This window comes from Blastomonas sp. AAP25 (assembly GCF_001295965.1).
Classification (GTDB): Bacteria; Pseudomonadota; Alphaproteobacteria; order Sphingomonadales; family Sphingomonadaceae; genus Blastomonas; species Blastomonas fulva.
Genome location: NZ_LJHP01000016.1, coordinates 53,000 through 104,512 on the forward strand (window position 1 = coordinate 53,000; position 51,513 = coordinate 104,512).

Annotated in this window: 75 protein-coding genes (2 of these 75 only partly in view); 53 read left to right on the forward strand and 22 right to left on the reverse strand. The window is 63.2% G+C overall.

All coding sequences use genetic code 11. From position 1 onward, the window contains the following. The 3 genes from IP68_RS12260 to IP68_RS12270 form a co-directional block, all read right to left on the reverse strand. Window positions 1-87: the start of a hypothetical protein gene (locus IP68_RS12260; RefSeq protein WP_054135285.1), read on the reverse strand. The gene continues 231 nt to the left of window position 1, outside the view; 87 of the gene's 318 nt are visible here — the first part of the coding sequence; it begins with the start codon at window positions 85-87; its stop codon lies beyond the left edge, outside the window. A gap of 186 nt (window positions 88-273) precedes the next feature. Beyond that, a complete protein-coding gene (locus IP68_RS20235) occupies window positions 274-795 on the reverse strand; it encodes a hypothetical protein (protein WP_197275794.1) in 522 nt (173 codons plus the stop codon). Between the two features lie 82 nt (window positions 796-877). After that, entirely contained in the window at window positions 878-1,306 is a 429-nt protein-coding gene (locus IP68_RS12270) for a helix-turn-helix transcriptional regulator (RefSeq protein ID WP_082382334.1), read from the reverse strand. Here IP68_RS12270 and IP68_RS12275 point away from each other — a divergent pair. From IP68_RS12275 to IP68_RS12395, 26 genes are all read left to right on the forward strand, one after another. Then, window positions 1,305-1,556, forward strand: a complete 252-nt coding sequence (locus IP68_RS12275) for a transcriptional regulator (protein WP_054135288.1) — start codon at window positions 1,305-1,307, stop codon at window positions 1,554-1,556. The genes IP68_RS12270 and IP68_RS12275 overlap by 2 nt on opposite strands. After that, entirely contained in the window at window positions 1,553-1,723 is a 171-nt protein-coding gene (locus IP68_RS20240; RefSeq protein WP_156318109.1) for a hypothetical protein, read from the forward strand. The genes IP68_RS12275 and IP68_RS20240 overlap by 4 nt, the downstream gene beginning before the upstream one ends. A gap of 184 nt (window positions 1,724-1,907) precedes the next feature. Next, window positions 1,908-2,285 (forward strand): helix-turn-helix domain-containing protein, encoded by a 378-nt coding sequence (locus tag IP68_RS12280; protein WP_054135289.1) that lies wholly within the window; start codon window positions 1,908-1,910, stop codon window positions 2,283-2,285. A gap of 5 nt (window positions 2,286-2,290) precedes the next feature. Next, on the forward strand, window positions 2,291-2,749 hold the full coding sequence (locus IP68_RS12285; RefSeq protein ID WP_054135290.1) for a hypothetical protein: 459 nt from the start codon (window positions 2,291-2,293) through the stop codon (window positions 2,747-2,749). After that, window positions 2,746-2,931 (forward strand): hypothetical protein, encoded by a 186-nt coding sequence (locus IP68_RS12290; protein ID WP_054135291.1) that lies wholly within the window; start codon window positions 2,746-2,748, stop codon window positions 2,929-2,931. The genes IP68_RS12285 and IP68_RS12290 overlap by 4 nt, the downstream gene beginning before the upstream one ends. A 163-nt stretch (window positions 2,932-3,094) precedes the next feature. Further along, entirely contained in the window at window positions 3,095-3,334 is a 240-nt protein-coding gene (locus IP68_RS12295) for a DUF2312 domain-containing protein (RefSeq protein ID WP_054135292.1), read from the forward strand. After that, window positions 3,334-3,687 (forward strand): hypothetical protein, encoded by a 354-nt coding sequence (locus tag IP68_RS12300; protein ID WP_054135293.1) that lies wholly within the window; start codon window positions 3,334-3,336, stop codon window positions 3,685-3,687. The genes IP68_RS12295 and IP68_RS12300 overlap by 1 nt, the downstream gene beginning before the upstream one ends. Continuing rightward, window positions 3,687-4,076: a hypothetical protein gene (locus IP68_RS12305; RefSeq protein ID WP_054135294.1), complete on the forward strand. Its 390-nt coding sequence runs from the start codon at window positions 3,687-3,689 to the stop codon at window positions 4,074-4,076. The genes IP68_RS12300 and IP68_RS12305 overlap by 1 nt, the downstream gene beginning before the upstream one ends. Then, window positions 4,073-4,426: a helix-turn-helix domain-containing protein gene (locus IP68_RS12310; protein ID WP_082382335.1), complete on the forward strand. Its 354-nt coding sequence runs from the start codon at window positions 4,073-4,075 to the stop codon at window positions 4,424-4,426. The genes IP68_RS12305 and IP68_RS12310 overlap by 4 nt, the downstream gene beginning before the upstream one ends. After that, window positions 4,423-5,226 (forward strand): YdaU family protein, encoded by an 804-nt coding sequence (locus IP68_RS12315; RefSeq protein ID WP_197275795.1) that lies wholly within the window; start codon window positions 4,423-4,425, stop codon window positions 5,224-5,226. Before IP68_RS12310 ends, IP68_RS12315 begins: the two co-directional genes overlap by 4 nt. Continuing rightward, complete coding sequence (locus tag IP68_RS12320) at window positions 5,223-5,666, forward strand: hypothetical protein (protein WP_054135297.1); 444 nt, start codon at window positions 5,223-5,225, stop codon at window positions 5,664-5,666. Before IP68_RS12315 ends, IP68_RS12320 begins: the two co-directional genes overlap by 4 nt. Next, a complete protein-coding gene (locus IP68_RS12325) occupies window positions 5,666-6,199 on the forward strand; it encodes a hypothetical protein (protein WP_054135298.1) in 534 nt (177 codons plus the stop codon). The genes IP68_RS12320 and IP68_RS12325 overlap by 1 nt, the downstream gene beginning before the upstream one ends. Before the next feature lie 9 nt (window positions 6,200-6,208). After that, complete coding sequence (locus IP68_RS12330; protein WP_054135299.1) at window positions 6,209-6,514, forward strand: hypothetical protein; 306 nt, start codon at window positions 6,209-6,211, stop codon at window positions 6,512-6,514. A gap of 125 nt (window positions 6,515-6,639) precedes the next feature. Then, complete coding sequence (locus tag IP68_RS12335; protein WP_197275796.1) at window positions 6,640-6,939, forward strand: hypothetical protein; 300 nt, start codon at window positions 6,640-6,642, stop codon at window positions 6,937-6,939. Beyond that, the gene (locus IP68_RS12340) at window positions 6,920-8,179 is read left to right on the forward strand and encodes a PBSX family phage terminase large subunit (protein WP_054135300.1); all 1,260 of its coding nucleotides are present in this window, start codon (window positions 6,920-6,922) and stop codon (window positions 8,177-8,179) included. The genes IP68_RS12335 and IP68_RS12340 overlap by 20 nt, the downstream gene beginning before the upstream one ends. Continuing rightward, entirely contained in the window at window positions 8,179-9,501 is a 1,323-nt protein-coding gene (locus IP68_RS12345; RefSeq protein ID WP_082382336.1) for an anti-CBASS protein Acb1 family protein, read from the forward strand. The genes IP68_RS12340 and IP68_RS12345 overlap by 1 nt, the downstream gene beginning before the upstream one ends. After that, window positions 9,498-10,625, forward strand: coding sequence for a hypothetical protein (locus IP68_RS12350; RefSeq protein ID WP_197275797.1), 1,128 nt, complete (start codon window positions 9,498-9,500; stop codon window positions 10,623-10,625). Before IP68_RS12345 ends, IP68_RS12350 begins: the two co-directional genes overlap by 4 nt. Before the next feature lies 1 nt (window position 10,626). Continuing rightward, window positions 10,627-11,076: a hypothetical protein gene (locus IP68_RS12355; protein ID WP_054135302.1), complete on the forward strand. Its 450-nt coding sequence runs from the start codon at window positions 10,627-10,629 to the stop codon at window positions 11,074-11,076. Window positions 11,077-11,090: 14 nt separating this feature from the next. After that, entirely contained in the window at window positions 11,091-12,077 is a 987-nt protein-coding gene (locus IP68_RS12360; RefSeq protein WP_054135303.1) for a major capsid protein, read from the forward strand. 53 nt (window positions 12,078-12,130) lie between these two features. Continuing rightward, a complete protein-coding gene (locus IP68_RS12365; protein WP_054135304.1) occupies window positions 12,131-12,493 on the forward strand; it encodes a hypothetical protein in 363 nt (120 codons plus the stop codon). A gap of 3 nt (window positions 12,494-12,496) precedes the next feature. Beyond that, on the forward strand, window positions 12,497-12,907 hold the full coding sequence (locus IP68_RS12370) for a hypothetical protein (RefSeq protein ID WP_054135305.1): 411 nt from the start codon (window positions 12,497-12,499) through the stop codon (window positions 12,905-12,907). Between the two features lie 17 nt (window positions 12,908-12,924). Continuing rightward, window positions 12,925-13,185 carry a hypothetical protein gene (locus tag IP68_RS12375; protein ID WP_156318111.1) on the forward strand — a complete coding sequence of 87 codons (261 nt, stop codon included), beginning with the start codon at window positions 12,925-12,927 and terminating at the stop codon, window positions 13,183-13,185. Continuing rightward, a complete protein-coding gene (locus IP68_RS12380; protein ID WP_054135307.1) occupies window positions 13,186-13,557 on the forward strand; it encodes a hypothetical protein in 372 nt (123 codons plus the stop codon). Continuing rightward, window positions 13,554-13,742 (forward strand): hypothetical protein, encoded by a 189-nt coding sequence (locus tag IP68_RS12385; RefSeq protein ID WP_156318113.1) that lies wholly within the window; start codon window positions 13,554-13,556, stop codon window positions 13,740-13,742. Before IP68_RS12380 ends, IP68_RS12385 begins: the two co-directional genes overlap by 4 nt. Further along, window positions 13,742-14,749 carry a phage minor head protein gene (locus IP68_RS12390; RefSeq protein ID WP_054135309.1) on the forward strand — a complete coding sequence of 336 codons (1,008 nt, stop codon included), beginning with the start codon at window positions 13,742-13,744 and terminating at the stop codon, window positions 14,747-14,749. Before IP68_RS12385 ends, IP68_RS12390 begins: the two co-directional genes overlap by 1 nt. After that, window positions 14,739-15,140, forward strand: coding sequence for a hypothetical protein (locus IP68_RS12395; RefSeq protein ID WP_054135310.1), 402 nt, complete (start codon window positions 14,739-14,741; stop codon window positions 15,138-15,140). Before IP68_RS12390 ends, IP68_RS12395 begins: the two co-directional genes overlap by 11 nt. On the opposite strand, the gene IP68_RS20245 is transcribed toward IP68_RS12395, so the two are convergent. Beyond that, a complete protein-coding gene (locus tag IP68_RS20245; protein WP_197275802.1) occupies window positions 15,137-15,451 on the reverse strand; it encodes a hypothetical protein in 315 nt (104 codons plus the stop codon). The two genes, IP68_RS12395 and IP68_RS20245, sit on opposite strands and share 4 nt — an antisense overlap. Window positions 15,452-15,519: 68 nt before the next feature. On the opposite strand from IP68_RS20245, the gene IP68_RS12405 reads away from it, so the two are divergent. From IP68_RS12405 to IP68_RS12490, 18 genes are all read left to right on the forward strand, one after another. Then, window positions 15,520-15,918, forward strand: coding sequence for a phage tail terminator-like protein (locus IP68_RS12405; protein WP_054135311.1), 399 nt, complete (start codon window positions 15,520-15,522; stop codon window positions 15,916-15,918). Between the two features lie 18 nt (window positions 15,919-15,936). After that, window positions 15,937-16,419, forward strand: a complete 483-nt coding sequence (locus tag IP68_RS12410; protein ID WP_054135312.1) for a hypothetical protein — start codon at window positions 15,937-15,939, stop codon at window positions 16,417-16,419. Window positions 16,420-16,481: 62 nt separating this feature from the next. Further along, on the forward strand, window positions 16,482-16,901 hold the full coding sequence (locus IP68_RS12415; RefSeq protein WP_156318117.1) for a hypothetical protein: 420 nt from the start codon (window positions 16,482-16,484) through the stop codon (window positions 16,899-16,901). Between the two features lie 29 nt (window positions 16,902-16,930). Next, on the forward strand, window positions 16,931-17,227 hold the full coding sequence (locus IP68_RS12420) for a hypothetical protein (RefSeq protein ID WP_054135314.1): 297 nt from the start codon (window positions 16,931-16,933) through the stop codon (window positions 17,225-17,227). Further along, on the forward strand, window positions 17,224-19,251 hold the full coding sequence (locus IP68_RS12425; RefSeq protein ID WP_054135315.1) for a hypothetical protein: 2,028 nt from the start codon (window positions 17,224-17,226) through the stop codon (window positions 19,249-19,251). Before IP68_RS12420 ends, IP68_RS12425 begins: the two co-directional genes overlap by 4 nt. Further along, the gene (locus tag IP68_RS12430; RefSeq protein WP_054135316.1) at window positions 19,248-19,832 is read left to right on the forward strand and encodes a hypothetical protein; all 585 of its coding nucleotides are present in this window, start codon (window positions 19,248-19,250) and stop codon (window positions 19,830-19,832) included. Before IP68_RS12425 ends, IP68_RS12430 begins: the two co-directional genes overlap by 4 nt. Beyond that, on the forward strand, window positions 19,832-20,440 hold the full coding sequence (locus IP68_RS12435; protein WP_054135317.1) for a hypothetical protein: 609 nt from the start codon (window positions 19,832-19,834) through the stop codon (window positions 20,438-20,440). Before IP68_RS12430 ends, IP68_RS12435 begins: the two co-directional genes overlap by 1 nt. After that, on the forward strand, window positions 20,437-20,862 hold the full coding sequence (locus tag IP68_RS20250) for a hypothetical protein (RefSeq protein WP_156318119.1): 426 nt from the start codon (window positions 20,437-20,439) through the stop codon (window positions 20,860-20,862). The genes IP68_RS12435 and IP68_RS20250 overlap by 4 nt, the downstream gene beginning before the upstream one ends. After that, the gene (locus IP68_RS12445) at window positions 20,859-22,748 is read left to right on the forward strand and encodes a hypothetical protein (protein ID WP_054135319.1); all 1,890 of its coding nucleotides are present in this window, start codon (window positions 20,859-20,861) and stop codon (window positions 22,746-22,748) included. Before IP68_RS20250 ends, IP68_RS12445 begins: the two co-directional genes overlap by 4 nt. Before the next feature lie 17 nt (window positions 22,749-22,765). After that, a complete protein-coding gene (locus tag IP68_RS12450; RefSeq protein ID WP_054135320.1) occupies window positions 22,766-23,179 on the forward strand; it encodes a hypothetical protein in 414 nt (137 codons plus the stop codon). Window positions 23,180-23,188: 9 nt separating this feature from the next. Beyond that, window positions 23,189-25,003 carry a hypothetical protein gene (locus IP68_RS12455; protein ID WP_054135321.1) on the forward strand — a complete coding sequence of 605 codons (1,815 nt, stop codon included), beginning with the start codon at window positions 23,189-23,191 and terminating at the stop codon, window positions 25,001-25,003. Beyond that, window positions 25,000-25,350: a hypothetical protein gene (locus IP68_RS12460; protein ID WP_054135322.1), complete on the forward strand. Its 351-nt coding sequence runs from the start codon at window positions 25,000-25,002 to the stop codon at window positions 25,348-25,350. Before IP68_RS12455 ends, IP68_RS12460 begins: the two co-directional genes overlap by 4 nt. Further along, window positions 25,350-25,946: a glycoside hydrolase family 19 protein gene (locus IP68_RS12465; RefSeq protein ID WP_054135323.1), complete on the forward strand. Its 597-nt coding sequence runs from the start codon at window positions 25,350-25,352 to the stop codon at window positions 25,944-25,946. Before IP68_RS12460 ends, IP68_RS12465 begins: the two co-directional genes overlap by 1 nt. A gap of 19 nt (window positions 25,947-25,965) precedes the next feature. Next, on the forward strand, window positions 25,966-26,373 hold the full coding sequence (locus IP68_RS12470) for a hypothetical protein (RefSeq protein WP_054135324.1): 408 nt from the start codon (window positions 25,966-25,968) through the stop codon (window positions 26,371-26,373). Between the two features lie 6 nt (window positions 26,374-26,379). After that, entirely contained in the window at window positions 26,380-28,797 is a 2,418-nt protein-coding gene (locus IP68_RS12475) for a hypothetical protein (RefSeq protein ID WP_054135325.1), read from the forward strand. Then, window positions 28,794-29,075 (forward strand): hypothetical protein, encoded by a 282-nt coding sequence (locus IP68_RS12480; protein ID WP_054135326.1) that lies wholly within the window; start codon window positions 28,794-28,796, stop codon window positions 29,073-29,075. Before IP68_RS12475 ends, IP68_RS12480 begins: the two co-directional genes overlap by 4 nt. A 15-nt stretch (window positions 29,076-29,090) precedes the next feature. Continuing rightward, window positions 29,091-29,357 (forward strand): hypothetical protein, encoded by a 267-nt coding sequence (locus tag IP68_RS12485; RefSeq protein ID WP_054135327.1) that lies wholly within the window; start codon window positions 29,091-29,093, stop codon window positions 29,355-29,357. Between the two features lie 164 nt (window positions 29,358-29,521). Next, window positions 29,522-29,896 (forward strand): hypothetical protein, encoded by a 375-nt coding sequence (locus IP68_RS12490; RefSeq protein ID WP_054135328.1) that lies wholly within the window; start codon window positions 29,522-29,524, stop codon window positions 29,894-29,896. Window positions 29,897-30,107: 211 nt separating this feature from the next. Here IP68_RS12490 and IP68_RS12500 read toward each other — a convergent pair whose 3' ends face one another. Continuing rightward, entirely contained in the window at window positions 30,108-30,365 is a 258-nt protein-coding gene (locus IP68_RS12500) for a hypothetical protein (RefSeq protein ID WP_054135330.1), read from the reverse strand. Between the two features lie 359 nt (window positions 30,366-30,724). On the opposite strand from IP68_RS12500, the gene IP68_RS12505 reads away from it, so the two are divergent. Continuing rightward, complete coding sequence (locus IP68_RS12505; RefSeq protein WP_054135331.1) at window positions 30,725-31,495, forward strand: RNA-guided endonuclease TnpB family protein; 771 nt, start codon at window positions 30,725-30,727, stop codon at window positions 31,493-31,495. Between the two features lie 4 nt (window positions 31,496-31,499). On the opposite strand, the gene IP68_RS12510 is transcribed toward IP68_RS12505, so the two are convergent. The 9 genes from IP68_RS12510 to IP68_RS12540 form a co-directional block, all read right to left on the reverse strand. Further along, window positions 31,500-31,898 carry a hypothetical protein gene (locus IP68_RS12510; RefSeq protein ID WP_054135332.1) on the reverse strand — a complete coding sequence of 133 codons (399 nt, stop codon included), beginning with the start codon at window positions 31,896-31,898 and terminating at the stop codon, window positions 31,500-31,502. Further along, window positions 31,895-32,143 carry a hypothetical protein gene (locus IP68_RS12515; protein ID WP_054135333.1) on the reverse strand — a complete coding sequence of 83 codons (249 nt, stop codon included), beginning with the start codon at window positions 32,141-32,143 and terminating at the stop codon, window positions 31,895-31,897. The genes IP68_RS12510 and IP68_RS12515 overlap by 4 nt, the downstream gene beginning before the upstream one ends. Before the next feature lie 179 nt (window positions 32,144-32,322). Then, the gene (locus IP68_RS20255) at window positions 32,323-32,529 is read right to left on the reverse strand and encodes a hypothetical protein (protein ID WP_156318121.1); all 207 of its coding nucleotides are present in this window, start codon (window positions 32,527-32,529) and stop codon (window positions 32,323-32,325) included. Beyond that, on the reverse strand, window positions 32,519-32,737 hold the full coding sequence (locus IP68_RS20260; protein ID WP_156318123.1) for a hypothetical protein: 219 nt from the start codon (window positions 32,735-32,737) through the stop codon (window positions 32,519-32,521). Before IP68_RS20260 ends, IP68_RS20255 begins: the two co-directional genes overlap by 11 nt. Further along, window positions 32,734-32,886: a hypothetical protein gene (locus IP68_RS20265; protein WP_156318125.1), complete on the reverse strand. Its 153-nt coding sequence runs from the start codon at window positions 32,884-32,886 to the stop codon at window positions 32,734-32,736. Before IP68_RS20265 ends, IP68_RS20260 begins: the two co-directional genes overlap by 4 nt. Continuing rightward, window positions 32,883-33,071, reverse strand: a complete 189-nt coding sequence (locus tag IP68_RS12525) for a hypothetical protein (protein ID WP_054135335.1) — start codon at window positions 33,069-33,071, stop codon at window positions 32,883-32,885. Before IP68_RS12525 ends, IP68_RS20265 begins: the two co-directional genes overlap by 4 nt. Beyond that, window positions 33,068-33,289 carry a hypothetical protein gene (locus IP68_RS12530; protein WP_054135336.1) on the reverse strand — a complete coding sequence of 74 codons (222 nt, stop codon included), beginning with the start codon at window positions 33,287-33,289 and terminating at the stop codon, window positions 33,068-33,070. The genes IP68_RS12525 and IP68_RS12530 overlap by 4 nt, the downstream gene beginning before the upstream one ends. 42 nt (window positions 33,290-33,331) lie before the next feature. Continuing rightward, entirely contained in the window at window positions 33,332-33,718 is a 387-nt protein-coding gene (locus IP68_RS12535) for a hypothetical protein (protein WP_054135337.1), read from the reverse strand. A 54-nt stretch (window positions 33,719-33,772) separates the two neighbouring features. Next, complete coding sequence (locus IP68_RS12540; protein ID WP_156318126.1) at window positions 33,773-34,438, reverse strand: hypothetical protein; 666 nt, start codon at window positions 34,436-34,438, stop codon at window positions 33,773-33,775. Window positions 34,439-34,859: 421 nt separating this feature from the next. On the opposite strand from IP68_RS12540, the gene rph reads away from it, so the two are divergent. From rph to IP68_RS12565, 4 genes are read left to right on the forward strand one after another with little or no spacing between them, the layout of a single operon-like run. Beyond that, window positions 34,860-35,573: a ribonuclease PH gene (rph, locus tag IP68_RS12550; protein WP_054135339.1), complete on the forward strand. Its 714-nt coding sequence runs from the start codon at window positions 34,860-34,862 to the stop codon at window positions 35,571-35,573. Between the two features lie 4 nt (window positions 35,574-35,577). After that, window positions 35,578-36,204, forward strand: a complete 627-nt coding sequence (gene rdgB / locus IP68_RS12555) for an RdgB/HAM1 family non-canonical purine NTP pyrophosphatase (RefSeq protein WP_054135340.1) — start codon at window positions 35,578-35,580, stop codon at window positions 36,202-36,204. Then, entirely contained in the window at window positions 36,201-37,403 is a 1,203-nt protein-coding gene (hemW, locus tag IP68_RS12560; RefSeq protein ID WP_054135341.1) for a radical SAM family heme chaperone HemW, read from the forward strand. The genes rdgB and hemW overlap by 4 nt, the downstream gene beginning before the upstream one ends. Window positions 37,404-37,416: 13 nt before the next feature. After that, complete coding sequence (locus IP68_RS12565) at window positions 37,417-38,325, forward strand: tyrosine recombinase XerC (protein ID WP_054135342.1); 909 nt, start codon at window positions 37,417-37,419, stop codon at window positions 38,323-38,325. A 9-nt stretch (window positions 38,326-38,334) separates the two neighbouring features. Here IP68_RS12565 and IP68_RS12570 read toward each other — a convergent pair whose 3' ends face one another. The 4 genes from IP68_RS12570 to rsmI are packed head-to-tail and all read right to left on the reverse strand — an operon-like array spanning window position 38,335 to window position 41,171. Beyond that, window positions 38,335-38,952 carry a DedA family protein gene (locus IP68_RS12570; RefSeq protein WP_054135343.1) on the reverse strand — a complete coding sequence of 206 codons (618 nt, stop codon included), beginning with the start codon at window positions 38,950-38,952 and terminating at the stop codon, window positions 38,335-38,337. 2 nt (window positions 38,953-38,954) lie between these two features. Continuing rightward, window positions 38,955-39,899 carry a glutathione synthase gene (gene gshB, locus IP68_RS12575; protein ID WP_054135344.1) on the reverse strand — a complete coding sequence of 315 codons (945 nt, stop codon included), beginning with the start codon at window positions 39,897-39,899 and terminating at the stop codon, window positions 38,955-38,957. A gap of 59 nt (window positions 39,900-39,958) precedes the next feature. Beyond that, window positions 39,959-40,321: a YraN family protein gene (locus IP68_RS12580; RefSeq protein ID WP_054135345.1), complete on the reverse strand. Its 363-nt coding sequence runs from the start codon at window positions 40,319-40,321 to the stop codon at window positions 39,959-39,961. Beyond that, window positions 40,314-41,171, reverse strand: coding sequence for a 16S rRNA (cytidine(1402)-2'-O)-methyltransferase (gene rsmI, locus IP68_RS12585; protein WP_054135346.1), 858 nt, complete (start codon window positions 41,169-41,171; stop codon window positions 40,314-40,316). The genes IP68_RS12580 and rsmI overlap by 8 nt, the downstream gene beginning before the upstream one ends. A gap of 27 nt (window positions 41,172-41,198) precedes the next feature. Between rsmI and IP68_RS12590 the strand changes: the two genes are divergently transcribed. Beyond that, window positions 41,199-42,389 (forward strand): penicillin-binding protein activator, encoded by a 1,191-nt coding sequence (locus tag IP68_RS12590; RefSeq protein ID WP_054135347.1) that lies wholly within the window; start codon window positions 41,199-41,201, stop codon window positions 42,387-42,389. 532 nt (window positions 42,390-42,921) lie between these two features. Here the strand turns inward: IP68_RS12590 and IP68_RS12595 are convergent. Further along, the gene (locus IP68_RS12595) at window positions 42,922-44,205 is read right to left on the reverse strand and encodes an enoyl-CoA hydratase-related protein (RefSeq protein ID WP_231683966.1); all 1,284 of its coding nucleotides are present in this window, start codon (window positions 44,203-44,205) and stop codon (window positions 42,922-42,924) included. A gap of 141 nt (window positions 44,206-44,346) precedes the next feature. On the opposite strand from IP68_RS12595, the gene IP68_RS12600 reads away from it, so the two are divergent. Then, window positions 44,347-45,492 (forward strand): DUF3667 domain-containing protein, encoded by a 1,146-nt coding sequence (locus IP68_RS12600; RefSeq protein WP_054135348.1) that lies wholly within the window; start codon window positions 44,347-44,349, stop codon window positions 45,490-45,492. Window positions 45,493-45,495: 3 nt separating this feature from the next. Here IP68_RS12600 and IP68_RS12605 read toward each other — a convergent pair whose 3' ends face one another. Both IP68_RS12605 and IP68_RS12610 read right to left on the reverse strand, forming a co-directional pair. Continuing rightward, window positions 45,496-45,900, reverse strand: coding sequence for a thioesterase family protein (locus IP68_RS12605; RefSeq protein ID WP_033924864.1), 405 nt, complete (start codon window positions 45,898-45,900; stop codon window positions 45,496-45,498). Between the two features lie 100 nt (window positions 45,901-46,000). Further along, window positions 46,001-48,364 carry a TonB-dependent siderophore receptor gene (locus IP68_RS12610; protein ID WP_082382338.1) on the reverse strand — a complete coding sequence of 788 codons (2,364 nt, stop codon included), beginning with the start codon at window positions 48,362-48,364 and terminating at the stop codon, window positions 46,001-46,003. A gap of 191 nt (window positions 48,365-48,555) precedes the next feature. On the opposite strand from IP68_RS12610, the gene IP68_RS12615 reads away from it, so the two are divergent. Then, window positions 48,556-49,635, forward strand: a complete 1,080-nt coding sequence (locus IP68_RS12615) for a phytase (RefSeq protein WP_054135349.1) — start codon at window positions 48,556-48,558, stop codon at window positions 49,633-49,635. On the opposite strand, the gene queF is transcribed toward IP68_RS12615, so the two are convergent. Continuing rightward, complete coding sequence (gene queF / locus IP68_RS12620; protein WP_054135403.1) at window positions 49,632-50,090, reverse strand: preQ(1) synthase; 459 nt, start codon at window positions 50,088-50,090, stop codon at window positions 49,632-49,634. The two genes, IP68_RS12615 and queF, sit on opposite strands and share 4 nt — an antisense overlap. Before the next feature lie 143 nt (window positions 50,091-50,233). Here queF and IP68_RS12625 point away from each other — a divergent pair, with 143 nt between their 5' ends. After that, window positions 50,234-51,513, forward strand: the 5' portion of a protein-coding gene (locus IP68_RS12625; RefSeq protein WP_156318128.1) for a hypothetical protein. 220 nt of this gene lie beyond the right edge of the window; only the first 1,280 of its 1,500 coding nucleotides appear in the window; its start codon is at window positions 50,234-50,236; the stop codon falls past the right edge of the window.

Sequence of the window (51,513 nt, forward strand, 5' to 3'; positions counted from 1 at the left end):
GCTGGCGATTGGGCGGCCAGAGATCGGGCCGGTTGCTGCGAGCCTGTAGGGCGTCTGCCAGCGGGTTAGGTGGAAGGTGGTGTGCATAATGCTCTCCAGTTCGTCTGGAGAAACACTTACACCGGGTGTAAGTCTGCTGCAAGCCTAAATTGCATGGGGCGTAACTTTTATTACGCTGGGTGCATGGCGCGCCGAATCACCCGCGCAGACAATGGCAGCATCAGAGCGTGTAGGAAAATGGAAAAATGCCGCCGCTGATAACGGCTGCGGGAGTTAAAGCTGCTTGGCCTGCTTTTTCAGAAGCCGGGAAATCTCATGGTCCCAATCGTCGGCCCATCCGCCTGCCTTTGCCATTTGGCAGAGCTGGATCGCACGAGCATAGTTGCCGCCCTTTTCTTCGATGATGCGAAGCTGCCGAAAGCAGGCGTGCGCCGGAATCATGCCCATCTCGGCGCGAATGGCGATTGCGGCCTGCTCGTGGAAGCTGATGCACGCTTCGCAGACTTGAATAGCGCGGTCGAGCGCGCCCGGCGCTGTTTCACGCCAGCGGTAGAATACCTTGCACAGATTGCCATAGGTGAAATGCCGATCAATGATCGGCATCTGATCGTGTATCAGCTCAAGGGATTTGTCTGCGACCAATAGGGCAGTTTCGTCATGCCCTGGCTTGCTGAACCAAGTGGCCAGCAGCGCAAGGTGTGAAGGAGCCTGGTCCGGCACCCTGCCTGAACGACCATCGACCAAAGGCCGACCATTCGCCGGGTTCGACCCCATGGGCGCGTAGGTGTCGGCCATCCATTCGCGCTCTGCCTCAGGAAAGGTAAATTGCCACCAATCGGCAAGCCCTAGGGCCGCGATTTCTCCGCCGACCACGGGGCTATTCGCCGTTACTGGCTGCCCTGATGCCTTCGATGTAAGCCCTAACGCGTTCTTGCTCGCGCTCATCCAGTAGCCGAACCAAGTCAATGACAAGCCCCTCTTTCTGCGGATGCCTGCCGATAAGCTCCCAAGGCTCACAAGCATAAATGTCGGACAGCGCGAGTAGAACGCGCTCGCTATAGGGCTGCTTGCCATTCTCAAGCCGCGAAAGGCTCGCCTCTGTGGTGGGCAGCATCGGATCGTCCAACATCTCAAGCGCGCTGACGACCTGCGCCTGCGTCTTCCCGGCCTTTTTGCGCCATTCCTTAAGGTATATCCGACGTTCGCTCATGCCGCTGATAATACGACACTGGGTGTAACCTGATAATGCCGCCGGATGTAATTCAGGCTTGACCGTTAACTTACATCGGGTGTAAGTCTTGGGCATGACCCTAGACACCTATTTTGACAGCGGCGCGATGACGCCCGCCGAGCTTGCCAGACAGACGGGGCTCAGTGCCGCGTCGATCGGGCGCATTCTCTTTGGCGAACAGCAAGCATCGCACAGCGCGATCAAAGCGATCGTCGACGCCACTGATGGCAAGGTCACTGCGCACGACCTGATTTTCGGTGCGCCGCGTGACGCCTCTCGCAAGCGAGAAATGTCTCGCCCCGCCCAGCAGGCGGACGCAGCATGAGCGGGCGTACCACGGCCCCAGCGCCGGAAATCATCATCGGGCAGCAGGTGCACGACCCGCGCCCGTTCACGCCCGAGCAGCAAGCCATGATCCGCGACATCGCCGCGCAGGCCGCTGCTCAAGCCGTCCAGCAGATTCTGCAACGCCAGCAGCGCGGGATGCTCTGAATGAACAGTCTGCCCTTGGGTCGCGCCAGGGCGTCGGGGGAGAGGGCGGCAAATCCCTCCCCCGGCAACCAATCCACCTGATGAAATCGCAGTTTCCATAACGCCCCTTCTACCGAGGAAAGTCACCACGATCATGTTCGACCGAAACGGAACAAAACACGACGTTCTCCACCAGCAGGAAGCAATGCTTCGGATCGCAGAGCGAGACCACGGCATCACCGCAAAGCGCCTGGCAGCAGAAACCGGCATCCCGCTTTCGACCGTGCAAAGCTGGAAGCGCGACCTTGCCCCTGCCCAGATGGCGCTCGGCGATTTCGTCGCAGTCTGCCGTGTCATCCCCGATCACCTGACCAGCCTTTGCCTTGAGCCTGCGGGCAAGCAGGTTGTGAGCGATGGCGAGGGTGACGGCCTGCTGAACGAACTGCTGGTGGCGACCTCGGGCTATGCCGCCGACCACATCGAGCGCATGTCCGACGGGTCGATTTGCCACCGCGACAAGGCTGCACTGGCTGAGAGGGCGCGGGTCATCAGCAGCCTTGCTACGAAGGTGGCGCGGTCGTGACGTATATGGCCACCCTCGAACAGATGCAGGCATGGGCCGCTGGCATCATGGCAAGCCGCCCGCGCGATTTCGTGATCGGCGATGACTATATGCACCGCTGGTGGGCGATCCCGCGCAACGAGTTTGCGAACGTCTACCTGCACCGCATCATGCACAGCGACGATGACCGCGCGCTGCACGATCACCCTTGGGACAATGTGAGCGTCGTTCTCGGCGGTCGGTATCTTGAGCACCTTCCGGCCATGTCTAGCCCGATCGAGCGGAAGGTCGGCGATGTAGTCAGCCGCCGCGCCAAGGATGCGCACCGTCTGGAAATGCTGCCGGGCGAAGAAGCCATCAGCATGTTCATGACCGGTCCCAAGGTTCGCGAATGGGGCTTCCATTGCCCGAAAGGCTGGGTGCCGTGGTTCGATTTTGTGGACGCGCGCGACACCGGCAAGATTGGTCGGGGGTGCGGCGAATGACCCGCCTCTTCCGCCTCCTCTTCACCCGCCGCGTGTCCGCATCCGACGCCGCCCGCACCCTCTCCACCATGGCAGCAGCACAGCGCGCAGAGCAGTGCGTCACCGAGCGCCAGGCTGTGAGGGCGAAGGCATTGGAGATTGCCGAGCGCATGGGGCGCCGGGATCTGGTCGAGCGCTTCTGATGACCACAACCTCCCACGCCGGGGCAGCGGCGATACCAACCAGCTCGGGATCGGTAACTCTCCCGGCATTGCCGATGGGCGCGAGGGTGTCTCCTCCCCTGCTGCAAAGCAACGCGCGGCAAAAGCTGGTTCTGCCATTTTTTCACAACCTTCGGAGTGCATCATGAGCAACACCACCGACCAGCAACTGCGTTTGTTCGCAGACCGCATTGCCCGCCTGATCGATGAGCGCAAAGGCGTCTCCGACGACATCCGCGACACCTACACCGAGGCCGCATCGCAGGGCTATGACAAGGCCGCGTTGCGCGAGGTCATCAAGCTGCTTGGGCAGGACGAGGAAAAGCGCAAAGCCCACGCGGCGATGGTCGAGCTCTATGGCGTGCAGCTGGGGCTCGGCTTCTGATGCGCGGCAAGCATTCCTTCCAGGCGCTTGGGCGCCTCCCCAAGGGCCAGATGAACAAGACCGAGGCAGCATACGAGGCCGAGGTGTTGAAGCCTGCCCTGATCGCTGGCGACGTGCTCTGGTATCGCTTCGAGGGCGTCAAGCTGCGGCTGGCGGACAACACGTTCTACACCCCCGATTTCGTGGTGCTGAATCGCGACGGGCTGATGGAGTGCCGCGAGGTGAAGGGCTTCTGGGCCGATGACGCGCGGGTCAAGATCAAGGTCGCCGCTGATCAGTATCCGTTCGAATTCACCGCGGTTCGCAAGGGCAAGAAGTCCGATGCGCAGCGCTGGCTGGTGGAGGCTTTCTGATGGCCCGAGAACCCCACCCCAAGCAGCTGGCATTCATTCAGAAGATGGAATCCTGGTGCGCTGAAACCGGCACCAAATACCCGGTCCTGTGCCGCACTGCCGGCGTCAACGATATGGTGAAATACAACGTCCGCAACGGCACGAGGGTCAACGACCGCGTGCTGCAGAAGCTGGCCGATGTGATCGACGCCAACCCCGGCGGGATCGAAACGCCGCATCGCAAGGCCGTCACAACAGCGAGGCTGAGCGAAGCCGAGATCGAGGCTCGGTCGCGTGCCGTCCAGCGTGAGCGCGAGCAGCGCGCCATGGCCCATCTGCGCGCCGAGAGGCCAGGATTCAACGGAAGGCGCGCGGGATCGATGCGCCCTATCTGGGAGCAAGTTGCATGAGGATGACGGACCCGGCGCCAACACGCGCTGCCATCACAGCCCGGCGGATCATCGAGATAGTCTCGCACCATACCGGTGTCAGCGTCGATGCCATGAAGAGCCCGCGCCGCCACACACCACTGGTCAACGCCAGGCACATGGCGACGATGCTCATTCGCCAGTATCGCCCCGACCTGTCCTATCCGCAGATCGGCCAGATGCTCGGCGGTCGCGATCACAGCACGATCATCCACGGCCAGCGCCTGATCATGGATCGGCTGCGGCGGTGCCCTGACCTGCGGGAGTGCGCCGAGCACGCCGAGTTCGATGTGGTCTATGAGGCGCTGCATGTTCGGGATCTGGTCGGGTGAGCCGCTGGTATAAGCGCTGCGGCGCCGATTTCATCCACGGCACTATGAGCCTCACGCTGGAGGAAAAGGGCGCTTACTCGCTTTGCCTAGACCTAATTTACGATCGAGGCAAACCCATCCCCGATGACGCGCGCTGGCTTTCCGGCGTGTGCGGTGTCTCGATCCGCAAGTGGAATGCACTTCGTCAAAGGCTGATCGATACCGGCAAAATCTACGCCGCCGATGGCCTTTTGAGCAATGTTCGCGCTGATTTGGAGATGGTTTCGTCCGAGTTACAGCGCCGAAATCAAGCCGAAAGCGGTGCGAAAGGTGGACGAAAGCGCGCTGAAAATGCGGGGCAAGCCAAGGAAAACAGCAACTTAGGCCAAGCGACCCTTAAGCCTATAGAAGAGAAGAGAATAGATAAGAAAGAGAACCCCTTACCCCTTGCAGGGGAAGCCACTCCCGATCCTATCGATGAACTGATCAGCACATGGAACGAGGTCGCCGGGATGACCAACCTGCGCGCCTGCCGTGCCATCGACGCTGACCGGCGGCGAAAGGCCAAGGCGCGGATTGCCGAGCATGGCCTGGAGGAAATGCGCGAATGCTGCGGGCGCGCCGGGCTGTCGTCATTCCTGACCGGCAAGAACGACCGGGGTTATCGCGGCGGCATCGAATACATTTTGGAGCCCTCCAAGCTGACCAAGCTGCGGGAGGGGCTTTACGATGATGCCGAGCCTGACACTCCCCCGCCGCGCCGCCGCGAGGGCTCCAACGTCGCACAAATCGGTCAACTTGCACAAAGGCTAAGGGCATGAGCTATCTCGATAAAGTTAAAGGCAGTTCGGCATCTGGCGGCGGCGCCAATCTCACTGACCCGGTGGACAATCCGCACGCGCTGATCGAGTGGTACGAGGGCAACAACCAGCACATGCAGGCAGTCCGCGTCCGTCTGTGGAACGGAATGCCCCAGCGCGATGCCCACCGCGAGATGGTCGAAAAGTGGCAGGCTTCATCGCTCGCCTTCGACAATCCGCCTCCCCCGGTGCCGCACTGGGTCAAGCGCGGCGAGCCGATCGGGGAAAGCGAAGAGCGCCGCATGGAGCGTTGCCTGTGGTTGATGACCAAGGGCAAGACGCCGCAATCTCAGGTCAACGCCTGGCCGCCCCGCTGGCGCCAGATCGCGACGACACGCGGCTATCTCGACGCCGACGGGATGCTGCGGAAGTTCGCCAAAAACGAAGGGGAGCAAGCCTGATGGCCAAGCAGCAACGCCGCCGGAAGATCAAGCGGGTCACGACCACGCAACTGGAAGCGCGCCTCGACGCAACGCCTGAGCGGCTGGCGAAGGGGGATCACAGCGAGTTCGTCAATCCGGCAGAGATCGACCCGAACGAGCAGCGTATCACCAGCGTTCGCCGATTCCGCATGTCGCACCTCGATCGCCTGCACCGCGCCGAGAAGCTGAACCTCGTGCAGTGGTATGCCGGCGACTGGTATCGCAACACGCACCACCGCTGCGCGTTCGGTGCCAAGGTGACGGGCAGCTATGGCGAGCGCACCACTGGCGGCATGCAGGAAGCTGGATTGCCGCGCACCGAAGCGCAATGGCGCGCACGGCAGGACTTGCGGCAGGCTCGCGAGCAGTGGCCCCAGGCTGTGCGCGAGCATATGGATCGGTTTCTGCTCGAGGACACTTATCCGCGGTTGTCGCACCGCGCGCGCGATCGGGATCTGGGGCAGATGCGCAATGCGCTGGATAGGCTGGCGATGTATCTGCGGTTGTTGTAATGGGAGGTTATGAAGCTGCCCATCCTCGCCGCCACCATCCTGCTCGCCGGCTGCGCATCGGCCCAGACCGTCGCCACCCGTGAGCCTGTGCGCACGCTGACGACAGCGCGGCCGTTCGCCGAAGTCTCGTACTGCCTGGCGCAGGCCAATCGCGTCCCCGCGACGATCCTGCCCGATGGCAGCCACGAGTTCACGATCAAGAACATGTACGGCGGCACCGGCGCGGTTTTGACGTTGACGCCGCAGGGTGACGGCGCGCGATTCGTGTATCGCGAGGCGTTCCCTATCTCGGTGGGCTGGAAGGACTGTCTCTGATCGGAACACGCTTGCGCGGGCGGAACTTTTCGCGTAGACATTTCGCAATGCTTAGAAATGCGCCCGGCGGAATGCTGCGGCGCTTTTTTTGTGCCCGCGTGATTTAATATCAAAGGAAATCAACCATGCCCCAAGGCGGTAGGCGCACGGGCGCTGGCCGTCCGAAGGGCGCGCGCAGTGCGAAGACTCTCGCCCAGACCAAAGCAGTTGAAGCGAGTGGTTTGACGCCGCTCGACTTCATGCTGTCGGTGATGCGGGACGAGAAGAACGAACAGGCTGTTCGGCTTGATGCTGCCAACAAGGCAGCGCCGTATGTTCACGCCAAACTGGCCACCGTCGACCACAAGTCGAGCGATGGCAGCATGGCGACGAAGCCGGACACGATCGTAATCAAGGCTGCTGCCGGTGCCGACGGCGGAGATTGAACTCCCGCCGAAACTAGTTCCAATCTACGCCCCGCCACGCGGCAGCGTTCAATACCGGGGGACACACGGCGGGCGTGGGTCCGCAAAGTCGTTCAGCGCGGCCCTGATGGCTGCGGTCTGGGGGTATGCCGAGCCCATGCGGGTTCTCTGCACCCGCGACCTGCAGGTGTCGATCAAGGAATCGTTTCACGCCGAGCTGAAAGCAGCAATCGCTGCCTATCCTTGGCTGGAAGCGCATTACGATGTCGGCGTCGATTATCTGCGCGGCGCGAACGGCACTGAGTTTCTGTTTCGCGGCCTGCGCCACAACACCACCGGCATCAAGTCGCTGGCCAAGATTGACCTGACCATCGTCGAAGAAGCGGAAGACGTTGCCGAGGATAGCTGGCTGGCCCTCGAGGCTACCGTCTTTCGCCAGGCGCGGTCCGAACTGTGGGCGGTCTGGAACCCGCGCAACGAGGCACGGCTGGAGGATGGGCGCTGGACTGGTTCGCCGGTTGACGCACGGTTCCGCAAGGCACCGCCGCCCAATGCGCTGATTACGGAGATCAACTGGCAGGACAATCCGTTCTTCCCCCCCGGCCTCGACGCATTGCGCAGGCGGGAGCAAGAGCGGCTTGATCCTGCGACCTATGCCCACGTTTGGGAGGGGGCATACCTCACCAACAGCGATGCGCAGGTGTTCGCTGGCAAGGTGCATGTTCAGGCATTCGAACCCGAACCACAATGGGACGGCCCCTACTACGGCGGCGACTTTGGCTATAGCCAGGATCCGCTTGCCGCGGTCGAGGTCTGGATTGACGACGCGGACATCTACATCAGGCGCGAGGCCTGCAAGGTCGGTGTCGAGAACGATGAGATCGCGGACTTCGTGACAGCGCGGATCCCCGGTTTCGCGCAAGAGGCAAGCCGTTGGGATAACTCGCGGCCCGAGACGATCAGCTACATCAAGCGGCATGGACTACCCCGCGCCATGTCATGCGATAAATGGGCGGGCAGTGTCGAGGACGGGATTGCGCACCTGCGTTCCTACAAGCGCATCGTGATCCACCCGGACTGCCCGAACATGCAGAGCGAAGCGCGGCTCTACAGCTACAAGGTCGACCGCCTGACTGGCGATGTGACTAGCACCATCGTTGATGCACACAACCACGGGTGGGACGCCGTTCGCTATGCGATCGGCCCCATGATCAAGTCGAAAGGATCAGTAGGCATGATCCTCCGAAAGAAGCACCGGTGATGAGCCGCCTGCAGCTTGTCACTAACGCCGCGGTTCGGCGCATAGAAGCCATGTTTCCGGGGTTCTTTCAGGACGCCAAGCACAACCATTATCGCGACTTCGGATTCCCCGAGCACCTGACGTTCAGCCAGATCTACGCCATGTACCAGCGCAATGGGTTCGCCCGCGCTGGCGTCGACAAGACCATCGGCAAGACATGGCAGGACAACCCGGCGCTTTGGGAAAACGAAAAGCCGCTGGCCACAACCGGCGAGAAGGCAATCGCCGAACGGTTCGCTGATCTGCGGGTGTGGCAGCGCCTGGCTGAAACTGATCGGCGCTCGCTGGTCGGCGGATATGCCGGTGCCATCCTGCGGTTCGCCGACAACAAGCGGTTTCAAGAGCCGGTTGACCGAGTGAACGGCGGGCTGAAGGGTCTGGTCGAGGTCATCCCGGCGTGGGCTGGCCAGTTGACGGTTTCGCAATGGGACACCGACGAGACCAGCGAGAATTACGGGCAGCCGACCATGTATGCCTTCAACGAGGCGGAATTGCCGGGTGCATCGACCAACGTCACGACCGACACTCGCACGCGTAGCTTCAATGTCCATCCCGATCGCGTCATTCTGTGGTCGGCTGATGGCACGGTTCACGCGGAATCGTATCTGGCGCCCGGCTATAACGACCTGATGACCATGGAGAAGGTCGCGGGCGCCGGCGGCGAAGGCTTCTGGAAGAACGCCAAGAGCGCGCCTGTGCTGTCGGTCGACAAGGATGCGCGGTTGCAGGACATGGCCGCAGCGATGGGTGTCGCGCAGGAAGACGTTGCCGACGCCATGAACGAACAGGTCGGAGACTGGCAGAAGGGCTTCGACAAGCTGCTGATGCTGCAGGGCATGAAGGCCGAGGTTCTGGGCATCACCCTGCCCCAGCCCGAAGAGTTCTTCAACGTGGCGCTGCAGGGGTTCGCAGCATCGATCAACTGCCCGCTCAAGATTCTGGTCGGCAACCAGACGGGCGAACGGGCCAGCACAGAAGATGCCCGTGATTGGGCCCAGGTCAATATGAGCCGCCGGAACAACTCGGTGGTCCCGAATATTCATGAGTTCGTCAATCGCCTGGAGCGCGTCGGCATCCTGCCCGAGCGCGAATATGTGGTCGGCTGGCAGTCGCTCACCGAGTCCACCATGGCCGAGAAGATCGAGCGCGCCGGCAAGATGGCCGCCATCAACCAGAAGATGGGCATGGACGCCCCGTTCCTCCCCGAAGAAATCCGCGATGTCGTCGACATGCAGCCGCTGACCGAAGCGCAGATGTCGGGCCGCGAAGGAGATGTGATTTGAAACAGGTCCGCGTAAACGTTCGCTCGCTCGCCAACATGGCAGCGGTCCGCAAGGAAAAGCGCCATGGCCGCGATGTCATCATCGTGCCCAGCGCCACCTTGCCCGACAACGTGGTGATGAACGGCATCCGGTACGAAGCCGCGGAGATCGCCAAGAGCTTCGCCACGCTGAACCGCACCCCGGCACCGTTCGGTCACCCCCTGATCAACGGCAAGTTCGTCTCGGCGCGCGAGCCCGAGGGCATCAACCTGACGTGGATCGGCGCGCACAACGAGAACGCTCGCCAGGAAGGTGGTCGCGTGCTGCTTGACAAAGTGATCGACGTCGAGGTCGCCAACCAGAGCGAAAACGGCCGCGCGGTGCTTGCCGCGATCGAGGCCGGCGGCCCGGTGCACACTTCCACCGGCCTGCTCTGCGAGCTCGAGCCTGTCGAGGGCGACGACAGCATCCGCGCTAACGCGCGCAACATCTATTTCGACCATGACGCCATCCTGCTGAACGAGGATGGCGCGGCCACCCCCGAGCAGGGCGTCGGCATGCTGGTCAACCGGGCAACCGGCGAAGAACAGGAAATCGAGGTCATCAATTCGGCTCTGAGCGAGGCGGATCGGGATCTGGATTGGGCAGTGGATTCACTGGCCAGAGCGCTGGAAAAGCGTGAGCGTGCTCCAATGCTGGAGCGAATGAAATCCGCAATCATCGATGCCTTGAACGGCTTCGGGCGGGAACCCTCTCTCAACGAAAAGGAAAACGATATGACTGTATCGAAAGAACAGTTCGATTCGCTTTCCGCAGAGGTCAAGACCCTCTCGGAAGGCATCGGCAAGAGCATCACGGAAGCGGTCAACGCTGCTGTGAAGCCCCTGACCGACAACCTCGCCAACATGCAGGCGAATGCCAAGGCCAAGGACGACGCCGAACTGGCCGGTCACATCGCGACCATCGTCAAGGCGAACCTGCTGGACGAAGACAGCGCCAAGGAACTGACCCTCAACGCTGCGCGCAAGCTGGCCGAGAAGGCCAAGCCCGGCAAGGCTGCTGGCTTCAATGGCGCCCCCATGACCACGAACGCGGACGATGAGTTTGCGGGCGTCGATCTCAACGCAGCGCTGGAGGCGAAGTAACATGGCAGGCAACGTCATCTATCGCGGCCCGGTCACCACTGGCTGGCAGCCGCGCACCGTCACGAACAAGCCCGTCGCAGGCGCATACCTGCCCGGCACGTTCGTCGAGGAAACCGCAACCACCCTTGCGCAGATCACCACGGCTCTGGGCAAACTGCCCATGATCCTCGGCAATCTCGATTTCAAGGATCAGGATGTGGCGACCGCCTACACCTCGGGCGATACCGGTCTCGCGTATCACCTTGAACCCGGCCAGGTCTATCAGGCGCGGGTGGCAGCAGCCACCTATGCCAAGGATGCGCCCCTGACCATCGGCGCGGCAGGACGACTGACCGCCGCGACCGCAGCCACCCCCGTGGTGGCGTTCTTCAGCGACACCCCCGGCGCGAAAAGTGCAGGTGATCTGGTCGATGTCATCATCGCCAACACCTACACCGTCCCGGCAGCGTAAGGAGCGCACAGACTATGCTTCGTTTCACTCCCGAGCAGCAGGCATTCGTGCTGGCCAATCGTCGCCAGTTCAATGCTTCCCAGGTCGCCCTTGCGAATGCGCATGGGCAGACCCTTATCGGCAACGCGCTTCCGCTCCCCAAGGACGTTTGGGGACAGTGGGACCGCGAAGGCGTCGAACTGCAGCGCACCACGCTTGCGGTTTTCAACGACCTTGCCGCTTCCGTCGCAACCCCGATGCCGATCGGCAAGCTGGTGCATCACTTCCAGACGATCAGCGACAGTGGTTCGGTCAACATCTCGCTCGATGGTCGCTCCAAGGCGCGCACCGATCAGCCGGTGTTCGAATACCACGGCACGCCGCTGCCGATCACCGACAGCACGTTCAGCTATGGCTGGCGTCAGGTGGAGGCAGCACGCTCCGAAGGCTTTCAGCTGGACAGCGCGGGCCGCATGAACGCCATGCGCCGTGTTGCCGAGAAGCTGGAAAGCCTCGCGCTCGACGGTGATGCAGGGATCGTGGTCGGCGGCGCAACGCTGTACGGTCTGCGCACCCAGCCCAAGCGCAACACTCGCTCGACCGGCGTCACGCTCAACGGTGCTACCGGCGCGCAGTGGCTCGCCGAGTTCACCGCTACCCTGAAGCTGCTGCACGCGGACAACTTCAAGGTTCCGGCGACCGTATATGTCCAGTGGGACGATTGGTTCTATGCGACCAGCACTGAGTTCACGACCGGCTACCCCAAGACCATCGCGCAGCGCGTGCTGGAACTGGGCGGCATTCGTGAAATCATCCCCGCCGACAGCCTGGCAGCGGATGAAATCATCGCTATCGTGAAGGATCGCCGCGTGGTGCAGGTGCTCAACGGCATGCCGATGACCACCCGCGCACAGTTCCGCGCCAACCCCGAAGACGAATACAACTTCGTCACCATGGCTGCGGCATCGATCGAAACCAAGTTCGACGCCGACGACAACTGCGGCATCGCGCACTCCACCTGATGACGGCGGGAGGGTTGGGTGACCGGCCCTCCCCCGCTCCGAAAGGAAATCCCATGAAGATCGAAATCACCCAGAAGGGCGTTTATGACGCCAAGGGTCAGGAAATCGAAGTCGGCACCGAAATGGACATCAAGGGCGATACCGTCCCGGCATGGCTGGTCAACAAGGGCCGCGTCCTAGCCGAGGCCAAAGGCAAGGCCGCTGTCACCAACACCAGTGGCGCCGAGCGCCAGGCCCGCCTCAAGGAAATCGCGATGGGTCTCGCCGATGGCGACTTCATCGCATCGGGCGCGCCGGACGTGGCCAAGGTCAACGAACTGCTGAACGAAGACGAAACCGCCTTCACTGCAGCCGAGCGCGATCAGGTGTGGCCCGGCATTGCGGCCGATGTGATCGCCGCCCGCAAGGCTGCCTAAGCCATGGCCGCAACCCTCGCAGGCTGGATCACCTATGCCGGTCTGCGGGGGCTGGTAGTGGCCAACGAGGCAGCATCGGAACAGGCGCTTGTGCGCGGGGCGGACTATATCCGCTATCACTACATCGCGCGCTTCCTGCCCGGCTATGACGAAACCTCGCCGAACGTCGATGAGGCTATCTATGAAGCCGCAGCGCTCGAACTGGCCACCCCCGGCTTCTGGACGACCACCTTCACCCCTGCCCAGCAAAAGGTTCTGACCGGCGTCGACACGATCCGCTGGACGGTAACGGGCGGCACGGACAGCGCCGACGCATGGGCGAACGCCAGCCCGACCAGCACCAAGATTGCCGCGATGCTGGCGCGCTACATGCCGGGCAAGTATCAGATCGGCTTGAAGGCAGTGGGGCTTTGATGATAAGCCTCGTCCCGATGGCCAGCGACAAGAACGTAACCGCCCTGCGCGGTGGCCCGGTGCTGATGCCGGAACCCAACGCGGGCTGCATCGCCTATCTGCGAGATTTGCTGGCGAAAGCGGAGTCCGGTGAGGTTGTCGGGTTCGTCTGCGCCACGCTGCACGGAGATGGCCTGTCAGGCCACACGATCGCAGGCATGATCGGGCCGAACACGTTGCTGGGAGCCGTCGAGATGGCCAAGGCGGATCTTATGGACCGGATGCGGGAGCGGGATTGAGTGTCCGGCGCATCTATCGCGGCGGAAGTCGCAGCAGCCCTCGCTGAGGTCGCGACCGAAGTCGGCGACGGATCGTTCACGGTGACGCTCGTCCGGGCGATGGCCAACCCGGTCACGCCCTGGGACACCGGGAACTATGGCGCCCCCGAGGAAATAGAACTGCCCGCAATGGTGACCAGCTACCCGCAGCGGCTCATCGACGGCACGCTTATTCAGGCATTCGATCGCAAGGTGATGATCGCAGCGCAGGGCACGAAGCCCACGACCGCGGACACCCTGACGATCGGCGAAGAGACATATCGGATTATCAACGTGGAAGAGACGGCCCCGAGTGGGGTTGCGCTGTTCTATCAGGTGCAGGCAAGGAAATGACCATGGTTGTTGTCGGCAAGCTGATCGCCAAGCCAAAGCGCTGGGTGAATTCCGCAACGTTTGCGTCCGCCATCCTCTGCGCTGCAGTTTCGTTTTTCAGCTGGAGGGCTGCTGAGGCGATCTCCGACTGGTCAGCGGACCTGATCGTCAAGCACGGCTTTCCCGTGTTGTTCGTGGCTGATTAATGGCCAACCGCCGCCGTCTACAGAACAGACTGGCGGAACTGCTCAAGCAGTACGACGCCAGCATCCAGGCGGCTTTCTTGGAGGCGATCCGCAACAAGGCGAACAGCATCAACCTGACCGATCTGGCAGCGGCAATCGAGGCGCGCGAGATCGACCGGGCATTGCGCATTGCAGGCGTGACGCGGGCGGACCTGTTTCCGTTCGATAGCGCGATTAGCAGCGCCTATGTGGCAGGCGGGCAGACTATCGCAGCAGCTGCCCCGGCGTTCGCTGTGAGCTTCGGTTTCGACGGCAGGGCAACCCGTGCAGAGGCATGGGCTCGCGATCATGTCGGCGGGTTGGTGACGAACATCGTCGATGATCAGGTGCAGATGCTGCGCGAGACGATCGGGACGCAGATTGCAGGCGGCGTGAACCCCCGCACGGCAGCGCTGGACATCGCAGGCCGCACGGTCGGCAATGCCCGGCAAGGCGGTTACATCGGGCTGTCGCGCCCCCAGGCTGGCTATCTCCGCAATGCGCGGGAGGAACTGGCAGGGCTCGACGCCAACTATTTCACCCGCAAGCTGCGGGATCGTCGCTTTGACGGCATCGTGCGCAAGGCGATCGACGCGGGCAAGCCACTGGCGCAGGCAGACATTGACCGGATCGCGGCGCGCTACAGTGACCGCATGTTGAAGCACCGGGCAGACACGATTGCGCGGACAGAATCGATCACGGCTCTGCGGGCTGGACGGCGCGAGGGGATGTTGCAGGGCATCGAAGGCGGGGCAATCCGCGCGGAGACGGTCAAGCGCATCTGGAACAGCACCGGGGATGCTCGCACGCGGGCTGATCACATGACCATGAACGGCCAAGAGGTTAACGGCATGAATGAGCCCTTCACCCTGCCCGATGGGTCCAGAATGCTTTTCCCCGGCGACACAAGCCTCGGGGCCGCTGCTGATCAAGTGATCCAGTGTCGATGCTTTGAGGAACTTCGTGTGGATTTCTTGAGTGGCCGATAACCGGAAGTTCATCGCCGACGTGGGGGCGGCGGTCCGCAAGCGTAAGGGCCTGATGCTACAGGTCGCACAGGAATCCATCCAGGATGTTGTCCGCCTGGCTCAAACGCCGGTCGCGCGCGGCGGGTCAATGCCGGTGGACGAGGGCGGGCTCATCAATTCACTGGTAACCGAACTACGCGGCGCGCAGGTGGGGCAAGGCGAAGATAGCTACACGCTCGGCATTGCGGGGCTTCGGCTTGGCGATGCTTTCCAGGTGGCATGGACTGCGCCCTACGCAATCGCACGGCACTACAAGCCCGAGAGTTTCGGCCAAGGGGGCGGGCTCTGGCGCGACAAAGCGGCCCAGCAGTGGCAGCGGATCGTCGCCAGCAACGCCGCCAAGGTCAGCTAAAGGCAGGATTTCCAGCTTTCACCGAGGGCAATGAACGAGCGCCGGTATTCAACCCGGCTGCCCTTCCCCTCTGGCCTGATCGTGAACGCAGACGAAACCGCGTCATAGAGGTTGTTCTTGATCAGCACGACTTGCGAGCCATCCTCTTGCTGCATGGGTGTCGAGTTGTTGCGCGATGCGATGCAGGACGCGACCACGCCGGGGCTTTTGGTGCTGGTGAAAGTGTCGGACGGCTCTTTGTTCAGAACTCTCTGAGTTGAGGCGCACGAAGAGGCGCAGATACTCGCAACGATTAGTAATGAGATACGCATTTCGCTCTCCATGATGGTTGGTGAGATCGTCGGCGCTACTCTGGCAAAGTCAAGCGGAAAGGAAAGCGATGCCGACCTTTGCCGAGATCGAAACAGCTATCGGGCAGCGCCTCGAGGGCATGGCAAACGTTCCGCTGATCGCATGGCCGAACCGCGCGTTCACGCCGGGCGATGTGGCTTATCTTGAGTTTCGCCACGCGCCAAACGGCAGCGTGGATCCCGTCATCGCGGGTGGCTTTGCATACCAGCTTGGGCTTGTCCTGATCACCGTCATCACCCCCGCCGGCGGCTTCACCACGGCGGCGAACACGCTGGCGCAGGCTGTGGCCGATCGGTTCCCCAAGGCGCTGCGCTTGGCGGCAGGCACCGGCAAGGTGGTGATCAACGCGCCGACATCGCTGGCAACCCCGTTTCAGGACGGCGCTTATTGGCGGCAACCTGTCCGCATTTCCTACGTCACCGAATAATTACGAAAGGCACGACCAATGACCGGCTCTCATATCGGCAAGACCATCTATGTGGCAGAAGCACTCCCCGCCACCAACGACGCGGCGGGCTTTGCGGCCCTGACCTGGGTCAAGGCGAACGGCGTCCAGACGCTGCCGCAGCTCGGTGTCTCGCATAACAACATCGACGTGCCCGACCTGCAGACTGGCTTCACTGCTGGCATCAAGGGCGCTGGCTCGGGCAACGACAGCACGGCAACCTTCCGCATGGTTGCTGCCGACGCTGGCCAGGCTGATATCCGCGGCCTTGCGAACGCTGGCGGCACGCTGGGCGCGGGCTCGATCAAGATCGTCAAGGGCAGCGGTGCCGCACAGGCGCCGGTTGCTGGCGACCCGGTGCAGTACGCGCAGGGCTATTTCCACAGCTACATCGAGATCCAGGGCGACGACACGAGCCACGAGGGTTTCAGCGTGAACTTCAAGCAGAACGCGCTGACCGTTGATGCCACGGAGCCCGCATAATGGATTTCGACCTCCTCGATCTGCGCGAGGCTGCTGACAAGGAATATTGGGTTCAACTGCGCATGGGCGACACCCTGCTGTTTGCCGATATGGACAAGCAGCAGGGGCCTTGCCGGGTGCTGGTGGCGTCGATGGCAGAGCCGGGCGTCGAGGATGCCGCAAAGGCCATCGCTCGCGCGGGTGCCTTGTACGGCGCCATCGAAGCGCAGCTTGCAGTTGCGCCGAACCGTGAGCAGCGTCGGGCAGCCGAAAAGCGGCTGGCTGAGCTGGACCGTGAGGCGGAAAAGTGCATCAGCAACTATCTGCTGAAGACGGTGCGCGGTTGGGAGAATATCGAAAAGGGCGGTGAGCCGCTGCCCTTCTCGGACGAAACCCTGAAAGACATGGCACAGCCCAAGGCCCCGCTGTTCCGCATGGCAAGCGCGATCGCGAAGGATGCGGCAGCTGCGCAAAGCCCTTTTTTCGAGTCCGATCCCGACTGACACTGTTCGCCGCGCAAGTCGGGTGGCTGATGGCCAAGCCTGATGGCCAGGAAGAAACCCGCGCTCAGATGCACGGCGAGCAAATCCCCGATCTGCCCCCGACTGAACGGCTAGCCGACATCTGGTTGCAGCTTGGGCGCGCAGGCGATGGCCTGTCAGGCGCTGTCCCATTCACATGGGCAGAGATTGCGGCATTCGCCCGCATGTCAGGCACCGACCTGCACCCCGCCGAGGCGTCCTGTCTCGTCGAAATGTCCCGTCAATTCTGCATCGAGGTTGCTGACCGCAATCCTCTGCGCATGGCACCAATGGAGCGCAAAGCATGACCGATCTTGCGCGCCTTGTTCTCGATGCCGACACGCGCGGCCTCAAGTCCGGCGAGCGCGATCTGGACAACCTCGGCAGGCAGTCGCGCAAGACGGCGGGCGAAGTCGATTCCTCGGCAGGCATGATGGCTTCGGCCTTCAAGAAAGCCGGGGCTGCGATCGTGGCGCTCGGCGCTGCCGATATGGCGATCAGCTTCGGCAAGGCGTCCGTGCAAGCGGCTATCGATGCGCAGGAAATGCAGAGCGCCTTTGAGGTTGTCTTTGGCAACATGGCCGAAGATGTCCGCGCCTGGGCAGAGGAAACCGGCAATGCGCTGGGCCGCTCGACGCAGGAAATCCAGCGCGGCGCATTGGCATTCCAGGAACTGTTCGGCAAGGCGCTGGACCCGGCGCAGGCTGCGGAACTGTCCAAGCAGTTCGCGGTCCTGACGCAGGATCTCGCCAGCTTCAAGAACCTGTCGAATGAGGTCGCGCAGCAGAAGCTGTTCAGCGGGCTTATCGGCGAGGCCGAGCCCCTGCGCGCGGTCGGCGTGTTCCTGTCAGAGGCGGCAGTGCAGGCAAAGGCGGCAGAGCTCGGCTTGCGCGGTGTCAGCGGCGTGCTGACCGATCAGGAAAAGATCGTCGCGCGCGCTGCGATCATTCAGGAACAGCTTGCCGCGGCGCAGGGCGATGTCGAGCGCACGGGCGGCAGTGCTGCGAACCAGATCAAGACCATGAACGCAGCGGTCGAGGAATTGCAGGTCGCGCTTGGAACGAAGCTGCTTCCCGTGTTCACCCCGCTGATCTCGGCGGTCGCCCAGTTTATCACAATGCTGGCCAATGCGGCACAGGCCATCAACATCAACATGGTCGCCATCAACGACTTCGCACGCGGCCTGCAGATCCTTTCGGGCTATGCGGTCGCGGCAGGCAACGCCTTCAACTTCAACTTTGTAGGCGGGATTTCCCGCGCGGGCTCCGAACTCTGGGAGTTCATCAAGCGCATGATCCCCGCTATCGGCTACCTCGAGCGCATCATCGGCCTTGTCCGCAGCTTGGGCGCAGCCGAGCGCGGCACCACTGCCCGCAACCAGGCATTGCGCGGCCCTGCTGGTGGCTTCGCAGCCATGTTCGGCACTGGCGGCTCGCTGTCCGCAGATATCGCGCGATCGAACGCGACGATGGCAACCACCACGACCACGCTCAAAAACATGGGCGTGAGCCTCGGCGGTGTGTCGGCAGGCGCCGGAAGCGCCGGGCGTGCAATGACAGTCGCCGCCAACGATACGAAGGCCGCAGCCGATCGAATGAAGGCCGACATCGACGGCATAATGGACCGGCTGTTCCCCTTGCAGGGCGAAATCAACCGCCTGACAAAGGAGATGGCAACGCTCGAGGCCATCCGGTCGCAGGTCGGAGATGCTGCCTATGTCCGCGCACGCGAGGCGCTGGAAAAGCAGGCCAACGCCCTGCAGTCGGAGATCGATTACGGGGCCATCCTGCCCGCCGAAATCATTCCACAGTTCAAGGATTGGGAAGCGGCGCTGGGTGGCTTCAGTGAAAAGGCCAAGGTGACGGCCGTTCAGGTCACCGAGTCTTTCAAGGACATGGCCACCGCCACGATGCAGTCGCTAAGCAATCTCGCCAACGCAATACGAGGCGGCGACTTCCTCGACATCCTGCAGTCTGTGATTGGCCTTGGCCTGCAGTTGGGCAGCATGGGCGCGTTTGGTGAAAGCGTGCAGACCAGCATCAACAAGCCGCGCAGTTTCGACGGCGGCGGCTATACGGGCTCAGGCGCGCGCTCGGGCGGTATGGATGGCAAAGGCGGGTTTCTGGCCATGCTTCACCCGCGCGAGACTGTGCTCGACCACACGCGCGGACAGGGCGGCGGAACCACTCGCGTCGATGTCATCCCCTCACCCTATTTCAACGTGGTTGTCGATGGCCGCATCGTGAACGCAGCCCCGGCGCTAGCCAACGCTGGCGCGATCCAGGCGCAAACCAGCCAGGCCAATAGCGGCAGAAGGACGGTGCGCCGATGATCGTTCTGCCCGACTTCGCCGTTCGCGGATCTGCAACGCCGGTATTCATCGACGCAGGCTTCACGCAACGCGGCGTCGCATCCCTTGGTCGCATCGATCGCAAGGGCTCGCGCTACAAGTTGGCCTGCACTTATGGGCCGTTTCACCCTGAGCAGGGCCGCGTCATGGTTTCTCGGCTGATCGCTGGGAAGCAGGAAGGCGTGCGCATCCCCTACCCGCTGCTGGTCAGCCAGGGCGCGCCGGGTGCGCCTGTCGTGGATGGCGCAGGGCACGAGGGCAAGACCCTGCCTATTCGCGGGCTGACACCCGGCTATGTCTGCCGCGAGGGCTATTGGCTTTCGATCACAGACACGGCGGGCCGAAGCTATCTGCACAACGTCAAGACGGGTGCGCGGGCTGATGCCAGCGGCGAAATGTCTGTCGTCCTGAATGAGCTGCTGCGCTTCCCGTTCCTCGACGGCGCCACCATCAACCTTGCCGTGCCGATCGTCGAGGGCCTGGTTGAAGGCGACGAATGGGCTTGGTCGCTGTCTGTTGATCAGGTTGTGCCGATCGAATTCACGATTGAGGAAACCCGCTGATGGTCGGCATCACGGGGCTGCTCAAGATCGAATTGCCTGACGCCACGGTGCTGCTGAACGACGGCGGGATCACGACGTTCGACGGCGACACCTATTCGCCCGACGACGACCTGCTTGGCCAGATTATCAGCATAGACAGCCTGTCAGAGGGCATCGGGCAGGAAATCCCAGCGCTGAACATCACGTTCGCCCCGCCTTCGCTGGTGTCTGTAACCTCGCTTTCGATTGGAGCGATCCAGCAAAGCCGCGTCAGTCTGTGGGTTGCTGAATATGACACTGACACCGGCGAGGTTGTCGGCACGCCTGAACTGAGGTTCGTCGGCTTTGTCGATCAGCCGCGGGTGCAGGCATCGTTCCGACAATTCAACGTGTCGATCACTGCCACGCCCGAGCTCGAGGTGATGTTCTACAAGGACACCGGCAACGGGCTGAGCAGCACGTTTCACAAGTCGATCTACCCCGGCGAGACGGGCCACGACAACGCAACCGGGCTGGCTGTTTCGGTCGCTTGGGGCGTCAAGGGGCCACCTTCCGGCGGCGGCTTTGCTAGCGGCCCGAGTGTTGCTGTCGGGATTCCGACGTTCCCGGGGCAAGAGTTCGCACGATGAGGGAGAGCGAGCAGCGCCGGCTGGCCACTACTGCAACGGCGGAACGGTTTATCGGCAAGCCCTTTGACTGGACGGGACAAGGGACGTGCATCCACCTGGCGCGCTTCCATGCGTCGCAGATGGGCCATGATCTACCAATCGTGCCGCGTTTTCGGTCGGCCCTCGGTGCCATGAAGGCTCTGAGGGAAACGGGCGCAGAAAGCCTGCCTGAATTGCTCGACGGCATGTTCCTGCGCATCCCGGTCGCATTCATGCGGGTTGGCGACATGATGGCCACACCCGGCGATCAGGGCTTTCACGCGATCTACATCAAGGCCGATAAGTCCAAGTTCCTTGGCTGGCATGAATCGGTGCCGGATTGCACCTTCGTCGACATCGGCGATGATGGCATCCGCATGGCAGAAGGTGCTTGGCGGCTATGAGCAGAGGCCTTGCCAAGATCGGGAAGATCATCACATCCCCGATCAGCCTCATCATTGGCGACAAGGCGACGTCTGCGCTGCTGGCGATCGCTGCTGCCATCCCCGGCCCGCATCAGCCTTTCGCAGCTGCGGCCGCAGTGGCGTTCACGACGTTCAGCCAGCTTGCAGCACCAAAGCCTCCCGCGCGCGGTTCTGCGACCAATGTCATCATCGCTGCAGAGCCCCCGCGCCCCTACATGATTGGCGAAAGCTTTAGCGGCGGCGTGCTGCGTCATCAGGTCGCATATGGCGAGACGCTGAAAAAGGTCGAAAACCCGTTCCTATGGCAGGTCAAAGTCTTTTCTGGCGTCGGCCCTGTCGAGGAAATCGTTGAAGAGCAGTTCGATTTTGAGCCGATCGGCGGCTATTTCACGGGCTTCTATGATTCCGTCAGCCAGCTTGGATTGCGCCCTGAGAGCGCGGCGCTGGTCCCGCCTTATGGCACTGCGCCAGGCTGGACGACTGCCAGCAAGCTATCGGGCTGCGCAGCCATCGGGTCCAACTATAAGTTCGACCGTGACGGCAAGGTGTTTGCAAGCGGGCAGCCGCTTCATGGCGCAATCCTAAAGGGCGAAAAGGTCTATGATGCGCGCCTCGATGACACCTATCCGGGTGGTGACGGCCCCTGCAGGCTGGGCGACGAAAGCACCTATGTCTACTCGACGTGCCCCGCGCTTCATGCCGGGACTTATGCCTATGGCCGGTATCAGGACGGCATCAAGATTTTCGGCATCGGCATCGGTGCGGCTGGCATCGATTGGGCTGCCATCGTCGATTGGGCGAACGACTGCGACGCGAACGGGTGGGAAGCGCACGGGACAATCTACGAGGGCGGTCAGGGCAACGACATTCAGACGCAGCGGGTCCAGAATCTCGACGACATCTGCGCAGCCGGCGGCGGTCGCTGGCTTGTAGCTGGCGCGCTGCTGTCGTTCGACTGGCATCGCCCGCGCGTGTCGCTGGCAACGATGACGGACGACGACTGGCTCGAGGAAGGCGGCAACGCGACCGCGGTCCAGTCTGTGCGCGATCGGATGAACGGCGTGCGCCCGCAGTATATCAGCCCTGCCCATAATTGGGAGCAGATCACCGCCGACGAAATCATCGGCACGACCTATCGCGAGGAAGATGGGCAGGCATTTACACAAGTCTGGCCGCTGAATTTGGTGAAGGATGCAACGCAGGCCGGGCAGCTTGCCGCCTATGCGCTGACCGATACGCGCGAAATCGGGCCGATCGAGATCGCAGCCAATCAATCGTGGCGCTTCTATAAGCCCGGAGAGACGATCACCATCGACAGCGAATTGCTGGGCTACACCGGGCAGGCCGTCATCATGCAGCGGGAGTTCGACCCGCTGTCATTCGCGGTGCGTCTCACCTTGAAATCGGAAACCCCCGCAAAGCACGATTTCGCCTTGGGCAAGGTCGCCGTTCCACCGCCAACCCCCGTCATCGGGCAAACCGCAGAGGAGCGCGATCAGGTCGCCAGCACGGCCAACAATCCGCGCGGTGCCTATCGCATTCGGACCTATGTCCCGACCTTCCCAATCACGCCAGGCGATGGCGAGATTGTCATCGTCGCGTTCACCGGCACGCTGGAAGATGGCCGCACGATCAGCTTCCCCGCCGAGACACTGACCGGGCTCGATCAGCTGACGCTCTACGATGTGTTCTGGGATCTGATCACCGAGGAATATCTGACCTTTCTGCGGCCCGCCCTGACCCAGATGGAAAGCGACCGCTACGTGTTCGTCGGCGCAGCAGCCACCAGCGACGGCACGGACTTCCCGATCCCCGCAGACCCGCCACCGGGCTGGAGCGGCGACCCGAATTATAACGTTCCCTGAGCCAAGGAAACTCGACGATGACGACGCAATACACCGCGTGGCTGCAATCGCTTGCCGCCGCGAACAAGGGGCCTGTGACCTTGCCCACCGCGACCCGCAAGTTGGCATATAGCCACGTCATCGCGCTTACTGGTCCCGACTATTCCGGCGCAACGATCACCGGGCAAGTGCGCTCGTCCCCCGACAGCGACACGATCCTTGCGGCATTCACCATCGGCACGCTGGCCTATTCGGACGGCGTGACGACCGTCCCGATCTCACTGGCTGCTGGCACCGGAAGCAATTCGACGGGCGTCCTGCCTGCCGACAGCGACCTCGATGGCATCGAATACTTCCCGTTCGACTTCCTGATGACGCCATCGGGTGGCGCTGCTGAACGCCTGTTCGGCGGGCTTCTGCCGGTATCCGGCCACATCACCCTTCCCGCATAAGGACCGAGCATGGCCATTGAAATCGCATTCGGTCAGCAGACCATCAGCGTTGCGCTCTACGACCCCAACACCGTCGCCGCGCGCGATTTCGCCGAAGCAGCAGCCGCCAGCGCAGCCGAGGCCGCAGGCGTCCTTTCCAGCACCACAAAAGCCATCGGTCACCCCGTCAACCAGGGCGTGACGGTCGAAGACGGCTATTGGAACCCCAACACCGGCGCAGCGCAGACCAATGCGGCGTATCAGCGCTGGACGCTGGCAGTTGTCGGCGGGCAGGTGCTTTCGATCAGCGGCATTGCCTCGGGCGACGTGATGGCGCTGGCGTCGTTCTTCGATGCTGACGGCGATCTGGTCGGTTCGCCTTTCATCCCCGGCGTGAACGACGAGTTCGAACGGTATGAGAACCAGCAGGTCACCGTTCCCGCTGGCGCAGTGCTCGCAAAGGGCAGCGCGTGGAACTTCGACGTCACCGTGCCCGGCTTCGAAGCCATCCCCGGCGGCAAGTTGGTCACCGTCGAGCGGCTCGAGATCGACGACACCCGCGCCGACGAGGTGCAGACCGTGCTCGATGGGCTGCCGTATGTCCAAAAGGCATGGGCGCCGAGCGATGGCTATTACGGCAGCACCGGCTCCCTGACCACGAACGCGAGCTGGAAGCATCAGGTTTTCGAGATCAGGGCGGGGCAATATCTGCGCGTCGAGAACGTGCTGGCCAATGGTTCGCCGACCGCAGCAATCGTGTTCGGCCAGGACATCGACGGCGGCACCGGGCAGTTTGGCGAGGTGACCGCATTCTACGATGTCGGCACCGCGTTCGACACCCGCGTTCCAGCAACCCCGCGCCTTGCACCGCCGCGCACCACCCATGTTGCGGTGACCACGCTCGGCACCCGCGACGTTCGCGTGTTCATCACCGAGCCCCAGGCCAGCTTTGCACGCGACATTTCGGACACGCTGGGATGCCTGAACCCCCTGCGCGGCAAAACGGCGGTGTGGTTCGGCACTTCGATTCCGGCGGGCGACGGCATCGCTGGCAGCTATGTCGACCGCGTGGCGACGGCAACCGGGCTCACCATCTTCAACGAGGCGATCGGCGGTAGCGCGGCACGGGGTGGTATCGCGGCACGGCGCACCACTGGCGACACCTATGGCTGGACCGGCGCGAGCTATGCCAACCTGCGCGTGGCGATGGGCAAGAGCGATGCTGAGTGCACCGACCTGATCACCGATTGGGTCAGCAAGTGGCGCGATCGCGTGGTTGGCACCAAGCCCGCAGCGTCGGCACTTTCGAGCGAGGAACAGGCGGTCATCCGGGGCTCGTCCTATGAGGCGATCCTTGACCCGTATCTGGTCGATGGCAACGTGCCGGACTATTTCATCTTCGACCACGGCTATAACGATTGGGCATGGGCCTACTTCAGCGAGAGTAGCCCCGGCGTCGGTTCCAACCTCTATGACATGACCACCGTGCCCGGCACGCGATTCGACCGTGCGACGTTCATTGGGGCGATGGAGTTCTACTTCAACCGCATCTGGGCTGTGAACCCGCGCGCCCGCATCATCCTGATCGGCCACAACGTCAAAGGCTCCGAGGATGACATTTCTGACGGCCAGTTGCTGCTGCAGGGCCGCACGAACTATCCGCTGATGCGCCTTTGGGAAGTCTCGGGCTTCAACAGCCAGGAAATCGTCGGCGGGCCTGCCGATGGCGAGACGGTGTTCAAACAGTGGAACCCCGACGACATCCACCCGCACAGCGACGCGACCGGGCTCAGCAATGACCACCTCGGCAGCCTGATCGCGCGCTGGCTGGTGCAGAACGCATGACCAGCGCCAACCAGGACATCTTCGTCGCTATGGACGACGCCGACTTCAGCCGCATGGCTATCATTCATTCGCTCCGGGGGGTTCAGGATTCAATCAACTCGATGCGGAAAGCCATGGACGAAAACCAGACGGAAACCAGGCACGTCCGCGAGGCGCTGATCAAGATCGAGACGCACATGCAGGCTCAGGATTTCGAACAGATGCGGCGAGATATCGAGATGCTGAAGGCCGACAAGGACAGGCGGTCGGGTGAGCGCAGCACGCTCGATGCGCTCAGCAAATCGCCGCTGACATATTTGATCGCGGCGGGCGCTGCCTTGCTGGCTTGGCTCAAGGGAGGGTTCTGATGATCCGCGAACTGCAACAGGCCCTTCTGGCTGCCGGGTACAATCCCGGCGCTGTCGACGGCATCAACGGACAGCGCACGATGACCGCGCTTTGCCTGTATATGTCGCGCGGCCAGCACAGGGCAAACTGCGAGGCAATCGGCGCATCGCTTGCCCAGCACGGCGGCGCATATGCCATCTTCACCCCGCTGCGCCTGGCGCACTTCATGGGGCAGTTGAGCCACGAAAGCGGACGGTTCCGCTACATGCAGGAAATCGCCAGCGGCGCGGCCTATGAAGGGCGCCGCGATCTGGGCAACACGCAACCCGGCGACGGGCGGCGGTACAAGGGGCGCGGTCCTATCCAGCTGACCGGGCGCGCAAACTATCGCACCGTCGGCGCACGGCTTGGCCTGCCGCTTGAGGCGCAACCCGAGATCGCCGCCGACCCTGCAATCGGCCTGCGTATCGCCCTGGATTACTGGCAGTCGCGCAAGATCAACACCGCTGCCGACGCTGACGACATCCGCCGCGTCACCCGCCTGATCAACGGCGGCACCAATGGCCTTGCCGACCGCATCGAAGAAACCACCCGCGCACGCCGCGTCCTGATCTAAGCACGAAAGGAATACACCAATGGCATTTCAGTTTAGCACCGCGAGCCGCAACGCCGCGCTCGACGCAATCGAAACCGCGATCGGCACCGGGGCAATCCTGCGCATCCGCAGCGGCACCGTTCCCGCAACCGTCGCGACTGCAGACGCTGGCACCGTGCTGGCGAGCCTCACCCTGCCCAGCGACTGGCTCGCAGCGGCATCGGGCGGCAGCAAGGCCAAGGCGGGCACCTGGGAAGATACCAGCGCCGATGCAACCGGCACGGCTGCCCACTTCCGCATCTATGCCAGCGACGGCACGACCGCGCACATTCAGGGCACGGTGACCGCGACGGGCGGCGGGGGGGATCTTCAGTTGGACAACACGAACATCGCGGTCGCGCAGGCGGTCACGATTACCGGCTTCACGCTCACCGCTGGCGGGGCGTAACCTCCCATGGCGATCGAATACGTTGGTGGCAAAACGGCGGACGTTCTTCCGTCTACCGGCACTGTCACCAACGTATCGCTGACTGACCTCACCGGGGGCTTGGCAAGCGCGCCTGCCAATGGCGACATCGTGCTGGTGGCCTATGCGACCGGGTCAACGCTTCTTAGGCCCATCGGCGTCACCACATCCGGCTATGCGGAGATCGCAGAACTAAACGCGGCTGACACCCGCGACTCTACCATGTCCGTCAGCTGGAAACTGATGGGCTCTACCCCGGACAGCACGGTAAGCCTTAGCGCAACCGGCAACGCAGGCGACTGCGGCGTGGTCGCTATCCACGTCTGGCGCGGCGTCGACGCAACGACACCTTTCGATACGACCGCGACCACGGCCACCCGGACTAACGGCTGGGCACCCGATCCGCCCGCGATCACGCCAGTAACCAGCGGCGCAGTCATTGTCGCGTATGGCGCAGGTGTCGGCGGTGTCACCACGGCCGCCATCGGGACCATGGTCGGCACCGGCTTGAGCAACTTCCTGACCAGGGCTTTCGCGTCTGGCGGCGTTCGGTCTGTAGCGATCGGCGGCGGCAGCGCTGCGTGGTCATCGGGCGCATTCAACCCGGCAGCCTTTACGATCAGCAGCGGCACCGATTCAGTCTCGAATGCCGCGACCGCTCTTACTCTTGCGCTTCGGCCCAGCGCTGGTGACGGCGGGATCACCGGGACCGCTTCCGGCAGCATTGCGGTCACCGGCTCTGGCGCAGGCACCGTCGCGATCGCGGCAACCTCGGCTGGCACGATCGCCCTGACCGGCACTGCGACAGCGACATCGGCGATATCAGGCGACGCATCGGGTGCGCTCGACCTGACCGGATCAGGCAACGGCACGGTCGGCGATGCTGGCGGCGGCGTCGAATCGTCGATGGCGTTCGGCTCGGGCGCGGTCAGTGCCTCGGACCTGTCCTCCTACACCTTCACCGACATGACGTTCGGCACGGCCAGCGATACCCGCTATATCGCGGTCGGCATTGCCTGGCGTTCGGCGGGCACGACCAACGATGTCACCAGCGTGACCATCGGCGGGGAAGCTGCAACGCTGGTGGAGAAGGCGCGCAACCTGACCGGCGGCGCCATGTCGGCGGCGCATATCTACATCGCGGCTGTGCCAACCGGTACCAGCGGCGCGGTGGTGGTAAACACGACATCGAACGCGGTGCGTATGGGTGTCGCCACCTATCCGCTCTATGACATCGACCCGACGCCGCTCACGACAGCAGCGGTCGCAGCTGGCACGACGTCGACCGACCCCAGCATCACGCTGGCCGAGAATGCGCACGTTCTGGGTGTGGCGTTCAACGGCATCAGCGGTTCGCGCATCGCATCGGCCAAGGCGGATATTGACGCGGGTAGCCCGACGATCACGATCAGCCACGCGGCTGCAAACACCACATGGTCGGGCCTGACCGAAGATTACGACGCTGCCCTTGAGGGCACGACAGGCGGGCAATCTGCCGCCGTGGTCGCAGCCTGGGCGCGGCAGACGGGCAGCGCGCCGACCGAGATCACAGGCGAGGCCAGCGGCAGCATCGCGCTGACGGGCACGGGCTCGGCGGCAGTGCAGATCACGGGCGCGAGCTCTGGCACGTTCGGGCTTTCGGGTGCAGCATCAGGCACGGTACGGATCCAGGGCGCATCGTCCGGCACGATAGGCATCACGGGCAGCGCGGTAGGCGCTGTCAGCATCGCAGGGGCGGGTGCGGGCAGCATCGGCATCACGGGCACGGCATCGGGTGCGGCCGCTGTCTCAGGCTCCACTTCGGGCACAATCACGCTCGGCGGCACAGGTTCCGCAACGGTTGCCATCACGGGGGCCGCATCGGGATCGATCGCCCTCACCGGCACCGCGTCGGGCTCGCAGCAGGAAACGACCACCGGGGAAGCATCCGGCACGATCAGCCTGACAGGCAGCGGTGCGGCGGCGGTACGCATTGCAGGCGCGGCATCTGGCAGCATCAGCCTTGCCGGGTCCGCTGCGGGCGCTGTGCGGGTCGCTGGGCAGTCACAGGGCACAATCGCTCTGGCAGGCACCGCAGCGGGCAGCGTGGGCATCACCGGGCAGGCTGGTGGCGAACTGTCACTGACCGGCAGCGCGCAGGCTGGGGTTGCCATCTCGGGCAGTGGCGCGGGTGTGCTCGAGCTTGGTGGATCTGCGACGGCTATGGTGCTGTCGGCCGCATCAGTCCCGCCGCAATACCGCTTCACCGTTCAGCCAGAACTGCGCCGCTTCATCGTCGACGCAGCACCCATCCGCTTCACCGTGCTGCCAGAGCCCCGCCGGTTCGTGGTCGATCCCGAGCCACGGCGCTTCACGGTGTCAGCAGAATCCAGAACGTTCATCGTCTCCGAAAGGCTTGCAGCATGACCACCTTCCGCGCGCTTCCACAGGATCCACAGGCCGCGCTCGATTACGAGATGGACTGGTCGGCCTGGCTGGCAGACGACGAGACGATCACCGACCAGACCGTCGAGTGCGCGCAGGACGACGTGACCATCAGCCTCGTGACCGAAACAGCCGGCGTTGTCCGCTGGCGTGTCGCGGGGGGCGCTGTCGGCACCGATGGCATCGTTGCTGTCGGCGTCACCACCAGCGCAGGCCGCATCGACGAACGCAGCATCCGCATCCCATTCCGGGCTCGATAAGAAAGGAATTCCACCATGGCAGACCAGACCCCCATCATCGTAACCGACAACACGCTCGAGGGGCAGATTGCGACCCTGCTGCGCTATCTGCTGGCAGCAGCGGGCAGTTTCGCGCTTGGTCGCGGCTGGATCGACAGCGAGGCACTGCAGGCGCTCACCGGGCTGCTGACCGTTGCCGCGCCCATGGCCTATGGCATTTGGGTGCAGCACAAGAACAAGCAGAAGCTGATCCAGACGGCAGCCTATGCGCCTGACAGCGTTGCGCAGGTGGTGAGCAAGTGATGCCCGCCCCCACCTACATGATCTCCTACGCAAAGCGTAAGGCTTCAGTGGGGGGCAGGCATCTCTAGCGGCGATCAACCCGCCAGCCCCTTTCGGGGTTTTGAGGCCGTCATATTGCGCATCGTTGAGAGGCTTTTCAGGTCCAGCGTCGGGGAGAATAACCCATGGGCAAACTGATCGCAAGCGGTGTCGGCGATATGCTGGACGTCGCCACCGGCTTTTTCGGCAAGATCAAGATCTACCTGATCATCGCGGGCGTGTGCCTGGCGTGCGTCAACCTCGCCTATTGTCGGGGTCACAGCGCGGGCGTGAATAGCGAGCGGGCGGCATGGCAGGCAAAGTCCGCGGCGATCATTGCCGCACGCGTGAAGGCCGCACTGCTGGCAGAGAAGCGCGACGCTGTGATCAAGGCGCAGGGGCAGGACATCATCGACAGGCGAAAGGAATTGGACAGTGCAACAGCGGATATCCCAGATCAGGGGCTTAGCGCTCGTCAGCGCGCTAGGGCTGATAGTGAGCGGCTGCGGGCGGGACGCTGATGTTCGGCACCTTCCGCCACCGCCGCTGGCGCTGCAAACCGATCAGGTGGACCCGCGCCCTGCCCTGCCAGTCGGGGCGGAATCGTCGGAAGCGGTCTATGAAACCTGGCTGAGCGATGCGCTCGACTGGGGCGATCGGCGCGATCTGCAGGCCAAGAGGTGGTGCCAATGGGCGAACACCTGGCTGGCTGAGAAGGTGGTTTGCTGAGCCCTACCCGCCCGGCGCCGGCTCATCCTTGCCCCATACGCCGGGCCGCTTGTCGAAGTACCCATTGTCAACCGGATCCGCGACCACGACAGCCGTTGAATCGCCCGACAGCCTGGCCGCGATGTGTTTGGCCATCGCTTCGTGCGCGCGGTCGCTCTCCATCGCCAGCTTGGAACGCATGCCGTTCTTTGTGGTCGCCGGGGCGGCTTTCAGGGCCTGGTAGAGCATGGCCTCGAGTTCGGATTGGTTGATTCTGCGCATGGTTTTCTCCTGTGCTTGCGCTGGAAAAGGCTGCCAGCTATAACAAGTTAATGTCGATGGTGACGTTCAAATACCGTGTCAAATCTGGCGCCGGACGCCTAGGCAAGCTCGCTATAGCGTGTAATCAGGTTTGGAACTTTTGCGTCGCAACCCAACGTGAGGCGGAACGAAGGCGCAAAGGCGGGCTTAATTGTCGCTGGCCAACCGCGTACCAGTTGATGAAATTGGTCTCGGGCAGCACCACACTTTTGGGTCTACATTCCGACACTGTGCAGAATGTATGCCGCTAATTTGCTAGATCGCGTGATCAGCATGGAAAGTGTCCGCGGTTTCGCGCAAGCTTTGGCAGCAAGCGAGCGTTGGGCTGGATCCCATTCATTCCGCGGGCTGTAAGCATTTCTGATGACACCGCCACATACCTCAAGCTGCGCTACCGCTTCTGGAAAAGCCGCGACGTCCAAGGTGATTACAAGGCAGGAGAGTTCGTGCAGGACGCTCGTGGCAGATGGTATGTGGCATTTCGGAGTGAAGTCGACGACGATTTGGCAACCGGCAACGGGTCTGTTGGCATAGACTTGGGGCTGAAGGAACTGGCTACCACCAGCGAAGGGGATGCAATACCGGCGCTCCAGCATTACCGCCAATACGAACAACAACTGGCGACCGCACAGCGCGCCGGAAACAAGAAACGGGTCAGGGCGATCCATGCAAAAATTGCGAACGCCCGCCGTCACCACCTTCACGAGCAGTCCACCAGGATTGCGCGGGAGAACCAACTGATAGCGGTTGGCAACGTAAGCGCGTCCAAGCTGGCAAAGACGAGAATGGCCAAGTCCGTTCTTGATGCCGGTTGGGCAAGCTTCAGACACATGCTGCGATACAAATCTGCCAGAAGGCAGGCGGTGTATGTCGATGTTGACGAGCGCTGGAGTTCCCAAGTCTGTTCGACGTGCGGCACCATGCCAGCGTCGAGGCCGAGAGGTATCGCAGATCTTGGAATAAGGGAGTGGGAATGCTCTGACTGCCGCACGCTGCATAATCGCGACGTGAACGCCGCCAGAAACATCCTCGCGACCGCGCTGGAGCATCAGCGTCGCGTAGGCGAAACCGCTGCCCTCAGGGGCGGCTGACGTGCTAAGACTGGCCACCATAACCAGCAGCGCGGGCTGTTATCAGGTCGCGTAGGGCGGTGAAAAACGCTGCCCCGTCTTTCGCGTCCTTGAACGTCACGCTGACCTGCTGGCCGTGCAGGATCGCCATTTCCTCGTATTGCTTCCCAGCCTCCACCAACTGCCGCACAATATCGGCGTCGGGGCGGGCGTGGTCAGATGCCCCTTTGCAGTAAGCCGCGCGCTCTGGCTGCTGTTCCTCGCCGGGGTAGAGATAACAAGCCATGTCGGATGCGCCGAATGCGGCAGCCACGGCTTCGGGTGTGTCAGTCATCGGGTTGTCCTCGCGTTCAACAAATCGTCCGCCCATGCGCCGGGCTATGCGGTCGCAGATGGCGCGCTCTCGCTCTGTCTGGTCGGTCATGGCTGCACCTGGGCGCGAAGGGCGGCGGCTGCGAGCGCTTGGGCGGGATGCTTCGATCTGGCCTCCGCCCCAAACACGCGGGCAACATAGAACCACTCGCCCTTATAAGCCTTGTCCGTCTTTTGCAGGTTGTCGTATTTGACGCCGCCGACCTTGAAAGAAGCGGCGAAACCTGGGCCGATCGACCATTTCATCTGGCCAGACAGCCCGGTCTTTTCCTCATCGTGATATGGCACCAACTGCATGGCAGCGTCGATGCTGGAAGTGTAAGCGGGCGCAAGGTCGTCAGTGATGTATTCGCCCCTATGATCGGTGAATCAGTGATTGGCGGGGTTCCCAGCCATCTCACGCGCAATCACTGCATCCAGCGCCCTATCAGGCCCATCCGCCCGCTCGATGCGCTCTGCGAGGTCGTTGTGGTCGGTCATGATGGCTCCTTGTCGGTGGGGGGAGAGAACGGCATCCAATGCGTGCAGCCCCAGAAGCGGCCCTTCTCGGTGTCCAGCAAGCATCCGGGGCGCATGTCATAAAGGACGCCACACACAACCGGGTATTTCTGCTCGCCGATGCGCCAGCCCAAAATCACGGTATCTCTTGGCGCGCTGCTTATGTCCTGCCAGTTATCGGGCATCGGGTGTCTCCTTGGGGGTGTGTTCGCCGCGCTCGATCTGGTCGGCTGCAAATCCGAATGTGTCCGCTGCCGTGATAATCGCGTCGAGAATGTCGTCTTCCTCTCGGAAGCAGACTTGCCTGTGGTGTTCCAGTTTGGCAGCGCGGCATTGGCGCAGCCAAGCGACCACAGCGGCACGTTCATCCTCACGGGTGGGGTTGGGCTTCATTGGGTCGGCTCCTCGTAAGACAAAAGATAAAGCGCGCGGTTCAACAGGAACACCTGCCGATCAGCAGCCGCGAGCCGGTAGTGCAGCCATGCCATCCGCAACCGCCAGATTGAATGCCGCCAAGAGCGTGGCTTATCGGGCTGGGTCATGATGCGTTGCTCCGGTTCATTGCAGCGATGGCGGCACGGGCGGACCGCAGAGCATCAGTCCAATTGCCAGTCTGAAATTCGCGGGCGTGTTCAGCGGCTCGCAAACCGGCGCTGCCCTCGATGATCGCAAACGCCACCAACGCCAGCACGTCATCGTCCTGCTGTCCGGCGTGTGCCGGGATCATGATGCACCCCTGTAGGCCTGGGCGCGGGTAATCTGGCCATTCGTCTTTGCCGCCCGCTTGATGCGCGTCAATTCGGACTGCGCCTGTTGCAGCGTAATCTCGCCAGCATGGACCCGCTCCATCAAGGCAATGCGCACATCCATGCTGTCGGCAACGCGGCCCTCGGCTTCAACGGCCCTCTGGTGTTCCATGCGGTCTCTGTGCTTGAAATAGTCCATATCCTTATCCTTCTTGGGGTTCGCGGGTGATCGAGAGGCGGGTCATGCGAACATGGTCTTCAGCACCAAAACCGCGTCATCGAACGAATGCACAATTGAGTGCGAATGATAGCGGAGCCAGGGCGAAATAACCGCGTCGGGGCGCGCCACCACAACAACCCCCTTGCCGGTCGTAAAGGCCAGGTAGACCTCCATGCTGGTGCCGACACTGGGCTTGTCGTAATTGACGACCAGTGCGTCTGACCGGGCAATGTCGATTTTGTCCAGCTCGACAATCTCATCAACACATTCGGCCTCTTTACCGCGATAGTCGCGCCGCATCGGGTCCAGCGTAGTGCCAGGCCAAATGGTCTTGACGTGCTCGCGCCAGTTGATGGCTTCGGCGTCGGTGCAGCCGTTGATCGGCCCGCAAAGATAAAGTGTCGTCATTGCCCTACTCCTGTGTGATGCTGGCCAACTGCCGCCAAAAATAGCGCCATGCCTTCACCATAGCCCAAGCTGGACAGCAGGCTCGTAACCAGCATATCTAGCGCCCGGTGCGCTGCATCGCCGCTCTGCTGCTGCACGATTTGCCTGCAAGCGGTTGCGAACTGCTCGGGGGAAAGAGCCTTGCTCAAGGCGGGCAAGGTAGTCAGCCCGCCCGCGCCATCGGTCGCCAAAGTCGAATGCTGTGTCATATCGCCACCCGTTCTGCGCGCCGCTGCTGGCGTCCGCACTTGCAAAGGGAAACTCCCGCGCGATCAACACGCCGCGCAAGTGATGAATTTGTTGCCAACGGCCCTCCAACCTGGGGGCAATCTCGAACATACGCTCGAACCACGCTTGGCAGCCGACCGCCTTGTCTGCACCCATGCCGGTCCACGCCATGCAGACGCGGGGGAAGCGGTCGCATAGCCTCAGCAGGCGCTCGACGGGGGCATCCATGTGCCACACAGGGGCCGCGCGTTCCGGCCCGAAAGGCCAGTCGGTCAGCAGCGCATCGTTGAGCTGGGAAGGCGCGCCCGGTGCGTCCGGTATGATCGCCCACCGATTGCCGTGCAGACGCGGCTCCAGCCAGCGATAATACGGCGACCAATCGTCCCGCACGAACCATTCGTCCCCGCGCTTCATAGCCGCTTGCCACTCGCTGAACGCGCCATTGTCCAACATCAGGCTGCCTGCATACTGCTCCGCCAGGTCGATTTGATCCGGCCTCCAGAAACTGACACAGATTGAACGCCCAGGCATGAGCGATGCGAAAGCATCGTTCGGCGTCAGTGGCGTGCAATGATAAATTGACGGGGCCACTCACGCAGCACCTGTCATGGCCACAACTTGGCCAGTCTGTTCGCTGCTGTTCACGACAAGTTCGCCTTCCGATCTGCTACCAGATGACGGAACGGCGGCGATTTCGCTGGCGGTGTCTCGGTGTAAACGAGATGCTCTACCAACTGAGCTAATCGCCCATGATCGCTGGAGTGCCGCGCCACTGCCATTTTTGAACCGGCATGGCAAGTGGCTTGGTGCTTTCCATTGCGCTGGCCGCCCGCTATCGGCGCAGCAACACTGACAGACCCTGGAGAATCATCCTATGCGCCCATCTGGCCGCGCCCCCGACGAAATGCGCATCATCAGCATCGAAACCGGCTTTACCAAGCATGCCGAGGGCAGCTGCCTGATCGGCTTTGGCGATACCAAGGTGCTGGTTACCGCGAGCATCGAGGAACGGCTTCCGCCTTGGCTCAAGGGCAAGGGCGAAGGCTGGGTCACGGCGGAATATTCGATGCTGCCGCGCGCCACCCACACCCGCGGCCAGCGCGAGGCGGCCAAAGGCAAGCAATCGGGCCGCACCCAGGAAATCCAGCGGCTGATCGGGCGCTCACTGCGCGCGGTGGTCGATCTCAAGAAGCTTGGCGAACGCCAGATCACGCTCGATTGCGATGTCATCCAGGCCGATGGCGGTACCCGCACCGCGTCGATCTCCGGTGCGTGGGTTGCGCTGCGGCTCGCAGTCAACGGCCTGATGTCCAAGGGGCTGATCAAGGAAGATCCGATCACCGCCAAGGTCGCGGCAATCAGCTGCGGCATCCATCAGGGAACGCCGGTGCTCGACCTCGATTACATCGAGGACTCGAACGCGGATGCCGATGCGAACTTCGTGCTGATCGAAGGCGGCAACATTGCCGAAGCGCAGGCGACCGCAGAAGGCGCGCCCTATGACGAAGAGGCGCTGCTGCGGCTGCTTCGCCTGGCGCGCATGGGCTGCAACGAGATCTTTGCGGCGCAGGACCGCGCGGTTTCCTGATCCGATGGCAGCGCGCAAACTCGAGCCTGGCCGGCTGGTGATCGCCAGCCACAACCAGGGCAAGGTGCGTGAAATCCGCGCGCTGCTCGAACCGTTCGGCATCGAACCGGTGTCGGCGGGGGGGCTTGGCCTGCCCGAGCCCGAAGAGACCGGCACGAGCTTCGCCGAGAACGCGCTGCTCAAGGCGCATGCCTCTGCGCAGGCTTCCGGCTGCGTTGCGCTTGCCGATGACAGCGGGCTGTGCGTTGCCGCGCTCGGCGGCAGACCTGGTGTCTACACCGCCGACTGGGCCGAACGGCAATGGTTCGAGGGCGAGCCGGGCCGCGACTGGTACATGGCGATGGGCAAGGTCGAAGGGCGGCTCGCCGAACTTGGCCCGGACGCTGATCGCAGCGCCTATTTCATCTGCACGCTCGCGCTCGCCTGGCCCGATGGTCATGCGGAAGTATTCGAAGGTCGGGTGACCGGCGCGCTGACCTGGCCGCCGCGCGGCACGCTGGGATTCGGCTATGACCCGGTGTTCGTGGCGAAGGGGTTCGACCAGACCTTCGCCGAGCTCGATCCCGCACACAAGCATAGCATCAGTCATCGCGCCGATGCCTTTGCAAAGCTGGTCGAGGCGTGCTTTTGAATAGCGGTACGCACCTCTTCTCTACCGCGAGCGGTAGGGGAGATGAGCCGCTCGCGCTCTACATCCACTGGCCGTTCTGCGTCTCCAAATGCCCCTATTGCGATTTCAACAGCCACGTCCGCGATGGCGTCGATATCACGCAATGGAAAGCCGCGCTGCTTGCCGACATGGCGCATGAGGCGGCGTTGCTCCCAGGCCGGACGCTGGGCTCGATCTTTTTCGGTGGCGGCACGCCATCGCTGATGCCACCTGCGCTCGTGCAGTCTCTGATCGATCAGGCAGGCAGGCACTGGCGCTTTGCCGACGATATCGAGATCACGCTCGAGGCGAATCCTTCGTCGGTGGAATCCGCGCGCTTTGGCGATCTTGCGCTCGCCGGCGTCAACCGCGTGTCGCTGGGGCTGCAGGCGCTCGAAGAGGATGTGCTGGCGTTTCTGGGCCGTGCGCATTCGGTGACCGAGGCGCTGGCAGCGCTCGACATCGCGCAGAACCGCTTCGCGCGTGTCTCTTTCGATCTCATTTATGCGCGCCCCGGCCAGTCGCTCGCCGATTGGGAGCGCGAGCTCACCCGTGCGCTCGGCTTCGGCACCGGGCATCTGTCGCTCTATCAGCTTACGATCGAGCCGGGGACGCGGTTCGAGACACTGGTGCGGCGCGGCGATCTCGTTCCGGCGGATGACGACCATTGCGCCGACCTGTTCGACCTCACCCGCCAGATCACCGCCGCGGCGGGGCTGCCTGCGTACGAGATCAGCAACCATGCCCGGATCGGCGAGCAGAGCCGCCACAACCTCACTTACTGGCGCTATGGCGATTATGCCGGGATTGGCCCGGGCGCGCATGGCAGGCGCGGGAACATGGCGACCGAGCGCCACCGAAAGCCGGAGAATTATCTCTCCGCAATCATCCGCAACGGCAACGGCCTGTCGGTCGAACGCCCGCTCGATCCTGAAACGCAGGCGATGGAAGCGCTGCTGATGGGCTTGCGGCTTGCCGAGGGGCTCGATCTGGAGCGGGTGGCGGCGCGCTCGGGCGTCGCACAATCGGCGTTGATCAATGACGTGGCAACCGATCGTCTGATTGGGCTGGGCCTTGTCCAGCGCGAAGGCCTGCAGATCACTGTCACGCCACAGGGCATGCCGCTGCTCGATGCCATCCTCGCCGAGGTGGTGGCGATTGAGCCCGCCGCCGTCGCCTGATACCCTGCCGCACATGGCAGACCCCGCCCCTCCCCTGATCAGCCTGTGGCGCGCGCATCTGGCGGACAACCGCCGCCGATCGCAGCATACCGTGCGCGCCTATGTCGCGACCGCCGAACGACTGACCGAGTTCCTCGCCGATCACTGGGGCGAGCGACCCGATGCCAGGCGGCTGGGCGACGTGACCCAGGCCGATCTGCGCGCCTTTCTTGCGGCGCGGCGCGGGGATGGGCTCGCCAACCGTAGCACCGCACGCGAACTGTCGGCGATCCGCGCGTTCCTGGCGTTTGCTGGCGAACACAGCGGCTCGGACGGCAGCGCCCCGCGCATCAAGGGCCCGCGGATCAAGCGCAGCCTGCCGCGCCCGATCGCACCCGACAACATCATGGCGCTGGGCGACGTCATGGCTTCGCGCGATGCGCCCGGATGGGTGCAGGCCCGCGATTGGGCGGTGCTGCTGCTGCTTTATGGCGCGGGGCTGCGCATCAGCGAGGCGATGGGTTTGACCGCCGCGGTGCTGCCGCTGGGCGAGACGCTGCGGATCACCGGCAAGGGCAACAAGCAGCGGGTCGTGCCCGTGCTGCCCCAGTTGCGCGACGCGATCAGCCAGTACGTCGCGCTCGCTCCGTTTGATTTTTCCGTCGATACGCCCCTGTTCAGGGGGACGCGTGGCGGTCCGCTGTCGCCTGCGCTGGTGCGGCGTTCGATGATGAACGCGCGCCGGCTGCTCGGACTGGCCGAGGACGCCACGCCACACGCGCTCCGCCACAGCTTTGCGACCCACCTGCTGGCGGGCGGCGCGGACCTGCGGTCGTTGCAGGAGCTGCTGGGCCATGCCAGCCTGTCGTCGACCCAGATCTATACCCAGGTCGACGCCGCACAACTGCTGGACGTTTACGAAAACGCGCACCCACGGGCCTGAGCCGCGAGCTCAGCTTTCGGTCTTGTTGCCTGCCTCGGGCCGCCAGAAGATCACCCGCACCAGATAGGCGCCGATGATCAGCACGATCACCCCGGTCGATATCGGTCCGGTATAGCGATCGATCTCCTCGATCCGCGAGCCCAGCTGAAAGCCGATCCCGGCGAACACCACATTCCACAGTCCTGCTCCTGCAAAGGTCCAGACGAGAAACTTGGTGCGGCTCATCTGGAAGATCCCCGCGGGAAGCGAGATCAGTGTCCGGACCGTGGGGATCATCCGCGCAAAGAAGATGGTCGAGGCGCCGTGGCGGTGGAACAGATTGTTGAAGCGGGATATTTCGCGGTGGTCGAGCGTGAACCAGCGGCCCCAGCGGGCGACGAAATGATCGAGACGCTTGAGCCCGAACGTTCGACCGATGGCGTACCAGAAATAGTTGCCTGCGACCGATCCGACCGTGCCTGCCAGGATCACGGCCCACAGGTTGATGTGGCCCTTGCCCGCCTCGATTCCCGCCAGCCCCATGATCAGCTCGGACGGGATAGGCGGAAACACGTTTTCCAGCGCCATCAGCAGGGCAACGCCCCAATATCCGCCGCTGGCTACCAGATTGAGGATAAAATCGTTCATGACTATGTCTTCAAGCGGGCCTCGATCGCACCCCAGATCATCGCTGCGACGTCGCTGTTGTTAAAAGCGCTGATCGCGACGATGCCGGTGGGCGATGTGACGTTGATCTCGGTCAGCCATTTGCCTCCGATCACATCAATACCCACGAACAGCAGTCCGCGTTCCTTGAGCTCGGGGCCCATCGCGTCGCAGATCTCCTGCTCGCGCTCGGTCAGCGTGGCGGATTCGGCGTAGCCCCCCACTGCGAGGTTTGAGCGGAACTCGCCCTCGCCCGGCTTGCGGTTGATTGCGCCTGCCACCTTGCCATCGACCAGAACGATTCGCTTGTCGCCTTGCGCGACCTCGGGAAGGAACGGCTGCACCATGAACGGCTCGCGCCAGATCTGGCCGAAAAGCTCGACCAGGGCAGAGAGATTGGCGCCATCCTCGCCAACCAGAAACACCGCCTTGCCGCCATTGCCGTGCAGCGGCTTGACCACGATCGCGCCGTGCTTTGTCTGGAAGCGCCTGACCTCGTCGAGCGAGCGGGTGACCAGTGTCGGCGGCATGAAGCGCTCGAAATCGAGCACATAGACCTTTTCGGGCGCGTTGCGGACCGATGCGGGGTCGTTGACCACCAGCGTGCGCCCCTTGAGCCGTTCGAGGATATGCGTCGCGGTGATGTAGCCGACGTCGAACGGTGGGTCCTGCCGCATCAGCACGACATCGACATCCTCGCCCAGATCGAGCCGTACCGGATCGCCGAAAGTGAAATGGTCGCCCTGCACGGCGCGCACCGTCACCGGGTGGGCATGGCACGTCACCTGCCCCGCCTCATAAGTCAGCGTCTCGACATCGTAATGATAGAGCGTATAGCCGCGCGCCTGCGCCGACAGCATCAGCGCAAAGCTGCTGTCGCCCTTGATGTTGATGCCGGGCATCGGGTCCATCTGTACCGCGATCTTCATGGAATGGCCTTTGCTTTGGGGTATCAGGATTGGCGGATATCGGGATTGGTGCCGGGCGATCAGTCGCCCTGCCAGACGTGCGTCAGATGGCGTGGCAAGCGGCCCGGTGCAAGCAGGATCACGTCGATCCGTGCATCATCGTGTGCCCGGACGAAACGTGGCATCAGCGCTTCGGCAGCCGCGGCCACGCGGCGCAGGCGGTGATGATCGATGGCCTGGTCGAGTTCCTGCGCAGTGGCCCGGTGCTTGACCTCGACGAACGCCACCATCCGCCCGCGCCTCGCCACCAGATCGACCTCGCCCAGCGGTGTGCGCACGCGCTTGGCGAGGATGCGCCAGCCCTTGAGTCGCAGCCACCATGCCGCTAGCGTTTCGGCGCGGCGTCCGGCGGTCTCGGCCTGCTTACGGCGCGCTTCAGCCATCGCTTTCGCGCTCGGCCATGATTCGCGCATATAGCGCCTTGCGGTCGAGCCCGAAGCGCCGTGCCACCTCGCCTGCGGCCTTGCCCGGCGGCATGCTCGCAAGCGCCTCGGTCAGCGCCGCCTCAACCACATCCTCGTCTGCCTCGCCGGTGTCGGCCAGGGGCGGCCCGACGACCAGCACGATTTCACCCTTGGGCGTGACATCGGAATAGTATCCGGACAGTTCCGACAGGGTGCCGGTGCGGGTTTCCTCGAACTTCTTGCTGATCTCGCGCACCACCGCCGCCTCGCGATCGCCGAGGATGGCGTGCAAAGCGGCGAGGCAGGCGGCGATCCGCTTGGCGCTTTCATAAAAGACCAGTGTCGCGGGGATTGCGGCAAGGCCTGCGATCTCCCTGTCACGCGCGCCGGCCTTGTTGGGCAGGAAGCCGTGGAAGTAAAATCTGTCCGTCGGCAGACCCGCCAGGGTCAGCGCCACGATCACCGCCGATGGCCCCGGGACCGAATGGATCGCGACACCCGCCTCGCGTGCCTCGCGCACCAGCCGGTAGCCGGGATCGGAGATCAGCGGCGTCCCGGCATCGCTCACTAGCGCCACCGGACCTAGCAAGGCCGCAGCAATCAGCCGTTCGCGGTCGGCGGGCCGGGCATGGTCGTCATAGCGGACGAGAGGCCGCTTGAAGCCGAGATGGTGCAGCAGGCCGCCTGTGACGCGGCTGTCCTCGCAGGCGATCAGATCAGCCTGTTCCAGCACCTGTCGGGCGCGCGTGGACAGATCACCAAGGTTGCCGATTGGTGTCGCAACGATATACAGGCCGGGTTCGGGATCATGAGTCACGCGGATGTTCATGGACCGGCAGGGCGGGAGCGACAAGCTGTGAAACACCTCTATCGAAAATGGCAGGCCATCCTCATGCTGGTGCTGGGCACCATGTTCCTGGCTGCGTGCCAAACCATGGTTCCCAAGACCGCGCCGCCTTCCACCCCCAGCCAGCAGCCCGACCAGCCCACCGCCCGTCCCGACGACGGCCCGATCACCGGTGCGCTGCCCAGCGACGCTTCGCGGCACCGTATTGCGCTGCTGCTGCCGCTCTCCGGCAAGGACGCCGCGGTCGGCCAGTCGATCGCCAATGCAACCACGCTGGCGCTGATGGACACTAAGGCCAGCAATATCCGCATCACCAGCTATGATACCGCCCGTGGCGCGCTGCCCGCAGCGCAGCGCGCGATCGCCGATGGCAACCGGCTGATCCTGGGGCCGCTGCTGGGCGATGACGTGGTCGCCATGGCCGCCACCGCCAAGGCCGCCAATGTCCCGATCATCAGCTATTCCAACGATGTCGGCATTGCCGGCAACAACGTCTTCATCATGGGCTATGTCCCTGCCCAGTCGATCGACCGTGTCGTCCGCCACGCCCGCGCACAGGGCATCACCCGCTTTGCCGCTCTGGTCCCCGCCGGGACCTACGGCCAGCGCGCCTCGTCGGCGATACTGGCGTCGGTCAAGGCCGCAGGCGGCACCGTGGTATCGATGCAGAGCTATGGGTCGGGCAACGCGGCGGTGACCACGGCGCTCAGGAAGATGCAGCAAGAGAGCGCTTATGAGGCGATCCTGATCGCCGACAGCGGTGCAGCCGCCATCCGCATCGTACCGCTGATCCGCGCCAACGGGGGCACCGACGCGCGCATCCTGGGCACCGAATTGTGGAACACCGAACGCGCGCTCGCCACCTCGCCCGCGGTGCGCGGTGCCTGGTTCGCCAGCGTGTCCGATGGCCTGTATCGTCAGTACGCCACCAAATACCGCGCGCAGTTCGGCACAGATCCGTTCCGCCTTTCGACCCTCGGCTATGACAGCGTGCTGCTGACCACCCGCATTGCGCGCGACTGGAAACCCGGAACGCCCTTCCCGATGGACCGGCTGCGCGATGCGGGCGGCTTTATCGGTCTGGATGGCGCCTTCCGGTTTGGCCGCAGTGGCGTTGCAGAGCGTCTGCTGGAAGTGCAGCAGGTGGGTGCAGGCCAAATGACGATCGCATCGCCAGCGCCCAAGTCCTTCGCCGACTGAAACTGTCAGCAGCGACCTGCGTGCCCTGGCGGCGGACCTGCCGCCGGGCGCATAGGGCTGCGCGAAAGCTTTCCGAAATCCCCGTTTCCCGCGCCGCGCGGGCGATATCCCTTTCGCGCGCCTAGCTTGCGCGGCAATCTTGCCGTGGCATATCGTTAACGTCTTGTTGACCAATTTACATTCTGTTAACCTTCGAAATTGGGCGTGGATCGTATTTCGCGCCCAAATAAGGAGTGCTAAAAATGGCAAAGCGTACCAAGAAGCCTGTCCGCGGGTTCTGGGACTGGGTCCTGGGCGGCGGCTGGAACTGAGCTGATAGCTCGGCTTTTCAAGCATTTGACCCCGGCCAAAAAGCCGGGGTCATTTTTTTGTGCGCTTTCGCCGTCGTCGCTGCGCGACTTTGACCTTGCCAGTCGTACCCGACGAGCTGGGCCTTCCGAATAGAACTGATTCGAAAAAGTTAACGAATAGCCGCGCTAATGGTTAATACTTGCGCGCGGCTCAGTCACGTGTCGCGCAGCATAATGCGCCGTTACTTGCCCTGAAACCGGGGGGCTCGTTTCTCGAGAATGGCGTCGATCGCCTCGCGGTGATCGTCCATCTGCTGCAGCACGCCCTGCCAGATGGCCGCCTGATCGAGATGCTCCGCCAGCGATACATCACGCGCATCCTTGATCAGTCGCTTGGTCTTGCGGATCGCCGAAGGCGGGAACTGCGCAACCATCCGCGCCAGCGCCTTGGCGCGCTCGGCGAGCGCAAAGACCGGCACCACTTCCGACACCAGACCATAACGCTCGGCCTTGTGGGCATCGATGAATTCCCCGGTCAGCATCATCTGGCTGGCCTTGGCGAGGCCGATGATCCGAGGCAGCAGCCATGCTCCGCCATCGCCCGGGATGATGCCGACCCGCAGGAAGCTCTCGGCAAAAACCGCATCCTCGGCGGCAATGCGGATATCCGCCATGCACGCCAGATCACACCCTGCGCCGATCGCATGTCCCCGCACCGCGGCGATGACCGGCACCGACATGCGATCCATAGTCAGCGGGATGCGCTGGATCTGGGTCTTGTACCAGTTTTCCAGCTCCATCGGGCTCATATGCTGTTCCGATGTCAGCGCCTTGATCTGCTTGATGTTGCCACCCGAACAGAAGCTGGGCCCCTCGCCGGTCAGGATCACGCAGTCGATTTCCGGATCCGCGTCGGCCGCTTCGAGCGCCGATACCAGCGCGCCGATGACCTCTTCGGCCAGCGCGTTGCGCGTGTCGGGGCGATTGAGCGTGATCGTCGCGATGCGGTCCTCGACAGTGTAGAGCACCGGCGGCGGGCCCGAGCGTGCCTCGCGGGCGATGCGATCGGCATAGCCGCCGCTGTGGAACAGCAAAGGTGGCTTGCCTTCGCTCTCGTAGTCGATGACCTCGCCGACCATGATCACATGGTCGCCGCCCTCGTACAGATGACGCGTGGTGCACACCAGTCGCGCCGAGCAACCGTCGATTCGCGGCGGCCCGTCGCCCAGAATGTCCATGCCCGCAAACTTGTCGTCGACCCGCGAGGCGAACAGATTGGCGAGATGGTCCTGATCGCTGGCCAGGATGTGCACGGCAAAGTCGCCAGCCTGTTCGAAGGCTGCCATTGATCGCGCCGAACGCGCCAGCGACCACAGCACCAGCGGCGGATCGAGCGAGACCGAATTGAAGCTGTTGGCGGTGACGCCAATCGCATTGCCTTCGCTGTCGCGGGTGGTGACGATCGTCACGCCTGTGGCGAACTGTCCGAGCGCGTTGCGATAGGTCTTGGGATCGAAATGGGCCATGCCCGGCGATTAACCGCACGCGCAGATCAAAGGCAATGGCTAATACCGGTGGCGTGGACGCGCCGACAAATTGCTTGGCCACCTGCAAGGCTAAAGCTAGACAGGAGGGGGCGATGGAACGGGTGCGGGGCGGCAACAGGCATGAGCGGCGAATTCGAAGCAGTTGGCACGATTGCCGATGGCGGCATGTGGGCCCGCGCGGCCGAGCCGAACGCCGGCGAGAGCACTGCGGACGGGCACGGCAAGTGCCTCAATTGCAGAACCGTGCTTACCGGCCCGCATTGCCACCAGTGCGGCCAGGCGGCGCACGTCCACCGCTCGATCTCGGCCTTCTGGCACGACATCCTGCACGGGGTGCTGCATTTCGACGGCAAGTTCTGGAATACGCTGCCGCTGCTTGCCTGGCAGCCCGGGCATCTGACGCGGCGCTACATCCGTGGCGAACGCGCCAAGTTCATCAGCCCGATGGCACTGTTCCTGTTTTCCATCTTCATGATGTTCGCGATCTTCTCCTATGTCGGCTCGCCCAATTTCACCGGGGATTCGACCATCAAGAACAAGGAGGGCACCAGGGTCATCGGGGTGAGCGACTGGCGCGAGGAGATGCGCAAGGAAATCGCGCAGATCGAGCCGAAGATCGCCGCCAGCAGCAGCGAGCTTGATAAGCTTTCCGCCGACGATCCGGGCCGCGCCGCGCTGACCGAAAAGATCACCGACTTGAAGCGCGAGGTCAACGGTTTGACCTATGCGACCGAGGGCAAGGCGCGCTATCCCGAAGCCTTGGGGCCAGGCGGGGAGAACATGGCCGACATGTTCAACTTCAACTCGGATGTCGATACCGGTTTCAAGGCGTTCGATGCCTGGATCAACAAGCTGGCAAGCAAGGCCAAGAAAAACCCCGAGCTGCTGCTCTACAAGATCCAGTCCAACGGCTATAAATTCGCCTGGCTGCTGATACCGCTGTCGATCCCGTTCGTTTGGCTGGCGACGCTCGGCAAGCGCGGGCACCGGTTCTACGACCACGCAGTGTTCACGACCTATTCGATCGCGTTCATGTCGCTGTTGTTCATCGTCGTCACGCTGTCGGTGAAGTTCAGAATCGTGCCCGGGCTGGTGATCCCGGCAGCGTTGTTCTACGCGCCCTTCCACATGTACCGGCAACTCCGCCATGCGTATGGCACGTCGCGGATCGGAGGCATGTTCCGGCTGGCGCTGCTGCTCACCTGCACGACGATCGTCGTGACGCTGTTCCTGACGATCCTGGTCAACCTGGGACTGGTGGGGTGAGGATCAGCTGCCGAAAAAGCGGCGCTTGATATCCTCGGCCAGCCGCGCGGGGCGCAGCGTTTCAGCATCGAGGCAGCACCAGCTCGATTTGACTTCGGCCAACACATCCTCGCCGCGGCGGATGATTGTCTCGTAGAAGGCGCGCGCGCCGTGAACCTTCTCCAGCACCACGGTGGCGATCACCTGATCGTCGAGAAAAGCAGGCTTGCGATAGGTGATCTCGTGCTTGAGCGCGACCCACAGATGCTCGGCCACCGCCTGGGGCGGGGCGATGTTCTGCCAGTGCGCAACCACCGCATCCTGCACCCATTTGAGATAATGGGCATTGTTGACGTGCCCCATGAAATCGATCTCGGAAGCATCGACGGAAATCGGGTGATCGTGGCTTATGGCTGTGGGGTTTGTCATCGGGCACGAATGTAGCTGGAGTCAGCAGTTTACGGAAGCGGAAATGCCGCGAGCCCGGACAGGCTCGCGGCATTGCGAGGATCGGCAGGTCAGCCGCGGTTCAGAATGCGTAACGGGCGATCACCTGGAACACCGGTCCGGCTTCCTCCGCTTCGAGTTCATACTCGTCGAAGCTGCGATCGGTCTGGTCTTCGACGGTGGTGAACTTGTTGAACACTTCGCGCTTTTTGCCGTTCAGCAGGTTGGACCCCACCGCACGGATGGTCAGGCTGTTGCCGAAACGCTTCTCGATGAAGATCTCGAGATCGGCGCCGTAGCTGGTCGTCACTTCCTCCCCGATCACCCGGCCAAAGGCGTTGCCCTGTTTGCGATAGGTCGCGCCAAACGCGATGCCGATCGACTTGACGTCCTGGATGGCGCCAAAGTTGTAGACATATTTGGACTGGTCGTTGAACCGGCGCTTGCCGAAGACGTCGGTGATTTCGCTGTCCAGATAGGAAACGTTGCCGAAGATGCCGGTGTCCGGAAGGCCGAGGAAGCCAAGGTCGGTCGAAAGGTCGAACTCGACACCATAGACCTTGCCGTCGCCGATATTGAGCGGCTGGAAGACGAAAGTTCCGGCGCCTTCCGAACCGACAACGCCGGTGTTGGTCAGTTCGATCAGGTTCTGGACGTCGCGGTAGAAGAAGTTGATGCCGACGATGCCGCCCCGCCCGATGCGCCGCTCATAGCCAAGATCAAAGCCCCAGGCGGTTTCGGGATCGAGCCCGGGATTGCCCAGCAAATCGTTGTCGCCAAGCTCTGCCTCGAGCAGCGCCGGGGAGAGAAAGTTGAACTCAGGCCTTCGGTTGGTGCGCGCCACCGATCCGATGATGCGGTCCTGATCGGTGATGTCGTACTTGAACGAGGCCGAGGGCAGCAGCTTGGAATAGTCATTGCCCAGCGCGCCGGCGGCCGCACCGGTGGCGTCGATGATCGTCAGGTCGGTCGTCTCGTAGCGAACGCCCGCTTCCCACGAAAACCCGCCATTGCGACCCTCGACCAAGGCGAAGCCGTCGATGCGGCGTTCCTCGATGGAATTGATGCTCCCGGGCGTGAAGGCGGGCGCGGCGAAAGCGGTGTTGAGTTCGGTCGGGTTGCGCTCGAACTGGTTCCAGTTGCGGGCGGCCGCAACATTGAAACGGTTGCGTACGGTCAGGATCGCGGTGTCGCGGTCCTTGTCCTGATAATAACCGCCGAACACCAGCTTGACCTCGTCGGCCAGGTCCACCGCATGTTCGAGCTTCACGGTGAATTCGCTATCGCTTACATCAAGCGTCGTGAAATCGCCGGTAAAGCGCGGGGTGGGGCGGTCGAAATCGACCTCGAACTCGGTCTCGCGCTGCTTGTCGTCAAAATTGGCATAGCCGATCCGAAGCGTCGTCTTGCCCGCAGACCACTGATGCGACAGCTTGCCGTCGATCGTGAAGTTCTCCTGATCGATCTCGTTCACATTGGCGTTGTCGGTGAGCAAATTGCCGCTGGCGGCACCATTGCGGACTGGACCGTTAATTGCGGTGGGATCGTTGTATTCGAAACTGCGCTCATCTTCGGTGCGGTCGGTGCGGACATAGAAACCGCGCAGCTGGAAATTGGTGTCCGCGCCGTCAATTTCGTAAGTGGCGTTGACCGAGTAATCCTTGCCGTCACGGGTATCGGTCTGATCCTCGCGATTGTCGAAATCCTGCGTGGCAAAGCTGGGGTTGTTCTCGGGCGAATCGCTGAAGCGCAGGCTCGACTTGAGCTTGGGATTGTGGCGACCCTGGAAGTTGCCGCCGATCAGCAGACGACCCGGGCCAACCTTGCCGCCGAACACCGCGCCGAAGCTGGGCTCGAACTCCTCATCGTCATAATAGAGCGCTCCGCCGCGGACATAGCCGCCATCAAGCTGATAGCCATCGCGCAGCACGATGTTGAGCGATCCTGCGACGGCATCCCCGGTGCGGCGTGCGGAGTTGGAACGGACGATCTCGACCCGCGAAATCAGCTCGGCGGGAATGCGATCGAGGAAGAACGAGCGGTCGGCCTGGCCGCCGGGCACGCGCTCGCCGTTGATCAGAATCTGGGTATAGCCGGGAGGCAGGCCGCGCAGCCGGGGGCCATCGCTTTCGATGACATCGGACAGGAAGGTGACCGAAGGAACGCGCTTGAGCGCGTCGCCAGCGGTCAGCGGTTCGAAGCGCTGAAAATATTCGGTTCCGTATTCCAGCACCGGCTCGGCGCCATCGATGCGGTTTCGATAGCCGATCTGCCCCTGCACCACGATGTCCTGCGAGGTCACGATCGCCTGATCGCCATCGGGGCGCTGCTGATCGTCCGCTACCGTCTCTTGTGCGGCGGCAAGGCTCGGAACCATCGCAAGTCCGGCAATACCCGCAAGCATCACGCGGCGCGCGCGCAGGCCGAAGCCCTGAAATTTCGTCATATCGAAAACCCCCGAATCAATCAGCGGCAAGTCCGCTGTCGCAGCGCCGCTAACAGCGCTCGGCGACGGATGGATGACGCCAGGATTGCGGATTTGCGTCAGTTTGTGCGCAAAACTGTCATGAACGCGTCGCATCCCCGTGGCAGCGGCGCCGGGTCACTTCGTCCGCTTGTTCAAAGGAACATCTGCTCATGATCGCTTTTCCTCGCATCGCCCTGCTGGGCTGCAGCTTGCTGGCCCTTGTCGCGACGGGATGCGCGTCCAGGGAGGTTCCGCTTGCAACCCGCATCGCCAATGCCCTGCCCGCAACCGATGTCGCCGCGGCGCGCGAAACCGATCCGGTGGGCACGGCGAATGCCGATGCAGCGGACGATCCGGCAATCTGGCGCAACCCGGACAACCCAGCCGCCAGCCTGATAGTCGGCACCGACAAGAAGGCGGGGCTGTACGTCTATGGCATGGATGGCAAGGTGCGCGGATCGTCGCTGACGGGGCGCTACAACAACGTTGCGCTGCAGGCGGGCGAGCACGGTATCGTGGTGATCGCCAGCGACCGCACCGATCCGGTCAATTCCAAGCTGGCGCTGTTCCTGCTCGATCCGGTCACAGCAGCACTCTCCCCGCTCGCCAGCGTACCCAGCGGTCCGGGCGAAGGCTATGGCGTGTGCGTCGCCCCCGCCCCGCGCACCGCCATGGTGGGCGCGGCTGATGCGATGACGGTCTATGCCGCGATCAAGGACGGCAGCGTCCGCCAGATTCGCATCTCCCACAAGCAGGGCCAAGTCGAACACCAGATGGGCGCGAGCTGGAAGCTGGCGACCCAGATCGAAGGCTGCGTGATCGACCCTGCGACTGGATCGCTGTTCGTCGGCGAGGAAGATGTCGGCATCTGGAAGATCGATGTCGCGCGCCCCGATGCTGCGCCCGTCCTGTTTGCCGCAGCCGATGGCAAGGCGCTGGTCGCCGACGTCGAAGGCCTGGCGATTGCAGCGCGCGAAGTTGCCAGCAGCTGGCTCGTCGCATCGAGCCAGGGCGACAATGCCTATGCGGTGTTCGATACCGCCACGGGCAGGCTGCTGGGCCGCTTCCGCATCAACGGCGGAATGCTCGACGGCACGTCCGAAACCGACGGGATCGAGCTAGCAACGGGCAATTTCGGCCCCGGCTTCGAGCAGGGCGTGTTTATCGCGCAGGATGGCGACAATGGCGGCGGAACGCAGAACTTCAAGCTGGTGAGCTGGGCGGCGATCCTGGCAGCCCTGGGGCTCTAGCCCCGCCCGCGATAGCCCGGAACCTCCTGCGGCGGCAGCCAAAGCCCCGCAGGCGGTTCGCCCGATTGCCAGAACACGTCGATCGGGATGCCGCCGCGCGGATACCAGTAACCGCCGATGCGCAGCCAGTGCGGCTGCATCTCGTCGAACAACCGCTCGCCGATTCCCACGGTGCAGTCCTCGTGAAACGCCTGATGGTTGCGGAAGCTGCCCAGGAACAGCTTGAGCGACTTGGATTCGACCATCACCTGGTCGGGTGCGTAGTCGATGACCAGATGCGCGAAATCGGGCTGCCCGGTCACCGGGCACAACGAGGTGAACTCGGGCACGGCAAAGCGCACCAGATACGGTTTGCCGGGACGCGGGTTGGCTACATAATCCAGCACCGCGGTCTCGGGCGATGTCGGCATCGGGCTGTCTTTGCCCAGAAAGCGTGTTTGGGGTTGATCGGACATGCGCCTCATCTAATGCGGCACACGGCTGATGTCATCTCCTGCAATGCATTCAGCGCGGATTAAGCGCGCCACCGGCGTTGCAGGAAGACCTTGTGTCGCAGGAAAACAGGGCCGTTCGGGGTACGATGGGGAAGATCAAGAGCATGGACGCAACGCAGACAGGGTATCGCAAGGTCGTGCCGGTGGTCCTGGCGCTCGTGGTGGCGGTATCGTCTGCGGGTGCGGAAGCTGTGTCTGCGCAGGAAACACCTTCGGGCGGGTTTTCGCTTCCGGCAGGCGCGCCGCCGCAGCAGCAACCGCCGAGCGATGTGCAGGGCCCGGTCGATGCCGAATCGTCGCCGCCGCGCCGTACCGACGAACCCGCGCCAAGCACCACCAGCCCGTCGCTGCCCAGCATCGCCCCGGTGCCCGTGCCCACCCCGCAACAGCGCCAGCGCGACGCCGCCAGTCAGCGGGCGGACACGCCGCGGACCCAGCGCGAACCACGCCAGACTGCCCCTGCCCCTATTCAAGCCGAGCCCGCAACACCGCAAGACTCTGGTGAGCAGTCCCAGGACAATGCGACCGACATTCCTGTGGATGCGCCTGCAACGCTGCCGCTACCGACTCCGGCAATTCCCGATGACACGCAACCTGGTGCCGTACCCGAGCTGGATACGGACAACGCCCCCGCCGACGGATCGATCTGGTGGTGGCTGGGCGCAGGGCTGATCGCGCTGGTCAGCCTGATCGCAATGGCGCTGCGCCAGCGCTCGTCTGCTCGCGCCGAGGCGGCGGCTCCGCCAGCTCCGGCTGTGCCCACCGCGACGGTCCCGACCCCGCCCCTGCGCACCCCTCCGCCGGTGCCGCAGCCGAGCGCCCAGCCTGCTGCACAAGCCTTTTCCCGGCCCGCTCCTCAGCCTTCTGGACAGCCCTCTGGCCAGCAAGTCCCGCAGCCTGCACCGCGCCCCGCTCCGCTCCCCGCATCGGCGCCTTTCGGCACGCTGCAAGGCGGCGGCTTTGCCTTCGGAGCCAGCCCGGCACCTGCGCCTGCTCCCGCACCTGCACGACCAGTCGCAGCCGAACCTTCCAAGCCACCCGCGCCTGCGCCGCAAGCCTCGCCGGAACCTGCCCCCGAGACGTCAAGCGTTGCCGCGTCGGTAGCCCAGCCGCCCAGGCTGCTGCTCGATTTCACCACGCTGGGTATCGATGTGACGCTGGTCAACGCCATCGCCCGGTATCACCTGGGCATCACCAACATGTCCGACATCACCGTCAGCGAGGTCGTGCTTCACGGCGCTGTGGTGCAGGCGCGGCGCGGCATGCCGCCGACGATTGACCCGCTGCGCGGGGATGTCCTGCTGCCGAAGCTGCAGACGCTCGACGATATCGCGGCCGATGCGACCCGCCGTTGCGAGGGGCAGATCCGGCTGCCGCTCGAGCA

Excerpts from the sequence above, each read along its gene's own strand:
- IP68_RS12410 (WP_054135312.1), top strand. The coding sequence starts at position 15,937 with ATGACCGGCTCTCATATCGGCAAGACCATCTATGTGGCAGAAGCACTC.
- IP68_RS12465 (WP_054135323.1), top strand. The coding sequence starts at position 25,350 with ATGATCCGCGAACTGCAACAGGCCCTTCTGGCTGCCGGGTACAATCCC.
- IP68_RS12500 (WP_054135330.1), bottom strand. The coding sequence starts at position 30,365 with ATGCGCAGAATCAACCAATCCGAACTCGAGGCCATGCTCTACCAGGCC.
- IP68_RS20255 (WP_156318121.1), bottom strand. The coding sequence starts at position 32,529 with ATGCCCGATAACTGGCAGGACATAAGCAGCGCGCCAAGAGATACCGTG.
- IP68_RS12425 (WP_054135315.1), top strand. The coding sequence starts at position 17,224 with ATGACCGATCTTGCGCGCCTTGTTCTCGATGCCGACACGCGCGGCCTC.
- IP68_RS12475 (WP_054135325.1), top strand. The coding sequence starts at position 26,380 with ATGGCGATCGAATACGTTGGTGGCAAAACGGCGGACGTTCTTCCGTCT.
- IP68_RS12305 (WP_054135294.1), top strand. The coding sequence starts at position 3,687 with ATGGCCCGAGAACCCCACCCCAAGCAGCTGGCATTCATTCAGAAGATG.
- IP68_RS12280 (WP_054135289.1), top strand. The coding sequence starts at position 1,908 with ATGCTTCGGATCGCAGAGCGAGACCACGGCATCACCGCAAAGCGCCTG.
- IP68_RS12320 (WP_054135297.1), top strand. The coding sequence starts at position 5,223 with ATGAGCTATCTCGATAAAGTTAAAGGCAGTTCGGCATCTGGCGGCGGC.
- IP68_RS12530 (WP_054135336.1), bottom strand. The coding sequence starts at position 33,289 with ATGGACTATTTCAAGCACAGAGACCGCATGGAACACCAGAGGGCCGTT.
- IP68_RS12565 (WP_054135342.1), top strand. The coding sequence starts at position 37,417 with ATGGCAGACCCCGCCCCTCCCCTGATCAGCCTGTGGCGCGCGCATCTG.
- IP68_RS12445 (WP_054135319.1), top strand. The coding sequence starts at position 20,859 with ATGAGCAGAGGCCTTGCCAAGATCGGGAAGATCATCACATCCCCGATC.
- IP68_RS12570 (WP_054135343.1), bottom strand. The coding sequence starts at position 38,952 with ATGAACGATTTTATCCTCAATCTGGTAGCCAGCGGCGGATATTGGGGC.
- gshB (WP_054135344.1), bottom strand. The coding sequence starts at position 39,899 with ATGAAGATCGCGGTACAGATGGACCCGATGCCCGGCATCAACATCAAG.
- rph (WP_054135339.1), top strand. The coding sequence starts at position 34,860 with ATGCGCCCATCTGGCCGCGCCCCCGACGAAATGCGCATCATCAGCATC.
- IP68_RS12490 (WP_054135328.1), top strand. The coding sequence starts at position 29,522 with ATGGGCAAACTGATCGCAAGCGGTGTCGGCGATATGCTGGACGTCGCC.
- rsmI (WP_054135346.1), bottom strand. The coding sequence starts at position 41,171 with ATGAACATCCGCGTGACTCATGATCCCGAACCCGGCCTGTATATCGTT.
- IP68_RS20265 (WP_156318125.1), bottom strand. The coding sequence starts at position 32,886 with ATGACCCAGCCCGATAAGCCACGCTCTTGGCGGCATTCAATCTGGCGG.
- IP68_RS12415 (WP_156318117.1), top strand. The coding sequence starts at position 16,482 with ATGGGCGACACCCTGCTGTTTGCCGATATGGACAAGCAGCAGGGGCCT.
- IP68_RS12335 (WP_197275796.1), top strand. The coding sequence starts at position 6,640 with ATGCCCCAAGGCGGTAGGCGCACGGGCGCTGGCCGTCCGAAGGGCGCG.
- IP68_RS12385 (WP_156318113.1), top strand. The coding sequence starts at position 13,554 with ATGACCATGGTTGTTGTCGGCAAGCTGATCGCCAAGCCAAAGCGCTGG.
- IP68_RS12275 (WP_054135288.1), top strand. The coding sequence starts at position 1,305 with ATGACCCTAGACACCTATTTTGACAGCGGCGCGATGACGCCCGCCGAG.
- IP68_RS12525 (WP_054135335.1), bottom strand. The coding sequence starts at position 33,071 with ATGATCCCGGCACACGCCGGACAGCAGGACGATGACGTGCTGGCGTTG.
- IP68_RS20240 (WP_156318109.1), top strand. The coding sequence starts at position 1,553 with ATGAGCGGGCGTACCACGGCCCCAGCGCCGGAAATCATCATCGGGCAG.
- IP68_RS12610 (WP_082382338.1), bottom strand. The coding sequence starts at position 48,364 with ATGACGAAATTTCAGGGCTTCGGCCTGCGCGCGCGCCGCGTGATGCTT.
- IP68_RS12580 (WP_054135345.1), bottom strand. The coding sequence starts at position 40,321 with ATGGCTGAAGCGCGCCGTAAGCAGGCCGAGACCGCCGGACGCCGCGCC.
- IP68_RS12310 (WP_082382335.1), top strand. The coding sequence starts at position 4,073 with ATGAGGATGACGGACCCGGCGCCAACACGCGCTGCCATCACAGCCCGG.
- IP68_RS12290 (WP_054135291.1), top strand. The coding sequence starts at position 2,746 with ATGACCCGCCTCTTCCGCCTCCTCTTCACCCGCCGCGTGTCCGCATCC.
- IP68_RS12485 (WP_054135327.1), top strand. The coding sequence starts at position 29,091 with ATGGCAGACCAGACCCCCATCATCGTAACCGACAACACGCTCGAGGGG.
- IP68_RS12420 (WP_054135314.1), top strand. The coding sequence starts at position 16,931 with ATGGCCAAGCCTGATGGCCAGGAAGAAACCCGCGCTCAGATGCACGGC.
- IP68_RS12370 (WP_054135305.1), top strand. The coding sequence starts at position 12,497 with ATGGCCGCAACCCTCGCAGGCTGGATCACCTATGCCGGTCTGCGGGGG.
- IP68_RS12365 (WP_054135304.1), top strand. The coding sequence starts at position 12,131 with ATGAAGATCGAAATCACCCAGAAGGGCGTTTATGACGCCAAGGGTCAG.
- rdgB (WP_054135340.1), top strand. The coding sequence starts at position 35,578 with ATGGCAGCGCGCAAACTCGAGCCTGGCCGGCTGGTGATCGCCAGCCAC.
- IP68_RS20260 (WP_156318123.1), bottom strand. The coding sequence starts at position 32,737 with ATGAAGCCCAACCCCACCCGTGAGGATGAACGTGCCGCTGTGGTCGCT.
- IP68_RS12270 (WP_082382334.1), bottom strand. The coding sequence starts at position 1,306 with ATGCCCAAGACTTACACCCGATGTAAGTTAACGGTCAAGCCTGAATTA.
- IP68_RS12435 (WP_054135317.1), top strand. The coding sequence starts at position 19,832 with ATGGTCGGCATCACGGGGCTGCTCAAGATCGAATTGCCTGACGCCACG.
- IP68_RS12390 (WP_054135309.1), top strand. The coding sequence starts at position 13,742 with ATGGCCAACCGCCGCCGTCTACAGAACAGACTGGCGGAACTGCTCAAG.
- queF (WP_054135403.1), bottom strand. The coding sequence starts at position 50,090 with ATGTCCGATCAACCCCAAACACGCTTTCTGGGCAAAGACAGCCCGATG.
- IP68_RS20250 (WP_156318119.1), top strand. The coding sequence starts at position 20,437 with ATGAGGGAGAGCGAGCAGCGCCGGCTGGCCACTACTGCAACGGCGGAA.
- IP68_RS12600 (WP_054135348.1), top strand. The coding sequence starts at position 44,347 with ATGAGCGGCGAATTCGAAGCAGTTGGCACGATTGCCGATGGCGGCATG.
- IP68_RS12595 (WP_231683966.1), bottom strand. The coding sequence starts at position 44,205 with ATGGCCCATTTCGATCCCAAGACCTATCGCAACGCGCTCGGACAGTTC.
- IP68_RS20235 (WP_197275794.1), bottom strand. The coding sequence starts at position 795 with ATGGCCGACACCTACGCGCCCATGGGGTCGAACCCGGCGAATGGTCGG.
- IP68_RS12460 (WP_054135322.1), top strand. The coding sequence starts at position 25,000 with ATGACCAGCGCCAACCAGGACATCTTCGTCGCTATGGACGACGCCGAC.
- IP68_RS12605 (WP_033924864.1), bottom strand. The coding sequence starts at position 45,900 with ATGACAAACCCCACAGCCATAAGCCACGATCACCCGATTTCCGTCGAT.
- IP68_RS12455 (WP_054135321.1), top strand. The coding sequence starts at position 23,189 with ATGGCCATTGAAATCGCATTCGGTCAGCAGACCATCAGCGTTGCGCTC.
- IP68_RS20245 (WP_197275802.1), bottom strand. The coding sequence starts at position 15,451 with ATGCGTATCTCATTACTAATCGTTGCGAGTATCTGCGCCTCTTCGTGC.
- IP68_RS12405 (WP_054135311.1), top strand. The coding sequence starts at position 15,520 with ATGCCGACCTTTGCCGAGATCGAAACAGCTATCGGGCAGCGCCTCGAG.
- IP68_RS12325 (WP_054135298.1), top strand. The coding sequence starts at position 5,666 with ATGGCCAAGCAGCAACGCCGCCGGAAGATCAAGCGGGTCACGACCACG.
- IP68_RS12360 (WP_054135303.1), top strand. The coding sequence starts at position 11,091 with ATGCTTCGTTTCACTCCCGAGCAGCAGGCATTCGTGCTGGCCAATCGT.
- IP68_RS12295 (WP_054135292.1), top strand. The coding sequence starts at position 3,095 with ATGAGCAACACCACCGACCAGCAACTGCGTTTGTTCGCAGACCGCATT.
- IP68_RS12470 (WP_054135324.1), top strand. The coding sequence starts at position 25,966 with ATGGCATTTCAGTTTAGCACCGCGAGCCGCAACGCCGCGCTCGACGCA.
- IP68_RS12540 (WP_156318126.1), bottom strand. The coding sequence starts at position 34,438 with ATGTTGGACAATGGCGCGTTCAGCGAGTGGCAAGCGGCTATGAAGCGC.
- IP68_RS12450 (WP_054135320.1), top strand. The coding sequence starts at position 22,766 with ATGACGACGCAATACACCGCGTGGCTGCAATCGCTTGCCGCCGCGAAC.
- IP68_RS12510 (WP_054135332.1), bottom strand. The coding sequence starts at position 31,898 with ATGACCGACCAGACAGAGCGAGAGCGCGCCATCTGCGACCGCATAGCC.
- IP68_RS12330 (WP_054135299.1), top strand. The coding sequence starts at position 6,209 with ATGAAGCTGCCCATCCTCGCCGCCACCATCCTGCTCGCCGGCTGCGCA.
- IP68_RS12300 (WP_054135293.1), top strand. The coding sequence starts at position 3,334 with ATGCGCGGCAAGCATTCCTTCCAGGCGCTTGGGCGCCTCCCCAAGGGC.
- IP68_RS12480 (WP_054135326.1), top strand. The coding sequence starts at position 28,794 with ATGACCACCTTCCGCGCGCTTCCACAGGATCCACAGGCCGCGCTCGAT.
- IP68_RS12430 (WP_054135316.1), top strand. The coding sequence starts at position 19,248 with ATGATCGTTCTGCCCGACTTCGCCGTTCGCGGATCTGCAACGCCGGTA.
- IP68_RS12355 (WP_054135302.1), top strand. The coding sequence starts at position 10,627 with ATGGCAGGCAACGTCATCTATCGCGGCCCGGTCACCACTGGCTGGCAG.
- IP68_RS12345 (WP_082382336.1), top strand. The coding sequence starts at position 8,179 with ATGAGCCGCCTGCAGCTTGTCACTAACGCCGCGGTTCGGCGCATAGAA.
- IP68_RS12375 (WP_156318111.1), top strand. The coding sequence starts at position 12,925 with ATGGCCAGCGACAAGAACGTAACCGCCCTGCGCGGTGGCCCGGTGCTG.
- IP68_RS12285 (WP_054135290.1), top strand. The coding sequence starts at position 2,291 with ATGGCCACCCTCGAACAGATGCAGGCATGGGCCGCTGGCATCATGGCA.
- IP68_RS12535 (WP_054135337.1), bottom strand. The coding sequence starts at position 33,718 with ATGACGACACTTTATCTTTGCGGGCCGATCAACGGCTGCACCGACGCC.
- IP68_RS12515 (WP_054135333.1), bottom strand. The coding sequence starts at position 32,143 with ATGCAGTTGGTGCCATATCACGATGAGGAAAAGACCGGGCTGTCTGGC.
- IP68_RS12615 (WP_054135349.1), top strand. The coding sequence starts at position 48,556 with ATGATCGCTTTTCCTCGCATCGCCCTGCTGGGCTGCAGCTTGCTGGCC.